The sequence below is a fragment of the Mariprofundus ferrooxydans PV-1 genome, from assembly GCF_000153765.1.
Classification (GTDB): domain Bacteria; phylum Pseudomonadota; class Zetaproteobacteria; order Mariprofundales; family Mariprofundaceae; genus Mariprofundus; species Mariprofundus ferrooxydans.
On record NZ_DS022294.1, the window covers coordinates 1,254,520 to 1,299,996 of the forward strand.

The 45,477-nt window shown below is 55.3% G+C and carries 42 protein-coding genes and 1 tRNA gene; 27 read left to right on the forward strand and 16 right to left on the reverse strand.

What is annotated here, in order from left to right:
• The 3 genes from metF to SPV1_RS05740 all read left to right on the forward strand — a co-directional run.
• Nucleotides 1-756 (forward strand): methylenetetrahydrofolate reductase [NAD(P)H] (gene metF / locus SPV1_RS05730; protein ID WP_009850189.1); only part of this gene is annotated, 756 nt, incomplete at its 5' end.
• A 35-nt stretch (nt 757-791) separates the two neighbouring features.
• Entirely contained in the window at nt 792-1,703 is a 912-nt protein-coding gene (locus SPV1_RS05735) for a bile acid:sodium symporter family protein (RefSeq protein WP_231288295.1), read from the forward strand.
• Nucleotides 1,697-2,263 (forward strand): YqiA/YcfP family alpha/beta fold hydrolase, encoded by a 567-nt coding sequence (locus tag SPV1_RS05740; protein WP_009850191.1) that lies wholly within the window; start codon nt 1,697-1,699, stop codon nt 2,261-2,263. The genes SPV1_RS05735 and SPV1_RS05740 overlap by 7 nt, the downstream gene beginning before the upstream one ends.
• Before the next feature lie 15 nt (nt 2,264-2,278).
• On the opposite strand, the gene SPV1_RS05745 is transcribed toward SPV1_RS05740, so the two are convergent.
• The 4 genes from SPV1_RS05745 to SPV1_RS05760 all read right to left on the reverse strand — a co-directional run bounded on the left by SPV1_RS05745 (nt 2,279) and on the right by SPV1_RS05760 (nt 6,488).
• Nucleotides 2,279-3,769, reverse strand: coding sequence for an HD domain-containing phosphohydrolase (locus tag SPV1_RS05745; protein ID WP_009850192.1), 1,491 nt, complete (start codon nt 3,767-3,769; stop codon nt 2,279-2,281).
• Nucleotides 3,770-3,790: 21 nt separating this feature from the next.
• Nucleotides 3,791-4,966, reverse strand: a complete 1,176-nt coding sequence (locus SPV1_RS05750) for a citrate synthase (RefSeq protein ID WP_009850193.1) — start codon at nt 4,964-4,966, stop codon at nt 3,791-3,793.
• A 130-nt stretch (nt 4,967-5,096) separates the two neighbouring features.
• Nucleotides 5,097-5,996, reverse strand: coding sequence for a site-specific tyrosine recombinase XerD (locus SPV1_RS05755; protein WP_009850194.1), 900 nt, complete (start codon nt 5,994-5,996; stop codon nt 5,097-5,099).
• A 405-nt stretch (nt 5,997-6,401) separates the two neighbouring features.
• Nucleotides 6,402-6,488, reverse strand: a tRNA-Leu gene (locus SPV1_RS05760).
• A gap of 56 nt (nt 6,489-6,544) precedes the next feature.
• Between SPV1_RS05760 and rnr the strand changes: the two genes are divergently transcribed.
• From rnr to glmM, 4 genes are all read left to right on the forward strand, one after another.
• Nucleotides 6,545-8,683 carry a ribonuclease R gene (gene rnr, locus SPV1_RS05765; protein WP_196795103.1) on the forward strand — a complete coding sequence of 713 codons (2,139 nt, stop codon included), beginning with the start codon at nt 6,545-6,547 and terminating at the stop codon, nt 8,681-8,683.
• An 89-nt stretch (nt 8,684-8,772) separates the two neighbouring features.
• Nucleotides 8,773-9,558 (forward strand): diadenylate cyclase, encoded by a 786-nt coding sequence (locus SPV1_RS05770; protein WP_009850196.1) that lies wholly within the window; start codon nt 8,773-8,775, stop codon nt 9,556-9,558.
• Nucleotides 9,558-10,247 (forward strand): CdaR family protein, encoded by a 690-nt coding sequence (locus SPV1_RS05775; RefSeq protein WP_009850197.1) that lies wholly within the window; start codon nt 9,558-9,560, stop codon nt 10,245-10,247. Before SPV1_RS05770 ends, SPV1_RS05775 begins: the two co-directional genes overlap by 1 nt.
• On the forward strand, nt 10,244-11,587 hold the full coding sequence (gene glmM, locus SPV1_RS05780) for a phosphoglucosamine mutase (protein WP_009850198.1): 1,344 nt from the start codon (nt 10,244-10,246) through the stop codon (nt 11,585-11,587). Before SPV1_RS05775 ends, glmM begins: the two co-directional genes overlap by 4 nt.
• 65 nt (nt 11,588-11,652) lie before the next feature.
• On the opposite strand, the gene SPV1_RS05785 is transcribed toward glmM, so the two are convergent.
• The 5 genes from SPV1_RS05785 to ubiG all read right to left on the reverse strand — a co-directional run bounded on the left by SPV1_RS05785 (nt 11,653) and on the right by ubiG (nt 17,958).
• The gene (locus SPV1_RS05785) at nt 11,653-12,228 is read right to left on the reverse strand and encodes a YqgE/AlgH family protein (RefSeq protein WP_009850199.1); all 576 of its coding nucleotides are present in this window, start codon (nt 12,226-12,228) and stop codon (nt 11,653-11,655) included.
• A gap of 36 nt (nt 12,229-12,264) precedes the next feature.
• Nucleotides 12,265-13,287 carry a 4-hydroxythreonine-4-phosphate dehydrogenase PdxA gene (gene pdxA / locus SPV1_RS05790; RefSeq protein ID WP_009850200.1) on the reverse strand — a complete coding sequence of 341 codons (1,023 nt, stop codon included), beginning with the start codon at nt 13,285-13,287 and terminating at the stop codon, nt 12,265-12,267.
• Nucleotides 13,284-14,996, reverse strand: a complete 1,713-nt coding sequence (locus tag SPV1_RS05795) for a peptidylprolyl isomerase (protein ID WP_009850201.1) — start codon at nt 14,994-14,996, stop codon at nt 13,284-13,286. The genes pdxA and SPV1_RS05795 overlap by 4 nt, the downstream gene beginning before the upstream one ends.
• A gap of 109 nt (nt 14,997-15,105) precedes the next feature.
• Nucleotides 15,106-17,163 carry an LPS-assembly protein LptD gene (locus SPV1_RS05800; RefSeq protein ID WP_009850202.1) on the reverse strand — a complete coding sequence of 686 codons (2,058 nt, stop codon included), beginning with the start codon at nt 17,161-17,163 and terminating at the stop codon, nt 15,106-15,108.
• 90 nt (nt 17,164-17,253) lie between these two features.
• Nucleotides 17,254-17,958 (reverse strand): bifunctional 2-polyprenyl-6-hydroxyphenol methylase/3-demethylubiquinol 3-O-methyltransferase UbiG, encoded by a 705-nt coding sequence (ubiG, locus tag SPV1_RS05805; RefSeq protein ID WP_009850203.1) that lies wholly within the window; start codon nt 17,956-17,958, stop codon nt 17,254-17,256.
• A 153-nt stretch (nt 17,959-18,111) separates the two neighbouring features.
• Between ubiG and SPV1_RS05810 the strand changes: the two genes are divergently transcribed.
• Nucleotides 18,112-19,035: an ABC transporter permease gene (locus tag SPV1_RS05810; protein WP_009850204.1), complete on the forward strand. Its 924-nt coding sequence runs from the start codon at nt 18,112-18,114 to the stop codon at nt 19,033-19,035.
• A 126-nt stretch (nt 19,036-19,161) separates the two neighbouring features.
• The gene (locus SPV1_RS05815; RefSeq protein WP_009850205.1) at nt 19,162-19,494 is read left to right on the forward strand and encodes a PilZ domain-containing protein; all 333 of its coding nucleotides are present in this window, start codon (nt 19,162-19,164) and stop codon (nt 19,492-19,494) included.
• Between the two features lie 30 nt (nt 19,495-19,524).
• On the opposite strand, the gene SPV1_RS05820 is transcribed toward SPV1_RS05815, so the two are convergent.
• On the reverse strand, nt 19,525-21,615 hold the full coding sequence (locus tag SPV1_RS05820) for a two-component system response regulator (protein WP_009850206.1): 2,091 nt from the start codon (nt 21,613-21,615) through the stop codon (nt 19,525-19,527).
• Between the two features lie 724 nt (nt 21,616-22,339).
• On the opposite strand from SPV1_RS05820, the gene SPV1_RS05825 reads away from it, so the two are divergent.
• The 3 genes from SPV1_RS05825 (at nt 22,340) to nagZ (ending at nt 25,048) form a co-directional block, all read left to right on the forward strand.
• A complete protein-coding gene (locus SPV1_RS05825; RefSeq protein ID WP_040881523.1) occupies nt 22,340-23,146 on the forward strand; it encodes an ABC transporter permease in 807 nt (268 codons plus the stop codon).
• 146 nt (nt 23,147-23,292) lie between these two features.
• On the forward strand, nt 23,293-24,081 hold the full coding sequence (locus SPV1_RS05830; RefSeq protein WP_155806636.1) for a hypothetical protein: 789 nt from the start codon (nt 23,293-23,295) through the stop codon (nt 24,079-24,081).
• An 82-nt stretch (nt 24,082-24,163) separates the two neighbouring features.
• Nucleotides 24,164-25,048, forward strand: coding sequence for a beta-N-acetylhexosaminidase (gene nagZ, locus SPV1_RS05835; protein ID WP_009850209.1), 885 nt, complete (start codon nt 24,164-24,166; stop codon nt 25,046-25,048).
• Between the two features lie 36 nt (nt 25,049-25,084).
• Here nagZ and SPV1_RS05840 read toward each other — a convergent pair whose 3' ends face one another.
• Nucleotides 25,085-25,468: a PilZ domain-containing protein gene (locus SPV1_RS05840; RefSeq protein WP_009850210.1), complete on the reverse strand. Its 384-nt coding sequence runs from the start codon at nt 25,466-25,468 to the stop codon at nt 25,085-25,087.
• A gap of 62 nt (nt 25,469-25,530) precedes the next feature.
• Entirely contained in the window at nt 25,531-25,914 is a 384-nt protein-coding gene (locus SPV1_RS05845; protein ID WP_040881689.1) for a PilZ domain-containing protein, read from the reverse strand.
• A 174-nt stretch (nt 25,915-26,088) separates the two neighbouring features.
• Between SPV1_RS05845 and SPV1_RS05850 the strand changes: the two genes are divergently transcribed.
• From SPV1_RS05850 to SPV1_RS05885, 8 genes are all read left to right on the forward strand, one after another.
• Nucleotides 26,089-27,303 (forward strand): dicarboxylate/amino acid:cation symporter, encoded by a 1,215-nt coding sequence (locus SPV1_RS05850; protein ID WP_040881525.1) that lies wholly within the window; start codon nt 26,089-26,091, stop codon nt 27,301-27,303.
• Between the two features lie 134 nt (nt 27,304-27,437).
• Nucleotides 27,438-27,707, forward strand: coding sequence for a 30S ribosomal protein S15 (gene rpsO / locus SPV1_RS05855; RefSeq protein ID WP_009850213.1), 270 nt, complete (start codon nt 27,438-27,440; stop codon nt 27,705-27,707).
• A 93-nt stretch (nt 27,708-27,800) separates the two neighbouring features.
• Complete coding sequence (gene pnp, locus SPV1_RS05860; RefSeq protein WP_018293836.1) at nt 27,801-29,894, forward strand: polyribonucleotide nucleotidyltransferase; 2,094 nt, start codon at nt 27,801-27,803, stop codon at nt 29,892-29,894.
• A gap of 139 nt (nt 29,895-30,033) precedes the next feature.
• Nucleotides 30,034-31,296, forward strand: coding sequence for a M16 family metallopeptidase (locus SPV1_RS05865; protein WP_009850215.1), 1,263 nt, complete (start codon nt 30,034-30,036; stop codon nt 31,294-31,296).
• On the forward strand, nt 31,290-32,030 hold the full coding sequence (gene cysE / locus SPV1_RS05870; RefSeq protein ID WP_009850216.1) for a serine O-acetyltransferase: 741 nt from the start codon (nt 31,290-31,292) through the stop codon (nt 32,028-32,030). The genes SPV1_RS05865 and cysE overlap by 7 nt, the downstream gene beginning before the upstream one ends.
• A 153-nt stretch (nt 32,031-32,183) precedes the next feature.
• Nucleotides 32,184-32,684, forward strand: a complete 501-nt coding sequence (locus SPV1_RS05875) for an Rrf2 family transcriptional regulator (protein WP_009850217.1) — start codon at nt 32,184-32,186, stop codon at nt 32,682-32,684.
• A complete protein-coding gene (locus tag SPV1_RS05880; RefSeq protein ID WP_009850218.1) occupies nt 32,668-33,813 on the forward strand; it encodes a cysteine desulfurase family protein in 1,146 nt (381 codons plus the stop codon). The genes SPV1_RS05875 and SPV1_RS05880 overlap by 17 nt, the downstream gene beginning before the upstream one ends.
• Before the next feature lie 14 nt (nt 33,814-33,827).
• Entirely contained in the window at nt 33,828-34,151 is a 324-nt protein-coding gene (locus SPV1_RS05885) for a HesB/IscA family protein (protein ID WP_231288296.1), read from the forward strand.
• A 63-nt stretch (nt 34,152-34,214) separates the two neighbouring features.
• Here the strand turns inward: SPV1_RS05885 and SPV1_RS05890 are convergent, their stop codons facing one another.
• From SPV1_RS05890 to SPV1_RS05900, 3 genes are all read right to left on the reverse strand, one after another.
• Nucleotides 34,215-35,804, reverse strand: a complete 1,590-nt coding sequence (locus SPV1_RS05890) for an ABC-F family ATPase (protein ID WP_009850220.1) — start codon at nt 35,802-35,804, stop codon at nt 34,215-34,217.
• 345 nt (nt 35,805-36,149) lie between these two features.
• Nucleotides 36,150-37,766: an IS5-like element ISMafe1 family transposase gene (locus SPV1_RS05895; protein WP_416376562.1), complete on the reverse strand. Its 1,617-nt coding sequence runs from the start codon at nt 37,764-37,766 to the stop codon at nt 36,150-36,152.
• Between the two features lie 343 nt (nt 37,767-38,109).
• The gene (locus SPV1_RS05900; protein ID WP_009850223.1) at nt 38,110-38,709 is read right to left on the reverse strand and encodes an SPOR domain-containing protein; all 600 of its coding nucleotides are present in this window, start codon (nt 38,707-38,709) and stop codon (nt 38,110-38,112) included.
• A gap of 100 nt (nt 38,710-38,809) precedes the next feature.
• On the opposite strand from SPV1_RS05900, the gene SPV1_RS05905 reads away from it, so the two are divergent.
• Nucleotides 38,810-39,340 (forward strand): glycine cleavage system protein R, encoded by a 531-nt coding sequence (locus SPV1_RS05905; protein WP_009850224.1) that lies wholly within the window; start codon nt 38,810-38,812, stop codon nt 39,338-39,340.
• Between the two features lie 17 nt (nt 39,341-39,357).
• The gene (def, locus tag SPV1_RS05910; protein WP_231288297.1) at nt 39,358-39,861 is read left to right on the forward strand and encodes a peptide deformylase; all 504 of its coding nucleotides are present in this window, start codon (nt 39,358-39,360) and stop codon (nt 39,859-39,861) included.
• A 26-nt stretch (nt 39,862-39,887) separates the two neighbouring features.
• On the opposite strand, the gene SPV1_RS14500 is transcribed toward def, so the two are convergent.
• Nucleotides 39,888-40,046 carry a hypothetical protein gene (locus tag SPV1_RS14500; RefSeq protein WP_009850226.1) on the reverse strand — a complete coding sequence of 53 codons (159 nt, stop codon included), beginning with the start codon at nt 40,044-40,046 and terminating at the stop codon, nt 39,888-39,890.
• Nucleotides 40,047-40,161: 115 nt separating this feature from the next.
• Between SPV1_RS14500 and mutM the strand changes: the two genes are divergently transcribed.
• The 5 genes from mutM (at nt 40,162) to SPV1_RS05935 (ending at nt 45,087) form a co-directional block, all read left to right on the forward strand.
• On the forward strand, nt 40,162-40,977 hold the full coding sequence (gene mutM / locus SPV1_RS05915) for a bifunctional DNA-formamidopyrimidine glycosylase/DNA-(apurinic or apyrimidinic site) lyase (RefSeq protein WP_009850227.1): 816 nt from the start codon (nt 40,162-40,164) through the stop codon (nt 40,975-40,977).
• A gap of 144 nt (nt 40,978-41,121) precedes the next feature.
• Complete coding sequence (gene argS, locus SPV1_RS05920) at nt 41,122-42,840, forward strand: arginine--tRNA ligase (protein WP_040881526.1); 1,719 nt, start codon at nt 41,122-41,124, stop codon at nt 42,838-42,840.
• The gene (locus SPV1_RS05925; RefSeq protein ID WP_009850229.1) at nt 42,840-43,562 is read left to right on the forward strand and encodes an SPOR domain-containing protein; all 723 of its coding nucleotides are present in this window, start codon (nt 42,840-42,842) and stop codon (nt 43,560-43,562) included. Before argS ends, SPV1_RS05925 begins: the two co-directional genes overlap by 1 nt.
• Complete coding sequence (locus SPV1_RS05930; RefSeq protein WP_009850230.1) at nt 43,552-44,544, forward strand: aminoglycoside phosphotransferase family protein; 993 nt, start codon at nt 43,552-43,554, stop codon at nt 44,542-44,544. The genes SPV1_RS05925 and SPV1_RS05930 overlap by 11 nt, the downstream gene beginning before the upstream one ends.
• 63 nt (nt 44,545-44,607) lie before the next feature.
• A complete protein-coding gene (locus SPV1_RS05935) occupies nt 44,608-45,087 on the forward strand; it encodes an FKBP-type peptidyl-prolyl cis-trans isomerase (protein ID WP_009850231.1) in 480 nt (159 codons plus the stop codon).
• Nucleotides 45,088-45,477 lie beyond the last annotated feature (390 nt).

The following is a 45,477-nucleotide window of genomic DNA, read 5'->3' on the forward strand; positions in this document are numbered from 1 at the left end:
ATCAGCCCGGCCTATATCTCGGTCACCTACGGTGCCGGTGGTACAACGCAGGATCGAACGAAGGGGATTGTCACCCGTATCAAGGATGAGACAGGCCTCTCGCCTGTGGCGCACCTGACCTGCGTTGGCGCCAGCCGGGATGAGTTGGCAGCGCTGCTTGCCGATTACCGTGCGGCCGGAATTGAAAATATCCTGGCCTTGAGAGGCGATGCGCCGGAAGGGCTGGATCGATTCGAAGCGGTGGCCGGCGGCTTTTCCTATGCTACGGACCTGATTGCTTTCCTGCGCGAACAGGGTGATTTTTCCATCGCCTGCGCCACCTACCCGGAAGGACATCCGGAATCGGCCGGCGGTGTTGCCGATGATATCCGCTATCTGAAACTTAAGCAGGATAACGGTGCCGATGCTGCCGTGACCCAGTATTTCTTCGATAATGATGCCTTCTTCCGCTTTCGCGATGCATGTCGCGCCGCAGGCATTACGCTGCCGATTATTCCCGGCATTATGCCGATAGGTAATTATGATCAGATTGTGCGCTTCTCTTCGATGTGTGGGGCGAGTATCCCGGCATGGCTGCACGAGCAGATGCAGCCGATCAGGGATGATCTGGAGGCGGTGAAAGCGCTGGGTATTGAGCTGGCTGCCAAACAGTGCCGTGAGCTGTTGCAGGCCGGTGTGCCGGGGCTGCACTTTTATACCCTGAACAAATCGGAAGCGACTATCGCCATTCGCAATCAACTGACCGATCTGCTGTAGCGCGCCGCGTGTTCTGGCAGTTTTTATCGCGCAATATGGCACTGCTGACGCTGGCAGGCGCTGTGGCTGCCTATCTGTATCCGCCTGCATTCCTGATCTTTAAGGGCTATTTCCTCTGGTTTTTCGCGGCCACAATGTTTGCGCTTGGCGTGGTGCTCAAGCCCGAAGAGGCCCGTGCAGCGCTCTCCCGTCCCTCACGGATAGGGCTGGGTGTCTTGTGCCAGTTCACCATTATGCCGCTGCTCGGGTTTGCCGCTGCCAGCGTGGCCGTCTGGCAGGGCGTTGATCCTGCGCTGGCGCTGGGCTTTATTATTGTCGGCTGCGCACCGGGTGCGATGGCTTCAAATGTGATCACCTATCTGGCAGGCGGCGCGGTTGCCTTCTCAATTGCCATGACGATGATCGCCACGATGTTGGCACCACTGCTGACACCGATGATGGTCGAGCTGCTGGGCAGCGCTTACATGGATATCCCGTTCTGGCCGATGATGCAGACGATTATACTGACCGTGGTGGTACCGTTGATGTTGGGGATGGCGCTACGTCGCCGGCTTGGCTCACGCTTGCTGCAGGCGGAGCAAATTGCCCCGGGTATTGCCGCGCTGGCCATTATCGTGATCTGTAGTTATGCGGTTGCCGCCAATCATGATCGTATTGCCGAGACGCCGCTGCTGGTGATTGGTCTGGTGGTTCTGCTTAATGGATTGGGCTATCTGCTCGGTTGGCTGGCCGGTGGGCTGTTTCGCTTTGATCATAGCTATAAAATTACGCTGGCGATTGAGATCGGCATGCAAAATGCGGGTCTTGGTGTGGCGCTGGCGCTGAAGCATTTTCAGCCGGAGACGGCACTGCCGGGCGCGCTGTTTGCCGTCTGGTGCATCATCACGGCTGCCGGTATGACACGCTGGCTGCACCGGCCGGTAATAGCGGTGCAACCGGCATGTTGATTTTTATCCACGGCTTCAACAGTGCAGGCAACAGCGATAAGGGCAGTCGTCTGCGTAGTGCATTTGAGTCGATGACGGTGTTGACGCCGACCTGTGGCTTTGCACCGATTGATGCTGTGGCAATGTTGAGCGAGAAAATCGCAGAGGGACTGAAGCAGGGGCCTGTGACACTGGTCGGATCATCACTCGGTGGCTTTTATGCACCCTGTCTGGCGTACCGCTACAAGCTGCCCTGTGTGCTGATTAATCCGCTGGTGGATCAGAGTCTGTTGCGTTACGAGATCGGGCCGCAGCGCAACTACTATACCGGTGAAACCTATGAATGGACGGCGGAGCACTGCACTCAGCTTGATAGCATGGTGGTTGATCCCGCAGCGCTGAGTATCAGGCCGTTACTGCTGCTGGATGAGGGGGATGAGCTACTGGACAGCCATATGGCTGCTGCGCATTTTGCGGGGTTGGCAGAGACCCATATGTTTCCCGGCGGCAGCCATCGCTTTGAGCATCTTGATCAGTCACTGCCGCTTATTCGCAGCTACATCGACAGGTGCGAAGTCTGAGCTTAGCTCTCTGTTTTACACCGCTTCCAGTTCATAGCCATTTTCCCGGAACAATTTGATGCAGGCATCGACTGTCGCAGGGTGATAGAGGAGGCCGCGCTTTGATTCGATCTCCTTAAGCGCTGCGTCTACGCCGAGGCCGGGGCGGTAGGGTCGATGACTGGACATGGCCTCCACCACATCAGCAACGGCAACAATAGCGGCCTCCAGGCATATGGCGTCACCCTTCAGTCCTTGAGGGTAGCCCGACCCATCCAGTCGTTCATGATGCTGGTGGGCAATGTCCGCCACCGGCCACGGGAACTCGATATCCTTTAAAATATCATATCCTATTTGGGCATGCCCCTGAATCAGGGTATATTCCAGTTCGGATAGTCTTCCGGGTTTACTCAATATTTCCGCCGGCAACTGTATCTTGCCGATATCGTGGATCTCGGCACCCAGCTCAATCCCTCGCACCTGTTCGGTACTCAGTCCCATCTCCGTGGCGATCGCAACGGCAAGTTTTGCGACGCGTTGCTGATGCCCTGCCGTATACGGATCCCTGGCCTCAACCATGCGGGCAACGGCGGCGATGGTGCCTTCCAGGCTCTGCATAAGCTTGAGCGTGAATGTTTCAATCTCTTTATAGGCCAGCTTGCGTTCGGTGACATCGCGAATAATCAGGCTTTGATAGGTTTCACCTTTCTCCTGCCAGCTGGAGAGGGAAAGCTCGGCCGGAAACTGTGAGCTGTCCTTACGGCGTGCGATAAACTCTATCTGATCGCCGACCCGCTTGACGGACCCGGACTTCAGAAAGGAAAGAAATGTGTTCTTATCGCCCATATGAAGCGGTTCGGGCAGAATGATCGAGGCGGGTTTTTCAAGCACTTCATCCGGGGTATACTGGAAGCAGGATTCGGCAGTCTTGTTCCAGTAACAGATATTGCCGTCGGCATCGACAATCAGGATGGCATCGGAAGCCGAGTCTGTGAGGGAGTGGAAGCGCAGCAACAGATCCTTATAAGTTTGACGCTCTTCATGCAGCATATCCACCATGCCGGAGAGCTTTGCCAGCATAGTCGTATTGTAGATCTCCTGCAGTTTGGGTTGGGGCTCATTTTTATCCGGCGGATGAGGACTGCTTTGCTGAGCTTGTGTTGCGCCGAGCATGGATTTGACGCGCTCCAGGATCTCATCGACCCTGGCCGGTTTGCGGATGAACTCTGAGACGCCCAGCGCATCTTCCAGTTTTTTCTGATCTTTTTCGTCAAAATAACCACTGCAGAAAATAACCGGCACATCTTTGAGTCCCGGCAGGGCCTTCAGCTTCTGGCACAGTGTGAAGCCATCCATTTCAGGCATGAGCAGGTCGGTGAATATCAGGTCCGGGGTATGCTGCTTTGCAGCTTCCAGCGCTTTCTGGCCGCTTTTCTCAGCGTCAACCTCATAGCCTTCGGATAAAAAAATCTCCTTCAGCATGGATAGCCATTCGCTATTGTCGTCAACCAGCAGAATACGTGACATAGCGGCTATCCGGGTTCCATATTAACGTTTCTCGATCGGGACATAAGTCTGGTCGCGCAGACCCCGGTAGATCTGGTTGGGGCGATAGAGACGACCATCCCCCAGTTGCTCTTTCCAGTGCGCCAGCCAGCCGGCAACGCGCGAGACGGCAAAGATCGGCGTGAACAGGTCGGTCGCAATGCCCAGTTTCCGATAGACGATGCCGGAATAGAAGTCGACATTCGGACAGACACCCTTGCTGCCCAGTGTGGATTTCGACAGCTCTTCAATATGGCGTGCAATCTCGTAGGTCGGGTCGCTTCCCATTTTTTCGGTCAGTTCAACATAGAGCTTTTGCAGCAGGGTTGCGCGCGGATCCTTGGTTTTATACACCCGGTGGCCAAGCCCGGAAATTTTTTCTTTCTTGCTTAACTTGTTATTCAAATAGGCATCAGCTGCTTCTACTGAACCGATCTCATCAAGCATGTGCAATACATCCTCATTGGCTCCGCCGTGCAGAGGTCCCGCCAGTGCACCAATGGCAGCGCTGATCGAGCTGTAGGGGTCTGCATGGGTGGAGGCGACGACCAGAGTGGAGAAGGTGCTGGCATTCATCGTATGTTCGGCATGCACAATCAGTGCAACATCCATGATCCGTTCGGTCAGCGGATAGGGCTCTTCACCGGTTAGCATATAAAAGAAATTAGCGGCATGGGAGAGGTCGTCGCGCGGGGCGATCGGATCATCGCCGTGGCGCATGCGGGCATGAGCGGCGACCAGGGTAGGCATTTTGGCAATCAGGTTAACGCACACCTGATGGGCGGTTTTCGGATCCAGCCGCCCTTTTTCACTTTTTGGAAACGGATAGTACATGCCGAGCGCTGCAACGGTGGCCTGCAGAGAGTCCATCGGATGTGCCGACTCCGGAAAACATTTCATCATATCCCGGATGCGGAATTTGACGCGCCGGTGATGACGCAGCTCTTTGTCAAATGCAGCCAGCTCATCGGCAGTTGGCAATGTACCGTAGAGCAGTAACCAGGCGGTCTCTTCGAAAGAGGAGTGTTCGGCCAGTTGTTCGATATCAATGCCGCGATATTCCAGGTAACCGTGCTGGCCGTCCACATAGGATATCGATGATTCGGCAGCCGGAATGCCGGCCAGGCCCGGCGAATAGCATGCAATGCCCGATGTTGCCGTAATCTTGTTTTCCGTCATTGCCACTTTCCCCCTTGAATCACAGGGATCTGCCCTGCCGGTAAATCATGCCCTGCTGTGAGCGCGGGGTAAAGATAACAAATTGTTGGAAAAATGCATGTAGCTCGAAGATGGCTCTCTGTGGTAAGTATCAGCCGCCCCCAAGCGGATGCGAGTGATTTACCAGGTCGTGCATGCGGGCGCGGGATACATGTGTGTAAATCTCTGTGGTTGTAACGTGAGCGTGCCCCAGTAGCATTTGGACAGCCCGCAAATCAGCCCCGTGATTCAGCAAATGCGTGGCAAAAGCATGGCGTAGCGTATGGGGTGACGGCAGCGGCATGATTCCCGCCATGGTGGCATAGCGCTTGATGCGTAACCAGAAATTCTGGCGGGTCATGGCGTGTCCGCCGCGGCCGGCAAACAGGTACGGACTCGCCGGTTTGGCGGGGCGTAGCAGCAGCCATTGTTGCAGCCATTGGCCAGCCTCTTCGCCAAACGGAATCAACCTCTCCTTGTCGCCCTTGCCGATGACCCGCAGTAGTCCGGCATCCATCTCCACCTGTCCGCGCGTCAGGCTGACCAGTTCGCTGACGCGTACGCCGGTGGCATAGAGCAATTCCAGCATGCAGCGGTCACGCAGTCCCACTGGATCCTCTGTTTCGGGTGCCGCCAGCAGTCGTTCGACATCGTGCTCGCTCATCATTTTCGGTAACGGTCGGCTTTTACGCAGTTTCGGCAGATGACGGGCCGGGTGATCTTCACGCAGGTTCTGATCCTGCAGCCAGGTGAACCAGGTGGAGAGAGCGCTGCGTCGACGCTGGATGGTTGTCGGCTTCATGCCGTCCCGGCCCAGTTTGGCCAGGTAGTCCAGTATTGCCTTGCCATCGGCCTGCATCAGGCTGGTGTGGTGATCGACAAAATAGCTGTCGGCATGCAGCAGGTCGCTGCGGTAGGAGCTGGTCGTCTGCGGCGACCAGCCGCGCAGCATGGCCAGCCGCTGTAGCAGGCCGGTAATCATCTCTTCGTTTTCCGTAACGGGGGTGGACATGGCGCCATCTTAGTGGAGTGCATGCGCTGGTGTCATCCGGCTTGTGCTGCAGCAGGGGAGCTTCCGTCGCGAAAGAGGGGGAGGGTGTGACGTTACGTTGTTATATATGAGAAAACAGGAGGCCTGATGCGAAAGAGGTGATGACATTAAGTCACAGCTGGGGTGAGTAAGAGAGTCAAAGGCTAAAGGCCTAACGCAAAAAGGAGAGTGACATTAAGTCACGGTATTATGAGAGAAAACAGAAGCCTAACGCGAAAGAGGGAGCTGACATTAAGTCACGGTAAGGAGATAAAGGCAGCAGGCCTAACGCAAAAAGGGAGTGACATGAAGTCACGGTTTTTGAGAGAAAACAGAGGCCTAACGCGAAAGAGCCACGTGACATTAAGTCACGTGGCTCTTTCTTGTTGGTACCGAGGACTGGAATCGAACCAGCACTTCCAAAAGGAAACTAGCACCTGAAGCTAGCGCGTCTACCAATTCCGCCACCTCGGCGTAGTATCCCGCATGCCTTCCGCGGGAGGCGCCGAATCATAGGATGGAGTTAATTAGTGTCAAGAAAGAAAATGCAAGAGAGTGATAAGAAAAAGTGGCCGGGCAAAAAAGCAGGAAAACGGGGGCATGGTAGAGGCCGGGGTACGGCCGGTGAAGATCATAAGCCTGTCGCTGCAGGGGATCGTCGTCCGCCACGTCCGGGCGCAGGGGCGTCGCCTTGGGAAAACATTGCACCAAAAGGCGGGAAAGCTTCTCAGCGCTCCCATGCAGGAAAAACCGCTCAGCAATCCTATACAGGTAAGGTCTCCGCCCATCCCGATGGTTTTGGTTTTGTTGATGTAGAAGGTCGCGAAAAGGGTTTTTTTCTGCCGCATGAAGAGATGAACGGACTGATGCATGGCGATATTGTTGAAGTGCGCCCCGTACGTAAGCGCGGCCGCGAATCGGCCGAGGTGGTTCGTATTGTCGAGCATGCATCGACGGTGCTGGTTGGACAATACCTGGTTCAGGGCAAGATTGCCGTCGTGCAGCCGCGCTCGCGCAATATGCCGCAGGCTATTCTGATTGCCCACGGTGATGCCGGCACTGCGTCAGACGGAGACTGGGTACGTATCGAGATTAAGCGCGATGCAGGTCACGTGCGCGGCAAGGTGCAGGAGGTGCTCGGTGATAACCTCTCCCCGTCACGCCTGATTGATCTGATTGTCGCGGAGCAACAACTGGATGTGGATTTCCCGCCGGCCGTGATTGCAGAGGCAAATGCCTTTGCCGATCAGGTGCTCGAAAGCGATATCAAGGGGCGCAAGGATCTGCGTCATATCCCCTTTGTCACCATTGATGGTGAGGATGCACGGGATTTTGATGACGCTGTATGCGTACTGCCGCGCGGCGAAGGTTTTGAGGCCTGGGTCTCTATTGCCGATGTGTCGCATTACGTGCGTCCGCACTCCGCGCTGGATAAAGAGGCGCTGGCACGTTCGAACTCCTTTTATTTTCCCGATCGCGTGATTCCGATGCTGCCGGAGAAACTCTCCAACGGCCTCTGCTCGCTCAACCCGCATTTGCCGCGCCTGGGTATGACCGTGCGTATGCGTTTTGATGCCAACGGAACACGTCGCTCCATTCATGTGTATGAGTCGGTGATTCACTCACAGGCGCGCCTGACCTATACGCAGGCGTCAGCCTGGCTGGAGGAGCGCGATGAGACGGCGGTAGAGAAGCCTGAACTTCGCGAGATGCTGGATGATGCGGCCCGCCTGTTCCGTAAGTTGGAAAAGAAGCGCAAACAGCGCGGCGCACTGGATCTGGATATGCCTGAGGTGCGAGCGCTGCTGCAGGATGATGTGGTGGTGGATATTGTTGCTTCCGAGCGCAATATAGCCCAGCGCCTGATTGAAGAGATGATGCTGGCGGCCAATACCGCTGTGGCCGAGTATATGGATGCGCATGAGTGCGCGCTGCTCTATCGCATCCATCCTGCTCCCGAGCGGCAGGCCATCGAAACATTGAACGAATTTCTTGCACCCTTCGGTCTGTTTGTGAAGTTGCCCAAGATCAAGGAGAAGGACAGTCAGGTGCGTCCGGGCGATGTGCAACTGGTGCTGGAGCAGTCCGAGGGCAAGCCGTTTGCGCATGTGCTGCACCGACTGGTATTACGCTCGATGCAGCAGGCGAAATATACGCCGGTCAATGTCGGGCACTTCGGACTGGCCTATGACTCCTATGCCCACTTCACCAGTCCGATCCGTCGATATGCCGATCTGATTGTGCATCGTCGCCTGAAGGCGCTGATCAGAGGCGAAGATCCCAACCGCGTCCAGCCGGTCGGTACGTTGGCCGATATCGGTCTGCAAACGTCAACCCAGGAGCGCAAGCAGCAGCGGGGTGAATGGGATACGCAGGCGATGCTGGCTGCACTGTTTCACAGCAAGGATGTCGGCAAGACCATGCCGGCACGCATCTCCGGCCTGACCAAGCGGCGTATCTTTTTCGAGATTGAACCGACGATGGCCGAAGCCGGGTTGGCTGTGGATGACCTGCCCGGAGCTTTTGAGCTGGATGAAACGGGACATCGACTGGCGGCCCGTCGTGGGGGCAGCGCCTACCATCTGGGCGACCGTCTTGATGTCGTGATTGATTCAACCGACCCCGTGCGCGGACAAATCAATGTGCGTCTGGCCGGTGAGCAGGATTAGTACGGCTTTTCTTGCATGGAGGCATGAACCGGCTATGCTGAGAGCCGGTTTCAATAACCATAAAATAAGATAGTGATGGTAAGGTGTTGATGGGGAACTGGCAGTTTGGCATTGCGGATGTCGCCGATATTACGGTAGTTGCTATCGTCGTATATTTCTTCCTGCGTCTGATTCGCGGCACGCGCGCGGTGCAGATGTTGATCGGCGTGGCTATTGTGGTGGTAGTTTACCAGTTAGCACGCGAGTTCGGCCTGTTTACGGTTGAATGGATATTCAGTCACTTTTTCTCGGCTTTCATCGTCATTCTGGTTGTGTTGTTTCAGCAGGAGATTCGCCGTGCCCTGATGCGGGTTGCTGTGAATCCGCTCTCGGGAGGCAGTGGCGCCGATGAGTCCACGATCGCGATGCTGGTGGAGTCCTCATTCGCTCTGGTGCATCGCGGTTGGGGTGGCCTGATTGTGATTGAGCTGGAGACAGGGCTTAGACATCTGTTTGATTCAGGCGTGGAGATGGATGCGCCCGTACAGCCGGATATGATTCAGGCGCTGTTCTGCCCTGATGCGCCCATGCATGACGGCGCCGTGGTTGTGGATGGCGGACGTGTGGTGGCAGCCAGAGTGCTGTTGCCTTTGGCTCAATCCAATGCCGTGTCGGGTGCTTATGGCACCCGTCATCGTGCCGCTGTCGGTTTGAGTGAAGAAACCGATGCGCTGGTTATTGTGGTTTCTGAAGAAACAGGTGCGGTGCATCTGGTTGAGGAAGGTCAGATGGGTGAGGCGTTGAGCAGCAGGGCGCTGCATGATCGTCTCAAGCAGCGTCTGTCATCATTTCAGGTGAGCGCGCCGGCAAATGCAACGATTACAGGGGTTGATTGATGCACCGTTTTATTGCGTTATTCCGACGTTATAATTTGCATTTCTGGGCTATTATGATTGCTATTGCGCTCTGGTTGCAGGTGCACGGGCAGGGTGAGGGTTCGCTGAGCATGGATGTGCCACTGCAGGTGCAGGGGCTGCCGGCGGATATGATGATTGTGAATGATTTCCCGGAGCACGTACGGGTGACTATCAAGGGGTTGCAGAGCCGGCTGAAGGAGTTGCGGCAGCAGGATTTGACCGTACCGCTGGATGTATCCGACCTGACGACGCCGGGTGTGGTTGAGCGTGGCATGCAACTATCTTCGGTGGTGTTGCCGACCGGATTGCGTATTGAGAAGGTGAAGCCGGAACGACTGCAGCTGCAGGTGGATCGCAGGGTGACACGATCTATACCGGTGCGTGCTCATTTTGAGCTACCTGAAGGATGGCAGGTGACACAAGTCAGCATAGAACCGAAGCAGGTGAAATTGACCGGGCCTGATGTCTGGCTGGAGGCGCTGCGCGAGGTGGAAACGACGGCCATTCGCCCTGAGTTGAAAGCAGGGCCAATTGAGGCAAAAACCGGCGTGGAAAGTCCGGCCGGAAAATCGATTCGCCTGGCCAACCTGAAGGTAGAGATTGTTGTGCGCGGAGTACTGGAGCGGCTACCGGCAACTGATAAAGGTGAAGGGGAGGGCGGTAAGTGAGGCGTTATTTTGGTACGGATGGGGTGCGCGGCACGGTTAATCAGGAGCCCATGTCGGCTGAATTTTCTCTGGTGCTGGGGCGAGCGGCCGGCCATGTGCTGACTCGGCATCTGGGCCATAAACCGCACATACTGATCGGCAAGGATACGCGGCTCTCCGGTTATATGATTGAATCGGCCCTGTGTGCCGGTTTGACCGCTCAGGGCATGAATGTATTGCTGGTGGGGCCCGTTCCGACGCCGGCGGTCGCCTATCTGACCCGTAGTTTGCGGGCTGATGCCGGTGTGATGCTCTCTGCGTCACATAATCCGGCGGGCGATAACGGCATCAAGTTTTTTGCCGCCGACGGGTTCAAGCTGCCGGATGAGATTGAACTGGAGATTGAGCACTGTATTGATCATTTGCCGCCATTGCCGCCGGCATTGGAGATTGGCAAGGCTGCTCGAGTGGATGATGCGCGGGGCCGTTATATCGAATTCCTCAAGTCGGCATTGCCGCGCGGTATGCGCTTTGATGGTCTGAAGGTGGTGATCGATTGCGCTAATGGTGCAGCTTACGATGTTGCACCGCGTATTCTACGTGAGCTCGGCTGTGAGGTGGTTGCTATGGCTGCCTCACCGGATGGTTTTAATATCAACCGGGACTGCGGCTCGACCCACCCGGAGCGCATGACTCAGCGCGTGGTTGAATGCGGAGCCGATATCGGCCTGGCGCTCGACGGTGATGCGGATCGGCTGATTGCCTGCGATGCCCGTGGTCAGATTGTCGATGGCGACCGGGTGATTGCGATACTGGCAGAACATGCGGCAGCTCAGGGTGGGCTGACCGGTGGCGCAGTTGTGACGACACTGATGAGCAATATGGGACTGGAGCGCTATCTCTCCGGACTCGGTCTTGCCATGCACAGAGCTGCCGTGGGTGATCGTTATGTCCTCGAGATGATGCGCGATACCGGCTGTAATATGGGCGGCGAGCAGTCAGGGCATATGATTATGCTGGATTACAATACGACGGGTGACGGCCTGATGACCGGATTGCAATTGCTGCTGGCGATGTCCGAGCAGGGTAAGGCTCTGGCGGATATGGCTTCCGACATGCCGTTGTTTCCGCAGAAGCTGTGGAATATCGTTATGCCGGTGCGCAGGGATGTGATGGCGGATGATGCTGTGTGTCTGTTGGTTGAGCAGGCCGAGGGGCGCCTGGGCGGTAACGGCAGGGTGAATGTGCGTATGTCCGGTACCGAGCCCAAGCTGCGTATCATGGTTGAAGCAGAGGATGAGACACTGATGCTGGATGTCGGCGAATCGCTGGTAGAGGCGATCAGCGCCCGTGTGTGTTGATATAAGAGCCAGAGAAAAGCGTCGAATTAAAGTGGCGACGCCTGTCTGGTGATCGTCAGGTTTCTTCAGGCATGCCCAATCTGGCTGGATAGCTGACCACGTTCGATGCCCATGCAACGTGCCGCGAAATCCCAGCGTTTTTCCGGTGGCTCCTGAAAAATAATCTGATGGCTGGCCGGGGCAATCAGCCAGCTGTTATCGCATAACTCCTGTTCCAGTTGCCCCGCGCCCCAACCGGCGTAGCCCAGTAACAGCATATAGTGCTCAGGGCCCTGGCCTCTGGCCAACTCTTCAAGCGCATCCCGTGATGCCGTCAGGTGCAGCTCCGGGCTTACCTGCATGGTAGAGTCATAAACATCCCAGCCATCATGCAGCAGAAAGCCCCGGAAGCCGTCCATCGGTCCGCCTTCATATACTACCGGCTGTATCCGTTCATGGTTCTCGGCTGAACCTGTCTCGTACCGGATGCCCATGTCGTCGAAAATCTCGCCAAGAATAATATCGCGCGGTCGATTGATGATCAGGCCAAGGCAGCCGTCCCGATCATGCTGACAGATCAGAACAACAGTATCCCTGAAATTCGGGTCCTGCAGGGAGGGTGTGGCGAGCAGAATTTGTCCGGTGAGTCCATCAACCTGCAAAACAGTCTCCTTGCCTGACGGGCGCGATGTTATGATTCAGGTTTTTGCAGTCGTCATGGTTGAAGCCATGCGGATGGCCGCAACCATGCTGGTGTAGGATACGCTCTGCGAGCCGACACGGTCAAGGGCGGTGCCGTGATCCACACTGGTGCGAATGAACGGTAAACCAAGCGTGATATTGACGGCATCACCGAAGCTAAGCGCTTTGAGCGGAATCAGGGCCTGATCGTGATAACAGCATACGATGGCATCAAATCGGGAGCGCTGGGAGGCGGAGAATAGCGTGTCTGCCGGTAGCGGCCCTGTGACATGGATGCCGCGCTTTTTTGCCAGCTCTGCAGCCGGAGTCAGAATGTCAATCTCTTCACGCCCGAAATGACCCTGTTCACCGGCATGCGGATTCAAACCGCACAGGCCGATATGAGGCTTCTCAATGGCAAAACGCTTACGCAGATCGTGCTCAACAATGCGCAGACCGTCCAGTGTACCATCAATCGACAGGGAAGCGGGCACATCGCTGATAGCAATATGCGTAGTGAGCAGGGCAACGCGCAACTGATCGCTGGCCAGCATCATGACGTGATCCATATGGTCAGTGGCAAGTGATGCGTTTGACCTGGAGAGGTGAGCCAGAAACTCCGTATGCCCCGGAAACGTGAAGCCGGACTCGCGCAGCACGGCTTTCTCGATCGGGCCGGTAATCAGGGCTGCCGCTCTGTTGTCCAGGCAGGCCAGTGCCGCAGATTCAATACAGGTGATGACGGCACGGGCTGTGCCAGGGGACGGTTGTCCCGGGGTCACCGGATCCACAGCGACATTGGCGGCCAGCGGGTTCCAGCAGTGAAGGCGGGAGGTGTCAGAGCAGTCAATCTGTTGCAGATCTGCAGACTCCTTGATGATGACATCAATACCGATCAGGTCGGCGCGTTCGCGTAGCCATAATGCAGGGGCGGCAATGATACACTGTTTAAAGAGTTGCGGTGTATGTTGCCAGGCCCTGAGAATACAGTCAGTGCCGATGCCGGCAGGTTCCCCCGCCGTGATAAGTAATGGCTTCATTTTGCCGGGACAGCGGCCATTTCTCGGGTGATTTTCCAGTCGCCGTCTGTTTTTTCCATCAGAAACAGTTTCAGGTCGCTACTGTTTGACTGGTCTGATTGGTAGTGCTGGGTAAATTCTATCCGCGCATGTGTTTTATCCAGCAGGGTAATTTTGATGTTGCTGAGCGTAATGCGGATATAGCGCTTGCCGGTGATGGCTTTGGTGCGTGCTGCCTTCCATGTTGTCAGGTCGGGAAAGCTTTTCGGGACAGTAAAATGGTTCGAGTAGTGTGAGAAATAGGCTTTGGCATCCTGCTTTTCCCAGGCACTCTTCCAACTGGCGAGTGAGGCCTTCAATTGGTTATCTGTTTGCGTTTCCTGTACTGCTTCACTGTCGCCTGACTCGATCGCTTGCGCACTGGCCTGGCTGGGACATTTGCGGATATCAATGTTTGCCTCAGCCCTGAGTGAGGCTATCCAGCGCGGCAGCTGCTCCTGTGTTTCAACGTTGGTGAGAATCTGTTGAATCTGATCACGATGGGCCTGCAGTGAATTCGGGTCGATATGTCGCCTGGCGACAATGCGGATAATATGAAACCCGAACGGGCTTTCAACGGGGCCGCTGGTTTCGCCCGGCTTCATGGCAAAAGCAGCTTTTTCGAAAGCAGGTACCATCGCGCCTTTTTTGAACCAGCCCAGATCGCCGCCGCGCTCAGCGCTCGGTCCTTGTGAGTCCTCTTTTGCGCGGACGGCAAACTGCGCGTCGCTGGCACCCTGCAGATCATGGGAGATGGCTTCGGCACGTTGGCGAATTTTGGCCTTGGTGGCGGCATCAGCATAGGAAGGAACCTTTAGCAGGATATGGCGGGCGTGTACCTCATCATAGCTGACGCCTGTGTTTTGCGGGTCTTTCCAGCGTTCAGCCAGCACTTTCAAAATATGAAATCCGGATGGTGACCGAATCGGATCCGAAATTTGACCGACAGGCATCTCCAGCGCGGAAGCAAAACGTTGGGCAACGCCGCCCTGCATAAACCAACCCATAACGCCCTGCTGTTGACGATCCGGGGACTCTGAATAGATGGCAACCATCTGGGCAAAGTCTTTGCCGGCGAGCAGCTGTTGATGAATGTTACGGATCTTCTGACGTGTTACGGCCAGTTGCTCAGGTGTGGGTTCGGAAGGCAGGGAGAGGAATAGCTGTGCCAGCTTCACCTCCCGGCGAGGTTTCGGATGCTCCAGGTATTTGCGGTAATACTCCTGCACGGCCTCTTCACTGACCTGGATTTTGCTACGAACCGCGACATTCACCAGTTTGTTCTTCAGAATCTGTTCGCGCAGGTTGCTGCGGTATTCATCATAGTGCATACCTTGCTGCTCCACCGCAGCTTTCAGCTGGTCGGGGGTCAGATTATTGCTGGCCGCCACATTCTTGATGGCATCGTCCAACTCCTCATCACTGACCTTTAACTCCAGCTTGCGCGCCTCCTGCTTTTGCAGGGTTTTAACAATGAGGCCGTCCAGGGAGCGTTGGTTCAACTCCGATGCGGCGGGGATGAATGTTGAGCCGCTCTGATGCAGTTGTGTCAACATGATTTGAGCATCCTGATCTACCTGGGAGCAGGTGATGGCTTCGTTATTGACGACAGCAGCGATCGAATCAAACTCTTCCGCCTGCGCGGGTGCGATCAATAGCAGCAAGCCTGCTAACAAGGTAATCAGATGCATGAAGCCTCCAGTCGGATAAAAAAGGTGAAGTGTAGCATGTCGGAAGGCACCTGAATCAGGGTAGCTCGCATTCCGGCGGATTTTTAAACAGTGCGCAAGCATAGCGATCTTATGAACCGACGCTACCCAGCCCTTTGAACTCAAGCAATATGCGGAAGCCGAAATTGGATGCAGTGGTAGTGCCGCTGCGCCGATTAATGCGGTAGGCCTCCACCCCTGCAGTCCAGCAAGGATGTTTGTACTGTAACCCCAGTGTCGTCTGTTGGGAGAGCTTGAGCAGTGTATCGTACTGCCAGTTGGCGGTGGCCTGCCAGCGTGACTTCAGGTGGATACTGCCGTTGAGGTAGATCATTTGCGTGCGGGTGCTGTAGCGAGCATCGGTGAATGAGTAACCGGCATAGAGCGAGTTTCCGCCAATGCCGGTCAGACTGATATAGGAGTTGATTGTGGACCAGTAGCGATCGAAGGGATTGTACTGGCCGCTGCCATACAGGGCGATGCCGGTTGCCGGTTGCCAGATCATCTCACCCAGCAGGTTTGACAAGGGGTGGATCGGAACCTTCTTCAGGGCAGCATCGACGGTATTACGAGAGATATCATAGGCGGCGCCTGCACGGACAGTGAGCATGTCACGTGCGGCATCGCTGTTGTTATCTCTGGTTTGCAAACGATTTTCCAGAACCATGCTGACACGGTTGGTATTTTCGATTCGGTCGTAGCCGGAGAAGCGGTTGCCCGATAGCAGGTTGCTCCAGGAGACTAAGGCGAAGCCTGAATCAAAATTCGGCAGTGCGGACTGATTGGGGGCGTTGATATAATCATAGCGAAATATGGGTGAGATGACATGGCGCCAGTCACGGTTGGAACCGATCCGTTCAAAGTCGGAACGGACTTCGAGACTGGCCTCCTCTGCGGTTCTGGTCGGGCGGGAGTTGGTCAGTGCTGTTTGCTGCAGCCAGTAGCGCGTGTGTCGCACGCCGCCGCTCAATGTTGCACTGATGCCGCCGCCTTCAGATTCCCAGGGCAGTTCAACATAGGGGTGCAGATCCATGCGCCAGCCGGTTACGCCCGTTCGTCTGTCAAAGCGGGTGGTTTGCTGATCGAAATGGGCAATAAGATTCGGAAGAGCTTGCCACTGGCTGCTGCTTTGCAGGCGAGGCAGAATCTGCAGGGTGGTGGCATTGCTGGTCAGCAGCAGATCCTGCATATGTTGTGCCTGCAGAAACCAGTTGGTTCGGGTGTCGGCGACCTGCATCTGCTGGGAGAGGGTGGCGCTGCTTTGCAGGTAGCGTGAGCTGACAACGGCATTGCCGCCATAGTCGGCCAGGTAGTCGCGGTCGCTGATATGATCGGCGCTAATGTTGAACTGTGTATCTGCAGGGAGTTGCCACTGCACATCGGCTTCCAGCCGGCCTCTCAGTCTGCCGGTCACAGTGTCATGGATGCCTGCGGCGTTGAGCTTTTCATGGCCGAAGGTGGAGACGTGACGCAGTTCCGCTTCGCCCATCACGCCGCGTGCACTCATCCAGTGTGGCGTGAGTGTCGCATCCCAGTTTGCATAGGGGGCGAAATAGTAAGGGACGGCCAGCTCCGTGCCGCGCCGTTTGCCTGAGCCGAACGAGGGCATCAGCAGGCCGGATTTGCGCCGCAGCGATTGCTTCCACCAGGGGGCGTAAAGTACAGGCACCTGCCACAATTCAAGGCGGGGGTGCGTCGTGGTCAATGTGCCGTTCTCATTGTCGAGCAGGGCATGGCTGGCAGCGATGCGCCATGACTCCTCATCGGCCGGACAAGTCGAATAGAGGACATGATCCGCCTCGAATCGCTGGTCATCAATACGTTTGACATTTTCGGCCTGCAGGCGCTCGCCGCTTGGCATCGTGATGGTGGCATGTTGCATGTTACCGGTCTTGCTCTGTGTCTGTATTTGAGCGCTGTCGGCGTGAATGGTGGCCTGCGGTGAGCGGATGACCACATGGCCGCGGGCTTCCATGATATGCTCTTTGGTGCGATAAGTGACCTCATCGGCGATCAGTGTTTCCGACGGACGTTTGATGATGACATGACCTGTGGCGATGACGACGCCGTCTGCTCCACGTGTCATCTGATCAGCATTGATATCCACCGGAGCGGCAGTAGCAGGCATGCCGTGCAATAGCAGTAGCATGACTGTCAGTGAGAACGTCCTTAGCCGCAGGGTGCAGTGAGGAAGGTGGCGGCACAAGGCAGGCTTACCCGACAAAGCAAACGATGACCGTCAGGCGGGCTTGACGGCAAAACCGAGATAGTTGACCGAGAGGTCATCGCTGAGCGCGAAATGGTCGGACAGCAGGGCATAGCTGATGCCGCGCAGATCCCTGATTTCCAGTCGTGCGTCGCGCAGGGCGATGTTCATTTCCGAGGGTTTAATGAATTTTGCATACTCATGGGTTCCCTTCGGCAGCCAGCCGAGTACGTATTCGGCGCCGAGGATGGCCTTGATATAGGCGACGGGCGTACGGTTAAGCGTGGCGAAGAAAAACAGTCCGCCCGGCTTGATCATCGATGCACAGGCGGCCACGGTACGTGGTACATCCGGCACATGTTCCAGCACTTCCAAACAGGTCACGGCATCGTAGTGCTCTGCATGGTTGGTTGCCCAGCTCTGGGCATCATCTTCCACATACTCTACGTGGACGCCGGATTGTTCGCTATGCAGACGCGCGATGGTGAGGGCTTTCGGCGAGCGATCGATACCGGTGACGCAGGCGCCGCGGGCGGCCATGTTTTCGGCCAGCAATCCGCCACCGCAGCCGACATCAAGGATGGCGGCATTCTGCAAGGGCAGCTGTTTGTCGATGTAGTCCAGACGAAGGGGATTAATGCGATGCAGCGGCTTGAACTTGCCAAGCGGATCCCACCACTCCTCGGCCATGGCCTCAAACTTTGCAATTTCGCTGGTATCATAATGTTGGGCATGCATGCCGACAGGCTGCGTTTGCTACCATGTGAAGGCAAGCCCAGATTCACAGTAGCCATGTGTCCGGTGTTGATGTAGTACGGCCCCGCTGGCCGCAAACAGGCCGCCGGCATGATCCGCCTGTCACCTGACGCGAAGCTCGGTTAGTCTTCCCTCATGTTCGGACGGATTGTTTTCAGCAGATTGCTGCAGGCTCTGCCCACCCTGCTCGGCGTGGCGACGCTGGTGTTTTTTCTGCTGCACCTGGTGCCCGGCGATCCGGTGGATGCGCTGCTTGGTGAAACGGCTATGCCGGCGGATCGGGAGGCATTGCGTCAGGCTCTGCATCTGGATCAGCCGATACTCTCGCAGTACAGCCACTACCTTGCCGGGCTGGTCGGTGGCGATTGGGGAAGCAGTCTCGTGGATCACCGACCTGTGCTGACGCGTATCGGCGAGCGTGTGCCGGCGACGGCCGAGCTGGCGCTGGTTAGCCTGCTGCTGGCTCTCGTACTGGCCTTGCCGTTGGGATATTGGGCAGCTCGCCATGCGGGAAAAGCAGAAGATGTGGCCGCAATGGGTTTCTCCCTGATAGGCGTTTCGATTCCGAATTTCTGGCTGGGGCCGGTATTGATGCTGGTGTTTGCTGTCGGACTGGGCTGGTTGCCCGTTTCCGGTATGGATCAGCCAGGCTCCGTCATTCTGCCTGCGGTTACGCTGGGCACGGCCCTGGCCGCGGTTCTGTCGCGCATGGCCCGCTCTGCGTGGCTGGAGGCGATGAGCATGGATCCGGCGCGTACAGCGCGCGCTTTCGGTGTGTCCGAGCAGCGTATCTGGTGGCGGCATGCAGCCAGGCTGGCGGCGGTGCCGGTGATCACCATGTTTGCCTTGCAGCTGGGTGCAGTGCTGGGCGGTGCTGTGATTACCGAGACGGTGTTCGACTGGCCGGGGCTGGGTTTACTGACTATTGAAGCAATTCAACAACGTGACTATCCGCTGGTGCAGGGGTGCGTGCTGATCATCGCCGGTTTTTATGTGTTGGCGAACCTGTTGGCTGACCTGCTCGGCCTGTGGCTTGACCCAAGGCAGCGTTACGGGTGACGGGTAGTTGCGAGGTCGCCTTAAAGGTGTTCGGACACTGGTAGTGAGAAACGATCCTGCTTGTTTATGACGGGCATCAGGGTATAGGTTAAACGTTTGAAAGGGACTATTTACAGGTAGGGAACTATGGAAAATGAGCGTCGCCGATTAGCCAGGGTCATTATAAGCAGTGAATATCCACAGGGGCAGTTTTGTCTTTATATTAACGGACAACCGGTTGGTTTGCGTGCTCTGCGGGATGTTTCGCCATTTGGTTTGTCCCTGCTGTTAGAGCTCCAGCTTACTAAAGACAGCGAGGTGACGCTGCACTACAGTAATGATGAGACCGAACTTGTCGTCAGTGGCACGGTGACATGGTGTGTGGCTGACGATATCTCCGGTTACTTCCGGGCGGGAGTCCTGCTGAACGAGGGTGCCGTGTCGGATAATACTGCGTTCTTCAAGGCTGTTACAGCCTGAGGCCTGTTGCAGGCTATAACGAGAGAAACGTTATGTGCCCGGCAGGCTCTTAAGAGGGGCAGTTGTCAGAAAACCTGCCGCCGCCTGCGGTCTGCCAAAATAATACCCCTGAAAGTAATCAGAGCCCAATGCCTCAAGTATTTCAGCCTGTTCTCTGGTTTCAACACCCTCCGCGATGATTTTCATACCCAGGTCATGGGCCATGTGAATAATATTACTTACCAGCAAGCGTGCTTTCTCACTATCGGCAACATCATCAATGAACGCCTTGTCAATTTTGAGATAGGAGGCTGGCAGGCGTCTGAGGTAGGAAAAGCACGAATAGCCAGTGCCGAAGTCATCAATGGCAAAACTGATACCCAGATCAACCAGCTGTTCCAGCAGTGTGATGATTTTCTCTATGTCACCCGCAAAAATGGATTCGGTGATCTCCAGATGAATAGACTCCGGCGGGATGCCGAACTCCTTAACGGCGCTGAGCACCTGATCTGCCCATTCTATGCTCAGCCCCTGGACGGAGATGTTTACCGATATAAACATCGTTGGTGAGCCGCCGTTTTCGATCCATTCCCGATATTGCCGGCAGGATTCACGAAACATCCACAGGTCAATGGAGTGGATCAGCCCGACATCTTCGGCCAGGGGTATAAAGTGATATGGTGCGAGTAATCCGTGCTTGGGGTGTTGCCACCGTACCAGACTTTCGGAGCCGGCAAGTTCGCCGCTTGATGAGACAAGGGGTTGATAGAAGGCTCTGAGCTCACCGTTGTTGATGGCATGGCGCAGTTCGTTCTCAAGGCGGAGGTGATCCAGCGCTTTGCCATGCAGATGAGGGTTGTAAATGTGTGTGATATCCTCGCCTGCCTGACGGGCGATGGACTCGGCTGCGATGGCATCCTGAATTACCTCATCTACAGCATCATTGTCTTTGGAGGGCAGGGCAATGCCGATGCTTGTTGTGCAATAAACGGTTTCATCAAAGATCGTAAAGGGCTGACCGAGACTTCTCTGAATGCACGTGCCGATTTTCAGGAGTTCGGCGCTCTCCTGTGGTATGCCTTCGAGCAGAATCATAAAACGGTTGTCTGCCAGCAGGCTGATAAAGGCAGGCTCCTTCAGCTGAGTCAGGCAGCTTTCAGTGGCGGCCACCTCATTTACTCGCCGGGCAATCGCTGAGGTAAGTTTCTCATAGCCGGCAGAACCCAGGGCGGAAGTGACTTTTTCCTTATGATTCAGGCTTAATGAAAACAGGGCCAGGTTGGCGCTGCCCGTGCGTCGTGCGTGGGCATGTACGCGTTGCAAGCGATCCATGAAAACGGCTGCATTGGGCAGGCCGGTGATCGGATCGAACGTTTTACTGGCGGAGATATCAGCCTGTGCGCCGGTCATGCGCAGAGGGGTGCCGGTGTCGGAAAACAGTGCTCTGGCCCGGCATAGCATCCAGCGGTAGCTGCCATCTTCATGCAGGGCACGATACTCCTGTTTGACTATACGGAGCGGGTCACTCAGGTGATCGTCGACAGCCTGACGTAACGCGGCGATATCATCCGGATGCACGCGATCAAACCACTGTTTAATCGAATCAAAGGCGCAGTCCGGGGACATGCCCATCATTTCATACCAGTGATCAGAGAAGAACACCTTGCCGGTTACGATATTCCAGTCCCACAGCCCGTCATTGGCTGCTGCGAAGGCCAGCGAATAGCGCTCCTCGCTGGTTTTTACATCTTTGTAAAGGCGGCACATTTCAAGCTGCATGCGTACGCGTGAAAGCAATATGTCTTTTTGAAAAGGCTTGGTGATGTAGTCATTGGCGCCCAGTTCAAGAGCCCGGGTCACACCCTTAACCTCGGACATGCCGGTGACCATGATGACCGGCAGTTCATTGACCTGATAACGCTTGCGTATGGACTCCAGCGTGCTGAGGCCGTCAATCTCCGGCATAATCATATCCAGCAAGACAAGATCAAAAACATGCTTGTCCAGCATGGCCAGGGCGGCGGTGCCGCCTTCGGCCTTGGATGTCCTGAATCCGATTTTGGTAAGAAACAGGGCTAACAGATCCCGATTCTTCTCGGTATCGTCAACAACGAGGATATGGGCTGTCAAATCAGTGTCCATGATGCCGGGCGGGAGCGGTGTTGTGCAACAGATGAGAGGTGATCACCATGCCTTGTAACTGAAGAAAAAGGCATGCACTGCAATTCGTAGTCATTTGGTTTCACGGCTCCATGTGTGTATTCATATGCAGACATCATTGTCACATATTTTAGCCAGTGCCTGTTCATGGCATTCTGCCCTTTATCAGCGTACAAAGACATGATTTTTTCTTTGTTGAATCAGCGCTGTATGTGACTGCTTATGGACAGGCTGGTCAAATCATATCAACGCCTTCGGTTAAACTCAAAAAACGAAAACGGAGAGTAACAGTGTCCTGATTTAATGCATGCGTCAACGTGCAGTCATCAATGCGCCGTCTGAAAGTCAGGTCGTATGTGAGAGCTATGCAGGGTGCGGGCGACTGAAGTAAAGCGCATGGGGGCTGATGAACCATTTGCAGCGTATATTGTCTCCCGGTACGTACTCCCCGGCCACGGGTGTCGGGAACTAACTCCTTGTGTTTTCTTTATATATGAAGACATACTTCCTCCATATTTAATGCCATCGGTATACAACGGAACGAAGACAGGATGAGTTATGTCAGTACTCAGGCAAGGTATCGTCGACCCGCCAAGCGAATGGGATAGGCCATGTGAACATCACGGAGATTTATACGCATATGTTGCAGCAGAGTCATGGAGTAGCCCGAAGTAGGCTGGAGAGTCTTTGATGATCAGGAAGCTCTATGTCTAGGTCGGCGGTGAGGCTGGCAGGCGTTTGTCTGTCGCTACCGTTGCTGGTGTTGCTTGCGGCAGCCATCACCGGGCAGGACGGGCACGCCATTGATCTGGATGCGGTTCTGAGAGGTATGGGCACCTCGCACCTGCTTGGTACCGATGCACTGGGGCGTGATGTGTTGGCTAGGCTGGCTGAAGGGTTGCAGCTGTCGTTGATGGTCGGCGTTATGGTGGTGCTGTTTGGCGGTATGGTCGGTATCTCTATCGGTATGCTGGCCGGCTGGATGGGTGGCTGGCTGGACGCGTTGCTTATGCGTATTGCCGATATCGTACTTTCGTTTCCCGGCATTCTGCTGGCGATTGCGCTGGCGGCCATGCTCGGCCCCGGCGTTGATAACCTGATGATGGCGCTGGTGGCTGTCGGCTGGGTGGGTTTCGCGCGTCTGTCACGGGCGCAGGTGCTATCGTTGAAATCTTCACCATTTGTGGAGGCGGCGATCGCCAACGGTTCAGCAGTACCCTATATTGCAGTGCGTCATCTGCTACCGAATATTGCAGCGCCTCTGCTGATCGAGGCCAGCTTCGGGCTGGCAGCGGTGATTATCGGCGAGGCGGGGCTATCGTTTCTCGGTGTCGGCGTGCAGCCGCCGGATGCCTCACTCGGCACCATGATCCGCGAAGGCTCACGCCTGATGCTGGTCTCCCCCGCACTGGTGATCTGGCCCGGACTGGTGCTGTTTTCGCTGGTGATGGCCGTTAATCTGCTGGGCGATGCCCTGCGCGATACACTGGATGTGCGGATGGAGGGTCGATAAATGTTTTCTGAATCAATGCCTGTAACCGCCCCAAAGCGGACATTCGAGCTTCGAGTTTTCTTATCTACAGTCAACCCTTATAGCGACGGTATTATTTAATGTATTACTTAGCAAAGACAACAATCCTGTTATTTAGCTTATTGCTAATGTTTGTTTTGCCTGGGTGCGCCAGTGGGCCTGCAAAGCCTAAAGTCGAAGTTCTGGAGTCAATCGGACCTTTTAATTATGAAATGAGCATTGATGACGTGCAAAGTACTTTGAATAATAAGGGGCAGGCGGTTTTCAAAGCACTTTATGGGAAAGATTCGTATGTTCTTCTTAACTACTATTTTAATTATTTTAATAAATCATACGTATTTGCATTTAAAAACTTCAAGCTAATTGCAATAATTGAAGAGCCGGTTTTTATAGAGGCGTGGGATGCAGCTCTTAATTCAGATGATGAGCTTGGAAACCTACCTTTTGAGCAAGGGTTAGGTAAACTGTATGAGGAACTGGTTAGCCGAAAAGAGAATATCATATATGATGACTTTGTAGACATTGAAATAAGTCACAGGCAATGGGTTCAGAAGTCAGAAAGATCAACCTCGGCTAATGTTAGTGGTGGGCTGACAATGTTAGCCCTTATTCCTATTGTTTTACCGATGGCCCCAGTTGCACTTATGATGGCCCCAATGGAAAAAGCAAATCAGAAGTTAATTGAAAGCAATAGGAAGGTAATCTCAAGCATCCACCTGGGGGATTCTGTTGCGCATGTAAAAGAACTTCTGGGGGAGAAAGGTTTAGCAGATCCAAAAAGTAAAAAGACAGCTTATGAAGTATTTGCACATGAACTCATCTTTGGGATTAGGGATGGAAAGGTTGAGTGGATTAGTTCATATCAAAAATATCAGATGATTCAAAAGTTGCAGCAACTTCAAGGCTTTAGATGGTAACTTTATATTGAGTGACCGCTTTTGGCCGGAAGCTGACGTTGGAAAGCAGGGCAAACAAAAAAACAGTTGGAGAGGCTAACCAATGATGCATGAACATCTGATTATCGGGCTGGAAGGCACTGAGCTGACCGAACAGGAGCGCATCTGGTTGAAAGAGAAGCCGCCACTGGGAGTGATTCTGTTTGCGCGCAATACCGAAAGCCCTGAGCAGGTGAAGGCCCTACTGGCCGAGGTGCGGGCATGTACCGGGCAGGCGACATGGGCGGCGATTGATGAAGAGGGCGGGCGCGTCAATCGCATGCCGTGGGCGCCGTTTAATCAGCGTCGTCATGCGGCCGAATACGGGGTGATGTACGAGCGCAATGCAGGTACTGCTGTTCAGGCTGTGTATCAGGACAGCTTTGTTGCGGGAGAGGCGTTGAAAGAACTGGGTTTTACGCATAACTGCGCGCCTGTGCTGGACCTGTTTCATGCCGACGGGCACGACATTATTGGCAAGCGGGCTTACGGGGCGGATGTGGCACAGGTGGCGGCACTGGCAACGGCCTGCATGCGTGGCCTGCATGACGCCGGAATCGAAGCGGTGGGTAAACACTTTCCGGGGCACGGGCGCGCCAATGCCGATTCACATGTAGCGGTGCCTGAAGTGCATGCTCCGCTGGCCTCGATCCTTGAGGAGGCCGAGCCGTTTGCCCGCCTGATTGCCGAAGGATTGAAGCATGTGATGACGGCACATGTGATTTATACCGATGCGGTTAAGGATGTGGCGACGGTTTCACCGTTCTGGGCGCGTCATGTGCTGCGCGAACGCATGGGCTTTTTCGGCTCTGTCTGGAGTGACGACCTGTGCATGAAAGGGGTGGGCGAAGATGTGCCGTCTGCGGCCTCAGCCGCATTGAAGGCCGGTTGCGATATCCTGCTCGTTTGTCTGCCTGAGGGTGTCAGGCAGATGTACGCGCACCTTTAATCGTTCACAGTTGCAGCAGGCCGGCTGGCCGGTGCATCAGGCTTCCGGGGTGAAAACCCAGCCGCCGTGGCTGGAAAACTCCAGCCGTTCCAGGCCCATTTCTTCAAGATGTTCAATGTGCTGATTCTGACCTTTGCCTTCCAGTTTTACTGAATCGAAGCGGAGCGCTACGCTGTTGCCAACGACGTGTACAACCGTACATTCGGCCTCGATGGATAACTCATGGCGGATATGACCGAGCCGGATGGTGGCCTGACAGGAGCTGCCCGTAGCGGGTGGGTTGTTGCTGCGCAAAAACATCCCGTGCATGGCCAGGTCGATGATTTCGCCTTCAAGTGTGCTTCCATCCTGTAATGCGATGGAAGCCGTTGCGGGAACACCTTCGGATACTGGTTTTTTATTATTGGCCCGGGGCTTCATGCCGCATCTCCTTCTTGGGTCAGGGTGATATGGTCAAGTCATCTGATGCATGCTTGAGGTTTTCAGGGGGTGAAAATCCAGCCGCCGTGACTGGAAATTTCCAGGTGCGCCTGCTCCGGATCATCTGCATGATCAACAACCAGTTCCTCCAGCTTGGGGGCGCTTTCCACTTTAACTGATTCGAAGCGTAGCGCTATGCCCTTTTTGTCGGTGCGGACCACCGTGCCTTCGGTGATAATCGGTAGCTCGTGCTTGAAATGGCCGAGCAGAATGCTGAGCTGGCAGCGGGTGCCCATGGGAAGGGCGGTGTCACTATGCAGAAATACGCCGCTCATGCTCAGGTCTACGACTTCAACGCCGAAGGGCTCTTTACCCTCCGGGCTCAGTACTGCCCCGACCGATACCTTGGAGCGACTGTAGTTTCTGTGGTTGTGATGCGTCTTCATATAAAAACTCTCTTCCTGCAGTAATTGCTGCAGTGCGTTAGTTGATTCATCGTGCCGCGCAAGTTGTAATGCAATTATATGCAAATCGGGTGCTAAAAAACAGCAAAGGTTTGCTTCCTGCGCTGACAGGCTAAGGTTGAAGCTGCAACTTATAGCTGCACACGGGGAGATATGATGAGAAGCTTTACTGAGAATAAGCTGTTGCTGTTGATGGTAGTGGCCATTGTCGCAGGTGGCATCTCCGGCTTTGTCTGGGGCGAAGCGATGGGGTCGGTGGCATGGCTGGGAGAGCTGTTTCTTACCACACTGAAAATGCTGATCGTGCCGCTGGTTGCGGCCAGTATTATTACCGGCGTGGCCGGGCTCGGTGATGTGCGCAAGCTCGGGCGCATGGGCGGATATTCGGTTGCCTATTATGCATGTACCACGCTGATCGCAGTCGCTATCGGCCTGTTGATGGCCAATCTCTGGCAGCCGGGTGTGGGCGTGGATCTGGCATCGGGAGGCGCGGCGCCCACGCCGGCAGTCGGAGATGTCGGCATTACGGATCTGATTCTTTCGCTTGTGCATGCGAATATTATTGATGCAGCAGCCAACATGAAGTTGCTGCCGATTATTGTCTTCTGCATTCTGCTCGCAGCAGCGCTCTCCACGCTGGGTGAGAAGGGTCGGCCGGTTATTCTGTTTTTCGAGGGTCTGAATGAGGCGATGATGCGAATCGTGGAGTGGGTGATGCTGTTCGCTCCGATAGGTGTGTTTGCCCTGATCGCTTCCAAGCTGGGTTCGGCGGGTGGTGGTGACGCATTCATTGCCCAGTTGGCCGGCCTGGCCAGGTATGCGCTGGCGGTCATTTCCGGGCTGCTGACGCATGCGATAGTGCTTTCGGTCATCCTGTGGATATTTGCCCGTCGTTCCATTGCAGTCTATTTAAGACATATGGGGACGGCGCTGATGACGGCCTTCTCCACCGCCTCATCCAGTGCCACGCTACCGCTGACGCTGGAGGGAGTGAAGCTGGCCGGTGTTGATGAGAAGGCGCGCCGTTTTGTACTGCCGCTCGGGGCCACGATGAATATGGATGGAACAGCCCTGTATGAAGCGGTGGCCGTGCTGTTTATTGCGCAGGCGTACGGTATTGATCTTAGTTTCGGCCAGCAGATGCTGGTATTGCTGACTGCCACGATGGCTGCGATTGGCGCGGCCGGGATTCCGGAAGCAGGGCTGGTGACCATGGTGATTGTGCTGGAGGCGGTGGGGCTGCCGCTCGATGGCATCGGTCTGATTCTGGCCATCGACTGGTTTCTTGATCGTTGCCGGACCACGATCAATGTTTATGGCGATGCGGTCGGCGCTGCCGTAGTCGGTCGTTTAACGCAGGAAAAACAATAATAACGGGCTATGACCTTGCTCTGAGAGTGATGGTGTCAGATGGGCGGATGAATAAATATTTGCATGATGCGATTTCTGTCGTTATGGTTCGCCGCCCTATAAAAAGGAAAGCAGAAATAAGAGGAAGAACGTTCATGTCTTTGGCGCTGGAAGAAAAAAACACAATCATTGAAAATTTTCGTCGTAATGAAGGCGATACCGGTTCACCGGAAGTGCAGGTTGCCCTGTTGACGGAGCGTATCAATCAGCTCGGCGGTCACTTCAAGGACAACCACAAGGACCATCACTCACGCCGCGGCCTGCTTAAAATGGTCGGTCAGCGCCGTAACCTGCTTAAATATTTGAAGAAAGAAGATTTTAGTCGTTATCGTACCCTGATCGAAAGTCTGGGACTGCGTCGCTAAACAGTTTCCGGCGGCCCTGAAAAGGGCCGCCTTTTTTCTTTTTTGTCGCTTTGCAACCACGCCAGGGACATGCGCGTTAAAAAGGAATCCAATATGTTTGATGTTAAAAAAACGCAGGCTGAAGTTGCTGGCCGCACTATCTCATTTGAAACAGGACGCGTAGCGCGTCAGGCCGGCGGATCCATTCTGGCCCAGGTCGGCGATGTCGTCGTTCATGTTGCTGCAACCTGCGCCAAGCAGCCACTGCAGGGCGTGGATTTCATGCCGCTCACCGTTCACTATCAGGAAAAAACCTATGCAGCCGGTCGTTTTCTCGGCGGCTTCTTCAAGCGTGAAGGTCGCCCATCCGAGAAGGAGACGCTGACCTCCCGTCTGATCGACCGCCCTATTCGACCACTGTTCCCCAAGGGCTACTTTCATGAAACACAGGTGATTGCTACGGTCATGTCCGTTGATGAAGGCACCAATCCGGATATCGTTGCCATCAACGGCGTATCTGCCGCTCTGGCGATCTCCGATATCCCGTTCGCCGAGCCGATTGCCGCTTCCCGCGTTGGTCTGATTGACGGTGAGTTTATCCTCAACCCATCCTATGAGCAGGTGGCTGAATCTTCGCTGGATCTGATCGTTGCCGGTACCCGTGATGCGGTGCTGATGATCGAGTCTGAAGCCAAGGAGCTCTCCGAAGAGCAGATGATTGATGCGATCTCTTTCGGTCAGGCCGGTTATCAGCCTGTCCTTGATGCGATTGAAGAGCTGGTCAAACTGGCCGGTAAAGAGAAGCTGGTGATTGAACTGGCAGGCGGCAACTCCGATGTGCAGGACGCTGTTAATGCGGCCTTCGAAGCGGATGTCCGTGCAGCCTATGCAATTACCGACAAGTCGGCGCGTGCCGCCAAAATCGAGGCTTTCCGTGCAGCAGCGCAGGCGAAGTTTGCCGGCACTGAAGATGCACCGGGCGCATATTCATCCAATGATGTCTCTTCCGCGATGAAGAGTCTGGAAAAGAAAGTGGTGCGCCGCTCTATTATTGCCGGTAACCCGCGTATTGACGGCCGCGCTACCAATCAGGTGCGTGCCATTGATTGTCAGGTAGGCGTGTTGCCGCGTACACATGGCTCCGCGCTGTTTACCCGTGGCGAGACTCAGGCACTGGTTACCATCACGCTCGGTACAGAATCTGACATGCAGATGACAGAGTCGCTGGAGGGCGTGGCCAAGCAGCGCTTTATGCTGCATTACAACTTCCCGCCTTACTCTGTGGGTGAAGCACGTCGCTTCGGCCCTCCGGGTCGTCGTGAAATCGGCCACGGCCGTCTGGCCCGTCGCGGTGTGGAAGCGGTACTGCCGTCCATGGAGAAATTCGGTTACGCCATTCGTTCCGTATCTGAAATTACCGAATCCAACGGCTCATCTTCGATGGCTTCTGTTTGCGGCACCTCTCTGGCGCTGATGGATGCAGGCGTACCTGTGAAGGCTGCCGTTGCCGGTGTGGCGATGGGTCTGATTCTGGAGCAGGACGGTTATGCCGTACTGACCGATATTCTGGGTGATGAAGATCATCTGGGCGATATGGACTTCAAGGTGGCCGGTACCCGTGAAGGTGTTACTACGCTGCAGCTGGATATCAAGATCGGTGGTCTGACCCGCGAAATCATGCAGGAAGCACTGGCACAGGCACATGCCGGTCGTATGCATATTCTGGATGAGATGGCGAAATGCATGGAGACACCACGTGGTGCGATTGCAGATCATGCGCCGCGTATGTTCACGATGAAGGTCAAGGTGGACAAGATCCGTGAAGTGATCGGAGCCGGCGGCAAGGTGATCCGCGGTATTGTGGAAGCAACCGGTGCCAAGGTGGATATTGAGGACGACGGTACGATCAAGATCTTCGCAGTGACCGGTGATGCCGGTGAAGCGGCGAAGAAGATGATTGAAGATATCGTAGCTGAAGTTGAAGTCGGCGCGATCTATACCGGCAAGGTCGTCAAGCTGATGGACTTCGGTGCATTCGTACGTGTTGTCGGTGGTACTGACGGGCTGGTTCATATCTCCCAGATTGCCAACCATCGCGTTGAAAAAGTGGCGGATGAGCTGAAAGAGGGTCAGGAAGTACGCGTCAAGGTGCTGGAAGTGGATCGTCAGGGCAAAATCCGTCTCTCCATGAAGGACGTTGAAGACTGAAAGCAGCATTGCTGAATCAGGGTTGATCTGAATGAAGAGGGGCGGGCTTTTGTCCGCCCCTTTTTCGTTTGAGGATGCGGTTGTGTTGCATCAGAGGAACCGTTGAGATGCAAGGAAAAGGACAGTATGGTGATGATGTATGAATAAGCCGTTTTATCAGGAGACCCGTTTGCCGGATGGCCCGCTGGTACTCAGTTGTGCTATGCCCGAAGCGCAGAGTGTGGCACTGGGTGTATTTGTCGATGTAGGCAGCCGGGATGAGGTTACTGCTCAGGCGGGCATGAGCCATGCGCTGGAGCACATGCTGTTTAAGGGTACAAAACGTATGGATGTCCATGCGCTGGCCGAAAAGCTCGATGAGCTGGGTGGCAATGCCAACGCCTTCACCTCGCGCGAGCGTACATGCTTCCACCTGCATGTGCTGCATGAGCACTGGCAGGAGTCACTGGCCGTGCTGATGGATATGGTGCTTGAGCCGGCTCTGCCTGCGGATGAGTGGCAGCGCGAACGCGAAGTGATTTATGCCGAGATGGCGATGGTTGATGATACGCCGGAAGAGTGGGTGATGGATCAGCATGTCGAGGCGCTGTTTCCGGATCATGCGCTGGGGCGTCCTGTGCTCGGTACGCATCAGGCGCTGTCAGAGATGAATGCGGACGCACTGCGCAGTTACCTGCAGCAACACTACAGTGACGGGCGCCTGCTGATTGCTGCAGCAGGCCGGATTGATCATGCCGAGTTGGTGGATGCATTGTCCGCACTATCTTTCCCGCAGACAGACAGGGCACTGGATCGACTGCCGCCGGCGACACTGGCACGCGGGTTACAGCCGCTGGAGCGGGACGGAGAGCAGGCGCAGATGGTGCTCTCCTATCCGGGCATTACCGTGGCATCTGACGAGCGACCTGTGGCCTGGCTGGCCAATCAGATGCTGGGCGGCGGCATGAGCTCGCGCCTGTTTCGGGAAGTGCGTGAAAAGCGTGGTCTGGCTTACAGTATCGGTTCGCACCTGAGTATGCTTAGCGATACAGGCGTCTGGAGTGTGACCTGCGGCTCGGAGCCGTCGCGAGCCGACGAGTGCGCCGCGGTATTACAGGATGTACTGGGTGGTTTTGCTGCTGATATCGGTGCTGAAGAGCTGGAGAGGGCGAAGCGGCAGCTGGAAGTGCAGTTCCGTATGGGACTGGATTCGGTGGAAGGTCAGATGCTGCACCTGGGCGGGCGACAGGATGAGGCAGTGCTGTTATCGCCGCTGCAGTGGCTGGAGAAGATACGCAGTGTGGATGTGGAAACCGTGCGCAGCTGGAGTCAGCAGAAGCTGCAGCAGGGCAAGCTGTGGAGTATTGCCGCACCTGAGTGCGCGCTGACACAGGTTTGTGATAGAATTGGCCCATCATGTTAGAAACTATCAGAGAAGACATACATACAGCTTTTGACCGGGACCCTGCGGCGCGCTCCAACTGGGAGGTGCTGACCTGCTATCCAGGCTTGCATGCCATCTGGATGTACCGGGTAGCACACGTCTGCTGGCAGCGCGACTGGCTATGGCTGGGGCGTTTTATATCGCATGTGGCACGCTGGCTGACCGGTATCGAGATTCATCCGGGTGCGACCATTGGTCGGCGCTTTTTCATTGATCACGGCATGGGTATTGTGATTGGTGAAACGACAGAGATCGGCGATGATGTGACACTGTACCATGGTGTAACGCTGGGCGGCACGACATGGGAAAAGATCAAGCGTCATCCGACATTGGCCGATGGCGTGATAGTCGGCGCCGGCGCCAAGGTGTTGGGCGCGATCACCATTGGCGAGCAGTCGCGCATAGGTGCTAATTCGGTCGTCTTTCACGATGTGCCGGAGCACTCCACGGTGGTTGGTATTCCGGGCACGGTGGTGGGCTCCACCAAGTCGCTGATTGAGGATGGCAAGATCAATCTGGATCACCATCTACTGGCTAATCCGGTGGCGGAAGCACTCGGACATGTGTTGAAAATGATTGATGATGTCAATGCACGTGTGGATACCTTTCATCCTCGCCCTACGGGCGACAAGGCGAAAGAGGTCAAGCAACTGGATGAGGATCGCGTCAGTGAGCAGGAGAAGCTGGAGCGTTTTCTCGGCGGCGGGATTTAAGCGGACAGTCTTAAGGGCCGGTGCAGAGGGTGCCGGCGCTGGCTCCTTGGTGATGCATGGCTTTGACAGCCTCGTTTTTTCATACTTGACTAAAACAGTCGGGATTATAATATCCGACCCTGATACAGGGTTATTACCCCGTGGAGGTTTGATATGCGACTGACCAGTAAAGGCCGATATGCCGTATCGGCAATGGTGGATCTGAACAAGCAGCAGAATGACGGACCGGTGACATTGGCGGCTATTTCCGAGCGCCAGTTTATTTCGCTCTCTTATCTTGAGCAGTTATTCCGCCGCCTGCGTGAAAACGGGCTGGTGCGTTCGGTGCGTGGTCCGGGTGGCGGTTATTTGCTGGCCAAGGATGCGGTGGATATTTCGATAGCCGATATTATTCGCGCTGTGAATGAGCCGGTACGTACGACCATGTGCGAGAACGGTGTGCGCGGTTGCCATCGCGGCAATCGTTGCGATACGCATCAGTTGTGGGAATCGCTGGGGCAGCATATTTACCGCTTTCTGGATGCAGTGAGTCTGGCCAAAGTGTGTGAGAGAGATGTGTTCCTGGATCGTATTGATCTGGGCGATGTGGATGCCTATATGCCCGTATCCAGAACCATGCCCGATTCGGCAGTGAAAATTGAAGCGGTATCTTGATCATAATGCTACCTGTCCACCTGTACGCGAGGCACTGGATGCCATGTTGCAGGCGGCCTCGGAAGCATCCGGCAATCCATCCAGTTTGCACTGGGCGGGGCGGGCAGCCCGAAGGGTAGTGGATGATGCGCGCGAAGCGCTGGCCCGTTATGTCGATTGTGAATCCGGCAGTGTTGTATTCACATCCGGCGGTACTGAAAGTAATAATATAGCGATTCACAGTGTCCTGTCGACCTGCAAGCCCGGACGCATTGTGACGACGGCGATTGAACATCCGGCTGTTTTAAAACCCCTGCAACAGTTTGTCGCAGAGCAGCCGGCTGATGCCGGCTGGGAGTTGATTCAGGTGCGTCCGGATCAGAGCGGTGTGGTATCAGCCGATCAGATGATCCGGTCCGTTTCCGATGATACGCGTCTGGTTTGTATGATGCTGGTCAATAACGAGAGTGGCGCCGTGCAGCCGGTGCAGCCGGTGGCGGCGCATTGCCGGGAGCGCGGCGTACCGATGCTGGTGGATGCCGTGCAGGCGCTGGGTAAAGGCGATGTGCATTTTCGCCATCTGGATGTGGATTTCATGAGCTTGTCGGGTCATAAAATCGGCGGCCCGAAAGGCGTGGGGGCGCTTCTGGTCCGGCGCGGGGTAAGGTTGCACGAGTTGACGCCCGGTGGCGGGCAGGAGCGCGGCCGGCGCTCGGGTACCGAGAATGTACCGGCTATCGCAGGCTTTGCCGCGGCGCTCGGTGTTATAGATTTTGCCGCCCAGGCACCTGTGCGCGATGCCTTTGAACAGCAGCTGAAAACAGAGATACCTGAAGCGGAAATTATTGCCGAAGATGCCCTGCGTACGGCCAATACCAGTCTGGTCGTATTGCCGGGGATGGATGGTGAAACGATGTTGATGCAGCTGGATCTGGACGGTTTTGCCGTTGCTTCCGGCTCTGCATGCTCTTCCGGTAAACGTGAGGCATCGCATGTGCTGCTGGCGATGGGAATCCCGGATATGCGTGCGCGCAGTTCTATCCGCGTCAGTTTCGGGCCGACGAGTAGTATGGATGATGCGCAGGCGCTGGTTGCTGCACTGGTGAGTGTACGCAGGCGATTAAAAGGTATGGCAGGTTTGGCTGCCTGATGGAGTCTGAAGTGATGGATGTTGAATTGACCGATGCGGCAAAAAAGCGTGTGCGCGAACTGGTATCTCAGGCCGGCTGCAAGGGGCTGCGTCTGGCAGTGAGGCCTGCCGGCTGTTCGGGACTGGAGTATCTGATGGACCTGGCAGAGGGACCTTCTGAGGGAGATCTGGTGCGTGTCTGCGATGGCTTTGAGCTGTATGTGGATGCTCCGTCCTATGCCACGGCGCTGACCGGCTTGCGGCTGGACTTCCAGCAGGACCTGTTATCGTCCGGCTTTGTCTATAATAATCCGAATCAGAAAGGAGCCTGCGGCTGCGGCCAGTCATTTTCCGTGTAAGCTGGTTTATATCCCTGTGAAACAGAAAAAGGCTGCCATTGGCAGCCTTTTTCTGTTTCAGGATTAAACGCCCTGGGATTTCAGATACTCTTCGTAGGTGCCATGGTAATCGACAATGCCTGCCGGAGTCAGCTCGATAATACGTGTGGCAACCGAGGAGATTAATTCACGATCGTGGCTGACAAAGATCAGGGTGCCCGGATAGGCTTCCAGTGCAGTGTTCAGGGATTCGATGAATTCCATATCCATATGGTTGGTCGGCTCGTCCAGCAGCATCACATTGGGGTTCTGGAACATGAACTTGCCGAACAGCATGCGTCCCTTTTCGCCACCGGATAGTGCTTTGACCGATTTCTTGATATCATTCTGGGAGAACAGCATGCGACCGAGGTTGCCGCGGATCTCCTGCTCACCGTGCTCTTCTCTTTTCCACTGTGCCATCCAGTCGAAGACGGATATATCCTCGGCAAAATCAGCCGAATGGTCCTGAGCATAGTAGCCCAGCTTTACATTCTCCGACCATTTGATTTCACCTGAAGTTGGCTTCAGATCGTCGGCCAGACAGCGCAGTAGCGTGGTTTTGCCAATACCGTTGGAACCAATTACAGCTACCCGTTCGCCGACAGTGACCATCAGATCAAAGTTTTCAAACAGCGGACGCTCATCAAAGGCTTTGCTCAACTTCTCAAGCTTGAGTGCGACACGAAACAGTTTCTTGTCCTGATTAAAACGCATAAAAGGACTGACACGGCTTGAAGGTTTTACTTCGTCGAGCTTGATTTTATCCAGCTTCTTGGCACGGGACTGGGCCTGCGTGGCTTTGGATGCATTAGCCGAGAAGCGGCGCACGAAAGCCTGCAGCTCCTGAATCTCCTCTGTCTTCTTGGCATTGGCTGTCAGCAACTGCTCCTGCACCAAAGCTGCCGCTTCCATGTAGTCGTCATAGTTGCCCGGGTAAACGCGTAACTCGCCGTAGTCCAGATCGGCCATGTGGGTGCAGACACTGTTCAGGAAATGACGGTCATGGGAGATGATGATCATCGTGCCTTTCTGGGCATTGATCACTCCTTCCAGCCAGCGGATGGCATTGAGGTCCAGGTTGTTGGTCGGCTCATCGAGCAGGATGATCTCCGGGTTACCGAAGAGTGCCTGTGCCAGCAGCACACGCAATTTCATGCCGGGTGCGATAGATTTCATCAGGTTATAGTGATCATCCACCGGGATGCCCATGCTGATCAGCAGATCGCCCGCATCAGGCTCGGCACTGTAGCCGTCCAGATCGGCAAACTCGCTCTCCAGATCACCGGCACGCATGCCATCTTCTTCGCTTAGTTCATCCTGAGAGTAGAGGTGATCCCGCTCCTGTTTGATCTTCCACAGCTTTTCATGGCCCATCAGGACGGTATCGAGCACGGTAAACTCTTCAAAGGCGAAGTGATCCTGGCGCAGTTTGCCCAGTCGCTCATGCTGATCAATGCTGACAGTGCCGGCAGTAGGCACCAGATCGCCGCCGAGAATCTTCATCAGCGTGGACTTGCCGCAGCCGTTGGCGCCGATCAGTCCGTAGCGATTGCCGTCACCGAATTTTGTTGTGATGTTTTCAAACAGGGGTTTGTCCCCGAATTGCATGGTAATACCGGATGTAGAGATCAAGGCGTGTTCCGTTGTGACAGAGATTAACCATACGAACATGGAATGTGGCGATGGCTTGGAAAGAGACGCAGCTTATGGTTGTGTATGCGATATACAAGCCCGGATGCTCAATTATCCAGAGCAATCGCATTAAAACGACCCTTTATTCATGTACTGAATATTCAATCCGTAGACGTACTGCAGCTGGTCGGAATATCGCAAGTAAGGACTTGTATCAGCTATGGGGGCTGTTGATGTTGCTTAAAAGCCCTCCTTTTAGATCTGCCTCGGTATGAATATTTTCGCGGAGTAGAGCGGCGGAGCCGTGGCCGCTAAAATATTTAGAGCCTCCTCAAAAACATCCATCTACCATCCAGTGGAAGCGTCCGCGAAGCGGGGATGCATGCCAGTCAAACGATCGCCAACGCCGTCATCAAGCCTCAGCATGCCCCTGAGCCATGTTGTGCAGGCATCCATGATGGCTGATGGGCGCAAAAAAGGCAGCAAAAACCTGAGCAGGGCAATCAGGTTCATCACCAGGAAGATGCTCCGCACCCATGCCTCAGAGGTTGAAGCCAAACGGGCGCGTATTTGATTGAGCCGGTAACCGTTTTTCCCTTGCCCGAACTTGCCTTCGACAGGGATGCGACTGCGCTCATCCTCCCTGCGCTGGCGCTTGAGCTGTTTGATCTCATCCATATTCTCCGATGTAACCTTCCTTGGCCTGCCCAAAGGCCTGCCGCCAAAGCGGATGCCATGCTCCTTCAGCCACCGCCGATTCGCGCGTGTGCCGTAGATGCCATCAGCCAGCACCACCTCAGGATAAAAGCCGAAGCGCGCCTTGTATCGCTCCACCTGTGCGATCAGATCCTGTGACTCATTGAATGCATCCCAATCCAGATGATCTACAAATGCCAGTTTGCCAATCATGCTGACGCTCACCTTTGCGCCAAACTCCACCGGGCGGCCAGCCTTGCCCCGTACAATCGGCCGCACATGCGGCTGACTGATGCTGACAATACGGTCATCACAGCGGCGGCTCTTCGTCTCATACATCCGCTTCTGCTGCGCATACACATGCTGAATAATCCAGTACTGGCGTTGAAGCTTGTGTCCTAAGGGAAACGGCATGCCGGCCTCCGCCATCAGCTCGTCCAGCATCCGCTCAATATGCCCAAGATTGCGGCGCACATACTGCAACTGCTGGCGGATGCCCTTGCGGATCAGCTTGCCGCCCGGTTTCTTGCGCTTGCTGATGGAAAGAAATACCTTGCGCGCCTGCTGCCTGTAAGTGCGCGGCTTCTTGCCGCCGGTTTGTTTGTGCAGCTCATCAATCAAGGACTCGGAGATCTCACGCGCCTCATTGAGCAGGCCGAGATCCGTCGGAAAGCGGATCATCTGGTCGGCCACCGTCGCATCCATCAGCAGCTTGCCATGGTGTGTCACGTCCTCTGCCTGCGCATCAACCGCATCAACCGGTGCCGGTCGATCCTGGTCGGACCCATCCCCGCAGGAAGAAGGAGGTGACCCATCACCGCCGGACGTGCTGACCCGGGTTGGTTTCCGCTTCTTTTGGATATGCACCGCCCGATCCACTATCGCCTGCTCAAACGCATCAAACACTTCCGCACCCATGCGCTTGCGTATCTCCACGAACAGGCTCGGAACAAACGGCGGTGCATCCACATATGCACCAAGGCCGCAAAAAAACTGGAGATAGGGGTTCTCCTGGATCTGCAATACTGTCTCTTCATCGCTCAGGTTCAGCTTGTGCTTGATGATCAGCGCACCGATCACCAGACGCGCAGGCTTCGCAGGCCGACCCTGCGTCGCGCTCATCACGGAATTGTAAGCCACGGCAAGATCATCCCAAGGCACAACCTCCGCCAGCTTCACCCAACGATTCTCAGAATTCAAATCACATCCAAATGGATGAATAAAGTCCTTCAACTGAAGTTGCCGGTCACTTGTCTCTCGTATCATGTGCAAACCTTTTGCGCCAGATGCGCCCATTCCCTTGCACTTCAGACTACCATGAACATCGCTTTGTCTCAATATATCAATGGGTTGTGACTTTTTGAGGGGAATCTATTTATGCCGAGGGCACCCGAAGGGCAGAGATAGCGGAGGCGGCTTTCTTTCGTCCTTTCTTTGCCGCCAAAGAAAGGACAAGTATATCTCATATACATTGCGTCAGTTCAAGGTCATTCATGTGTTCATATTGAGTGGCTACAATATATTTAATGCAATTGCCCTGCTCAATTATCCCGATAAAGCGATGAGACTTCCGCCTTGTCAGAGCGCCCGGATGGAGGGTCTAATAGGCCTAATAACCCCCGATCCACGGAGCGGGATACTTTTTGTCATTGACGAAGGTTTGTCCGGCCTGACGTGCAGCGCTGATTGTGGCAAATCCTTTGATGCGGACCCGGAACCAGTGGCGTCCGTCAATATTCACTTCCACTACTTCAGGATTGAAGCCTAGAGCCTTGATCTGGCTGATAAGCTCCGGCGTATGCTCCGGTGTGGAGAGTGAAATCAGGTTCAATGCCCACGGCGGCCCCGAGTGATCGGCCGGAATGATGGCGTGATCAACCGGTGTCGCATCGGCCGGCTCGATGGCCGGCGCAGTACTATCTGTGACAAGAGGGTCGCTCGTTACTGCCGCAGCTTCACTGGAAGCAGACTCGCTTGCCGCCTGTTGCGGCTCATCGGAGGGCTGTGCAGTTGTTGGGCTCTCACTCTCGCTGATCGGTGGCTCTACGAGAGCCGGGGAAGCCGGCGATGGTGTCGGGGGAGTGGTTGTATGCTGGCCGCCGAGTGTGAACAGGAGGGCAATGATGACCACTGCACCGACAGCAGCAGCGATAAGAAAATATTGCCGGTGGTTGGTCGGGCGCTTGTCAGGAGTATGGGTATCGGACATGCAGGATAAGTTAGACCTTTACAGTGTGATCGTCCACATTCGTTTGAACTTGTCAGCCGTGCCCCATAGGCTGAGTGTCGAGAGTCAATGGGAGGTTGTTATGTCCAATGTATTGTTATCCATTTCAGGTCATGACCGGGCGGGCATCGTCCGCGATGTGGCCGATGCACTGTTGCATCTGAATGCAAACATCGAAGACTCATCCATGACGGCACTCAGGGGCCGGTTTACGATGATGATGATTGTCAGGCTGCCGGAGGATCGCAGTCTGGGCGAACTGAAAGCGGCGCTGGCGGAGTTGGAGCGACATACTCGCCTGAGCGTACAGTCACAGGTGATCAGCGATGAGGAGGCACAAACGCCGGCGCTGCAACCGGATCATGTGATTACCGTACACGGAGCGGACCGGGTGGGCATTGTGCATGCTGTCACGGAAGCGCTGGCTGATGCTAAAGCCTCCATCGTGGATGTATCGACCGAGCAACGGGATGGTGATGAGGGCGCGGTCTATATGATGGTGCTGGAAGTTGCTGCCAAAGAGTCTGACGAGATGAATGAAGCCCTGCAGGCTGTGGCGCACCGGATTGGTGTAACGGTGGAGGTCCACAAGCTGGATGATGCAATTCTGTAACCAACACGCTGATGAATATGTCTGACGAAGTCATTATGCCTGATATTCTGAAGCATCCGGATGAGCGTTTGAGACAGGTCTGTCCCGATGTCACAGATTTCGGTTCTGATCTGGAGGCGCGCTTTGCGCAGCTTGATGCCGTCATGCGTGCCGCTCCCGGCGGCGTAGGTATTGCCGCCCCGCAGATAGGCTGGCAGCAGCGAATGATTGTGATTGACTGCCGCGAAAGCCTGCGCCCATGCAAAAATAACGGTCTGTTATGGATGAGTAATCCGGTTATTGAGTCTGTAGAAGGGAAGGCGCTGGGGCGCGAAGGCTGTCTGTCGGTGCCGGACTGGGTGGCTATGGTTGAACGTGCCCGCTCGCTGCAGGTCAGTTATGACGATGTCCACGGCGACAGACTATCGCTCGAGAGTACCGGTTTTGAGGCCAGGGTGATCCAGCATGAGCTGGATCACCTGGATGGTATCCTGTTTATTGACCGGGTGGTGTCGGCTCGCGACCTGGTCAGGCGGATGTAGGCCTCGCTTGTCAGGCTGTGGTTATTTTAATCCCAGTCATAGTTGGGCTCGTCATCGCCCGGCTCGGATTGTGGCAGCCCCATCATCAGTTCCAGATCGGTAACAGGGATGTGGCCGTGTTGTTTGCTGACCCAGCTGACGATTTCCGCATGATCTGTAATGGCTGTTTGCTCAAAGGGTGACATGGTCGCCTCCAGTTTGGTGAGATTGATATGGAGAGAAGATGCACCGTGATTGCGACATGAATGAGACAGGAGTATGACATTGATATGACAGTGACAAATTGCAGGCGGTGCGGGTATGCCCGAACTGCCTGAGGTGGAGGTGGTACGCACGGGGCTTGAACCGTGTCTGATTGGCCGCCGTATTCTGACGGTCACCTGTCACAGGCCGAGCCTGCGCTATCCGCTACCGGATATGGGCAGCCTGTCCGGTAGCCGTATTGTGGCAGTCAGGCGCAGATCCAAGTATCTGCTGATCGAGGTCTCTGACGGTCGGGTGCTGGTCTGGCATCTGGGCATGACCGGCCAGTTTCATGTGCTGGGCAGCGAGGTATCTGCAGGAAAGCATGAGCATGTGCGCATTGATCTGGATGATGGCACCTCTCTGCGTTATCGCGATGCGCGTCGTTTCGGCTATGCCGGACTGCTGGCCGCCGATCAGCTGGCTGAGCATCCGTGGTTTGCCACGCTGGGACCGGAGCCGTTGGGTGATGCATTTAACGGCGCATATCTGGCAGAGCTGTGTCGGGGCAGGAAGGCGCCGATCAAAACGGTGATTATGGATGCACATGTCGTGGTCGGTGTCGGCAACATCTATGCCGCTGAGTCGTTGTTTCGGGCAGGTATTCATCCGGGGCGCGCAGCAGGCCGCATTGCCGGCGCGCGTCTGGATCTGTTGGCGAGTTCTATTCGGGATGTGTTGCGTGAAGCCATCAGCGCCGGTGGCAGTACGATCAGTGATTTTGTGCGTGCCGATGGCAGGCCCGGCTATTTTGCCCATGCATTTCAGGTTTACGGGCGAAAGGGGCAGCCTTGTCTGGTCTGTGGTGAAGGAATCAGGCGCATCCAGCAATCCGGCCGCAGCAGTTTTTATTGTATTCGCTGTCAGCATTGAACACTGCCGGCTCTTTTTTCAATACGTGTTTAGCCATAACCCGGGGCAATCCAGAGCTTCTCTGTTATCATCAGCAAGCCAGTTCGTGAAAGATGACGCTGTTATCGGTAAGATGCGCCGACTTTTGATGGCATGGAGGCATGCGTGAAGCAGGCACTGGAACAGGCACTAGAGCAGGCGCTGATAAAGCTGCTGCAAGATCACCCGGATGCAGCGGTTCCGCCGGTCGTATTGACGCGTCCGAAGGAGAAGGAACACGGCGACTATGCCGCCAATGTCGCCATGCCGCTGGCGCGCGTACTCAAGCAGAGCCCGCAGCAGATTGCCGCCAATATTCTCGCTGCGGTTGTCTGGCCGGATGCTGTTGAGGCGGCCGATGTTGCCGGCCCCGGTTTTATCAATATACGTTTGAAAAAAGCCAGTGAAGCCAATGTGTTGAAGACGATTATTCAGCAGGCTGAAGAGTATGGCCGTGTTGCGGCTGCAGCCGATGCCACCAAAGTGAACCTTGAGTTTGTATCCGCCAATCCGACCGGCCCGATGCATGTCGGGCATGGCCGCGGTGCTGTTGTCGGTGATGCGCTGGCAAACTTGCTGGCGGCGACCGGCAATCATGTGCAGCGCGAATACTATATCAACGATGCAGGAGCCCAGATCGGTGTGCTGGCGGGCAGCGTCTGGTTGCGCATGCGTGAATTGAACGGCGAGCAGATTGAGTTTCCCGAGTCGGCCTATCCCGGTGAATATATTGTACAGATTGCCACTGAAGTACTGGCCGCTCACGATTATAAAACGTTGCTGGCGATGGATGAGGATGCGCGTCTGGCACTGATCGGCCAACTGGCGATTGATGCCAATATGGCGATGATCCGGGATGATCTGAATGCCATCGGTATTCACTTTGACCTCTACTTTTCGGAGCAGAGCCTGCACAACAGTGGTCGCGTGAACGAGCTGATTGAGCGACTGCAGGCAGACGGTGTGGTCTATCGCGGCACACTGCCGCCGCCGAAGGGTAAGGAGGTCTCCGACTATCAGCCGGTTGAACACCTGCTGTTCCGCACCACCGATTTCGGTGATGATGTCGATCGCCCGCTGGCCAAGCAGGACGGTACGGCGACCTATTTTGCCGCGGATATCGCCTATCATTATGACAAGCACCTGCGCGGATTCGATCGCATGATTGATGTCTGGGGCGCGGATCACGGCGGTTATGTGACGCGTGTGCAGGCGGCGATGAAGGCGCTGATTGAGCCTGAAGCGGCATCGGCTGCGCAGCCGGATGTCATTCTGGTTCAGATGGTGAATCTGACCCGTGACGGCGTACCGGTGAAGATGTCCAAGCGTGCCGGTACGTTTGTTACCCTGCGTGAAGTGGTGGATGAGGTGGGCCGTGATGCGGTGCGCTTCAACTTTATGACACGCCGGGTGGAATCCCAGCTCGATTTTGATCTGGAAGCGGCCAAAAAACAGAATGACGAGAACCCGGTCTATTATGTGCAGTATGCCCATGCGCGCATTGCAGCGATTCTGCGCAAGGCTAGCGATGAGGGTGTGGTGGTCGGTGAGATTGATGATGTCGATCTCTCGGTGCTCACCTCGCATGAGGAGCAGCGGCTGGTGGCGCATCTGCTGGCCTATCCGGAAGCACTGCTCCGGGCTGCAGACCGGCTGGAAGCCTATCGTGTGGCAACCTATGCAATGCGACTGGCTGCCGATTTCCACAGCTTCTACCACAAGCATCGGGTGGTAACGGATGATAACAACCTGACAGTGGCGAGAATGCTGCTGATTCGTGCCGTTGCACAGGTGATTACGAATGCCCTGGGTATACTCGGCGTCTCTGCGCCGGATCGGATGTAATGGCTAAAAAAGATTTCGCCCATATCAAGGCGCCCAGCCGGCAGGAGAAGAAAGCCGGCCTGAACATGTTACCCTTTGCCATCGTAGCCATTGCCGGATTCTGCTTTGCTGCAGGTTACTGGACTGGCACAGCGCAGCATGATGTAAAGCCCACTGTTTCGCAGAAAGATATGGCTGCCAGACAGGCACGGCTGGATGCAAAAACAGCTGAAATCAACGTATTACAGGCCAGGATTGACGCGCTCGAAGAGCAGGTTGCTATGTGGAAGGGCAAGGCGAAACAGGATGCGCACAGCAAAGTGGGCGATCTGCAGTTTTACACCGACCTGCCCAAACAGTCGGTGACGCCTGCGCCGGTGGTTGAGCCGGCAAAAGAGTCCGGAGAACCGGTGGAACCTTCGCCTGTCAAAGCAGATCCTCATGAGTTTGCATCGTCGGGGCAGGGGGTGGTAACGCCTGTTGCTGCAGAGCCACGGGCCGTTCTCGCCGGCTTCCGCATTCAGATCGCTTCGTTTCGCAGCAGAGTGGATGCAACCGCTTTGCAGAACAAGTTGAATAAGGCGGGTTTCAAGGCCTATGTGCAGACAGTGGATCTGGCTGAGAGAGGGCAGTGGTTCCGTACCTATGCCGGCCCATATGCCAGCAAGGCTGAGGCGGAACAGCGTCTGCCGGCCATTGAAGCGCAGATGCATATGAAAGGGTTGCTGATTCGTGGCGGCTGAAATCAGAAGCAGTTTACGGCACCAGTGGTTGCAGTCGGTGCTCGGTGAGGGTGCTGATGTCCGGCTGCTGGCCGGTGATGCATCATTCAGGCGCTATTTCAGAGTCAGCCATGCAGGTAACGACTATGTGCTGATGGATGCGCCGCCACCGCATGAGGATGTGCGTCCGTTTATACAGGTGCGTGACTGGCTTGAGCAGGCCGGTTTGCGTGTATCCGCACTGCATGCGGCGGATGCAGAACTGGGGTTTCTGTTGCTTGAGGATTTCGGCGATATCACCTGGGCGGTTCATTTGAGCGCTGGTGGTGATGCCGATCCGATGTTTGCCGATGCGCTACGTCAGTTGCGCCTGTTGCAGGATTCGCAGCCCGGCTTTGAGTTGCATCCCTTTGATATGGCGCGCATGCGGCGTGAATGCGATCTGTACCTGGACTGGTATTTGCCGCAGGTAGCAGGCCTCACGCCCGATGCAGGGCAGCGGCAGGGCTTTCATGCCGCGCTGACGGATGCCTTGCAGGAGATTGAAGCATTGCCGCGCGTACCGGTACATCTGGATTATCATAGTCGCAACCTGATGCTGCCTGCCGGAAGCCTGCCGCTGGGACAGATCGATTATCAGGATGCCGTGGCAGGCCCGGTAACCTATGACCTGGCGTCGTTGCTCTATGACTGCTATCAGGATTATCCTGAATCTGTGCGCCTGCAGTGGAGTCGCAGCTTTTATCAGGCGCTGCCGGACCAACTGGCTGCCGCCTTTGATGATTTTGATGAGTGGCACCACAAGCTCCGCCTGACCGCCATGCAACGCCATATCAAGGCGATCGGTATCTTTGCGCGACTGGCGTATCGTGACGGCAAGCGCCAGTTTCTGGGTGAGATCCCGTTGACGCGCAAGCATCTGCTCGAAGAGCTGACGGCTCTCGGTATCGGCAAGAATGAGTGCCCGCTGCTGTTCCGTGCGCCGCAGCCACATGGCTTGTGAATCTGCCTGATAGTTGTCCGACGGCATCATTTGCGTAGGGTGCTGCCCCTTTAGGAGGTCGCCATGCAGATTGCCGACAAGAAAGTTGTATCCATTCACTACACGCTGACCAACAGCGACGGGGCTGTAATTGATTCGTCGCGTGATGCTGAGCCGCTGGTTTATTTGCATGGTGCACAGAATATTATTCCGGGCCTGGAAGCCGCATTGGCCGGCAAGGTCAGCGGTGACGAGCTGACAGTCAGCATTGATGCTGCCGATGCCTATGGTCCATACAAGGAAGAGATGACCCAGGTGGTGCCGCGCAATATGTTTGAAGGCGTGGACGAGATCAAAGCGGGTATGGAGTTTCAGGCTGAGACATCACAGGGAGTTCAGGTGATCCGCATTGCTGCAGTCGACGGTGATGAGATTACCATCGACGGCAATCATCCACTGGCCGGCCAGGATCTGCATTTCGATGTCAATGTGACCGACGTGCGCGAAGCAACCGAAGATGAACTGGCCCACGGCCATGTGCATACAGCAGGCTGCGATCACTAAGCGTCCTGATATTTGATGAAAAGGGTCGCCTGCGGGCGGCCCTTTTTTTTTGCCCTGTAGCTGTTAATGTCCGTTTACGAAGGCATGGCCCTCAAAGGTAATGAGACATTGCAGGATCATGCATCATATGCACGTCACTGCTGTTAAAAGGAAGTTCCTACAGAGATGTGCAAGCAGAGTGACGAGAATCCGATCACCGGCAGGTAGAGCGAATTACATGGTTATGAAACGTGCAAAGCAGAAGCAAAATATACCATCGCAATACTCTGTCCCGGAGTATATCGATCTGCTCATTGCGAATTCAGCTCATCTGAACCAAAGCTCTGCCCTGCTTGAAAAGGCATGTCAGTATGTCTGGGATGCACAGGGTGTCGATCTGCAATGCCAAGC

Excerpts from the sequence above, each read along its gene's own strand:
- SPV1_RS05735 (WP_231288295.1), top strand. The coding sequence starts at position 792 with ATGGCACTGCTGACGCTGGCAGGCGCTGTGGCTGCCTATCTGTATCCG.
- SPV1_RS05740 (WP_009850191.1), top strand. The coding sequence starts at position 1,697 with ATGTTGATTTTTATCCACGGCTTCAACAGTGCAGGCAACAGCGATAAG.
- SPV1_RS05745 (WP_009850192.1), bottom strand. The coding sequence starts at position 3,769 with ATGTCACGTATTCTGCTGGTTGACGACAATAGCGAATGGCTATCCATG.
- SPV1_RS05750 (WP_009850193.1), bottom strand. The coding sequence starts at position 4,966 with ATGACGGAAAACAAGATTACGGCAACATCGGGCATTGCATGCTATTCG.
- SPV1_RS05755 (WP_009850194.1), bottom strand. The coding sequence starts at position 5,996 with ATGTCCACCCCCGTTACGGAAAACGAAGAGATGATTACCGGCCTGCTA.
- SPV1_RS05770 (WP_009850196.1), top strand. The coding sequence starts at position 8,773 with ATGGGGAACTGGCAGTTTGGCATTGCGGATGTCGCCGATATTACGGTA.
- SPV1_RS05775 (WP_009850197.1), top strand. The coding sequence starts at position 9,558 with ATGCACCGTTTTATTGCGTTATTCCGACGTTATAATTTGCATTTCTGG.
- pdxA (WP_009850200.1), bottom strand. The coding sequence starts at position 13,287 with ATGAAGCCATTACTTATCACGGCGGGGGAACCTGCCGGCATCGGCACT.
- SPV1_RS05795 (WP_009850201.1), bottom strand. The coding sequence starts at position 14,996 with ATGCATCTGATTACCTTGTTAGCAGGCTTGCTGCTATTGATCGCACCC.
- SPV1_RS05800 (WP_009850202.1), bottom strand. The coding sequence starts at position 17,163 with ATGCTACTGCTATTGCACGGCATGCCTGCTACTGCCGCTCCGGTGGAT.
- ubiG (WP_009850203.1), bottom strand. The coding sequence starts at position 17,958 with ATGCATGCCCAACATTATGATACCAGCGAAATTGCAAAGTTTGAGGCC.
- SPV1_RS05810 (WP_009850204.1), top strand. The coding sequence starts at position 18,112 with ATGTTCGGACGGATTGTTTTCAGCAGATTGCTGCAGGCTCTGCCCACC.
- SPV1_RS05815 (WP_009850205.1), top strand. The coding sequence starts at position 19,162 with ATGGAAAATGAGCGTCGCCGATTAGCCAGGGTCATTATAAGCAGTGAA.
- SPV1_RS05820 (WP_009850206.1), bottom strand. The coding sequence starts at position 21,615 with ATGGACACTGATTTGACAGCCCATATCCTCGTTGTTGACGATACCGAG.
- SPV1_RS05825 (WP_040881523.1), top strand. The coding sequence starts at position 22,340 with ATGTCTAGGTCGGCGGTGAGGCTGGCAGGCGTTTGTCTGTCGCTACCG.
- SPV1_RS05830 (WP_155806636.1), top strand. The coding sequence starts at position 23,293 with ATGTTTGTTTTGCCTGGGTGCGCCAGTGGGCCTGCAAAGCCTAAAGTC.
- nagZ (WP_009850209.1), top strand. The coding sequence starts at position 24,164 with ATGATGCATGAACATCTGATTATCGGGCTGGAAGGCACTGAGCTGACC.
- SPV1_RS05840 (WP_009850210.1), bottom strand. The coding sequence starts at position 25,468 with ATGAAGCCCCGGGCCAATAATAAAAAACCAGTATCCGAAGGTGTTCCC.
- SPV1_RS05845 (WP_040881689.1), bottom strand. The coding sequence starts at position 25,914 with ATGAAGACGCATCACAACCACAGAAACTACAGTCGCTCCAAGGTATCG.
- SPV1_RS05850 (WP_040881525.1), top strand. The coding sequence starts at position 26,089 with ATGAGAAGCTTTACTGAGAATAAGCTGTTGCTGTTGATGGTAGTGGCC.
- rpsO (WP_009850213.1), top strand. The coding sequence starts at position 27,438 with ATGTCTTTGGCGCTGGAAGAAAAAAACACAATCATTGAAAATTTTCGT.
- pnp (WP_018293836.1), top strand. The coding sequence starts at position 27,801 with ATGTTTGATGTTAAAAAAACGCAGGCTGAAGTTGCTGGCCGCACTATC.
- SPV1_RS05865 (WP_009850215.1), top strand. The coding sequence starts at position 30,034 with ATGAATAAGCCGTTTTATCAGGAGACCCGTTTGCCGGATGGCCCGCTG.
- cysE (WP_009850216.1), top strand. The coding sequence starts at position 31,290 with ATGTTAGAAACTATCAGAGAAGACATACATACAGCTTTTGACCGGGAC.
- SPV1_RS05875 (WP_009850217.1), top strand. The coding sequence starts at position 32,184 with ATGCGACTGACCAGTAAAGGCCGATATGCCGTATCGGCAATGGTGGAT.
- SPV1_RS05885 (WP_231288296.1), top strand. The coding sequence starts at position 33,828 with ATGGATGTTGAATTGACCGATGCGGCAAAAAAGCGTGTGCGCGAACTG.
- SPV1_RS05895 (WP_416376562.1), bottom strand. The coding sequence starts at position 37,766 with ATGATACGAGAGACAAGTGACCGGCAACTTCAGTTGAAGGACTTTATT.
- SPV1_RS05900 (WP_009850223.1), bottom strand. The coding sequence starts at position 38,709 with ATGTCCGATACCCATACTCCTGACAAGCGCCCGACCAACCACCGGCAA.
- SPV1_RS05905 (WP_009850224.1), top strand. The coding sequence starts at position 38,810 with ATGTCCAATGTATTGTTATCCATTTCAGGTCATGACCGGGCGGGCATC.
- def (WP_231288297.1), top strand. The coding sequence starts at position 39,358 with ATGTCTGACGAAGTCATTATGCCTGATATTCTGAAGCATCCGGATGAG.
- SPV1_RS14500 (WP_009850226.1), bottom strand. The coding sequence starts at position 40,046 with ATGTCACCCTTTGAGCAAACAGCCATTACAGATCATGCGGAAATCGTC.
- mutM (WP_009850227.1), top strand. The coding sequence starts at position 40,162 with ATGCCCGAACTGCCTGAGGTGGAGGTGGTACGCACGGGGCTTGAACCG.
- SPV1_RS05925 (WP_009850229.1), top strand. The coding sequence starts at position 42,840 with ATGGCTAAAAAAGATTTCGCCCATATCAAGGCGCCCAGCCGGCAGGAG.
- SPV1_RS05935 (WP_009850231.1), top strand. The coding sequence starts at position 44,608 with ATGCAGATTGCCGACAAGAAAGTTGTATCCATTCACTACACGCTGACC.